Raw genomic sequence first — 55,824 nt, forward strand, 5'->3', positions numbered from 1 at the left:
CCCGGGCGGGTGCGGGGGGCGCAGCGGCTGTGATGGTAATCAGAAAAGCGAAGCCCCCCGTACCCGCCCGGGGCGCGTCCGCGTCACCTCCCCCATCATTCCCGACAAACCAACGCCCTACCCGCGAGGGAACGCGGAGGGAGGGCGGGAGGGAACAAATGGTTTTGCGCCACGACTCTTCCCCTCCCCCTCCCCAAAAAAACACGAACCCCCGCCTACACCAGTACGCGAGGGTTCCCACTCTAAAAACAACGCGCCCTTCCCCTAATCGTCCTCCCGCTCCTCCTTCAACGACTGCGCCCAGCGCAGCACCTCCGCCACGGGCTTGACCAGATACCCGGGAATGTACGCGCTCTCCTGCGCGTCGGCGAACAGGTTCCTGGCCAGGGGAACATTTTGCATGATGGGGATGTTCTCCTCCTTGGCGGCCTGGACCATACGCTGGGCCACGGGGCCCTCGCCCTTGGCCAGCACGATGGGCAGGGGCGTCTCCCCGTCCTCGTAGTACAGGGCGATGGCCAGGCGCGTGGGGTTGGTGATGAGCACCGAGGCCTTGCGCGTGCTGGCCGCGGCCCCGCTGCTGAGGAGCTCCTGGTGCAGCTGCTTGCGCATGCTCTTGACCTCCGCGTTGCCTTCCATCTCCTTGTACTCCCGTTTGACCTCGTCCTTGGACATCATCAACTGCTTGGTATGCTGCCAGCGCTGGAACAGGTAGTCCAGCGCCGCGATGACCACCATCACCGCCACCACGGCCACGGCGATGTCCCAAAGCAGCGAACCCACGGCCGTGTAGACCCCGTCCAGGCCCACCCTGGGGATGGACTGCAGCCGGGTCAGGGATTCCTTGACCGTGACCCAGATGGAAATGCCGATGGCCAGGACCTTGATGACGCTCTTCAGGAACTCCACCAGGCCCTTGATGGAGAAGACCTTCTTGAACCAGTTCTTGGGGCTCAGGTTGCTGAGCTTGGGGATCAGGGCCTTGGGCGTGACCAGCACGCCCACCTGGACCATGTTGAAGATCAGCCCCAGGGTCATGACCAGGACAACAATGGGCAGCACGATCTTGGCCATGTCCACCAAGACGGCCATGAGCGTGGGATAGAAGATCTCGTCGAAGGGCCGGTTCATGACCTCCACGGGGATGCGGAAGAGGTCCTCCAGCACCCCGAAGAAATAGCCCCACAGACCGAAGAGCACGGCGAACAGCGCGGCCGTGGTGCCCAGGGCCGGGATCTCCTGGCTCTTGGCTACCTGGCCGTCGTTGCGCGCGTCGCGCAGCTTTTTTGAAGTTGGCTGTTCTGTCTTTTCGCTCATGGCCCCCCTCCCCTAACCTGCGGGTCCCGCCAACGAGAGCGGCAGCTCAAAGGCCTTGTTGAGGATCATGTGCATCTTGGGGATGTCGGCCATGACCTCCAGCAGGATGTAGCACAGGGGAAAGAAGTACAGGAAGAGCAGAAAGGCCGTGATGGCGCTCTTCACGCCCATGGAGAGCACGAACACGTTGAGCTGCTGGGCGAAACGGTTGATGAGTCCCAGGCAGAAATCCGAGAGGAAGCAGACGATGACGATGGGCGCGGCCAGGAGCACCACATACAAAAACAGCTTGCCCAGCGCGCCCACGAACAGCAGGGGGAAGGCCTGCCCCGTGGGCCACGGCAGCGCCTGGCCCACGGGCCAGAGCAGGTAGCTGGACATGACCATGGACAGGAAGCCCAGGAACCCGCCCCCGCTGTAGAACAGAAAGACCATGCTCTGGAACAGCAGCGAACCCGTGGGCGAGGTCTGGTCCACGGACAGGGGGTCGCTCATCTGGGCCGAGGACCCGCCGCGCTGGTTGTCGATGAAGAACCCGGCCGATTCCACGGCCCAGAACATGATGCCCACCAGCCAGCCCAGGGCCAGGCCCACGAATATCTCCTTGGCCATCAGGCCCACGATGAGCAGCACGGTCTCGCTGCTCCCGAGCCCCACGGACAGCTGCTCGAAGGTCGGCAGCACCGGATACAGGAACAGGGCCAGGGGCAGGGCCACGGCCATGCGCAGGGGCCCGGTGACGATGCCCCCGCCCAGGAACGGGACCACGGTGAACAGGGCCGTGATGCGCGGCAGCCCCAGGGTCACGGCGGCCAGCAGGTGCTCGACGCCCATGCCGCTCAGATACTGTCCCAGCTGGTTCACGCCCCGTTCCTAGCGGATGATGGAGTTGAAGTTGGTGAAGATCTCGTTGCCGTAGGCCAACAGCTCGCCCCCGAAATACCCGGCCATGGCCAGGATGGTCAGGGCCACGGCGATGAGCTTGACCCCGAAGCTCAGGGTCTGCTCCTGGAGCTGGGTCACGGCCTGGATCAGGCTTAAGAGCAGGCCGACCACAGAGCCCACGATGATGGGCGGCAGGGAGAGCATGAGCACCAGATACAGGGCCCGGGACGTATAGGTGAGTGCTTCTTGATCCATGGAACGCTCCTAGAACCTGATGCGGCCGATGGGGTGCACGGAGACCTCGGGGGTCAGTTCCTGGTACGAGACCACGGCCAGGTCGTAGAATTCCTTTTCCACCAGCTTGCGGATGTAGCGGCGGATGTCCATGGAGGCCAGGATCACGGGCAGCTGCTTGCGCTTGCGGTAGTCGCCCACGGTCTCCTTGAGCCCGGCCAGGATCTTCCTGGCCTTGTCCGGCTCCAGGGCCAGGAAGGCTCCGGCCGACGTCTGGCGGATGGACTTGCGCACCTCCTCCTCCACGGCCGGGTCCAGGAGCACCACGGCCAGAAGGTTGGTGCCGCCGGTGTACTTGTAGCTGATCTGCCTTCGCAGCGCCGCGCGCACGTATTCCGTGAGCTGGACGATGTCCTTTTCCTTGGGCGCCCACTCCACGATGGACTCGAAGATGGCCCGCAGGTTGCGGATGGACACGTTCTCCTGCACCAGGCGCTGGAGCACCTCGCCGGTCTTCTGCACGGGCAGCAGGCGCGAGGCCTCGCGCACCAGCTCGGGGAACTGCTCCTCCATCTTGTCCATGAGGTACTTGGTCTCCTGCAGGCCCAGGAACTCCGAGGCGTTGCGCGCCAGGACCACCGAGGCGTGGTAGGTCAGGATGCGCGAATGGCTCATGGTGGAGAACCCGGCCTGCTCCAGCTTGGGCACGGCGGATTCCGGCACCCACACCGAGGGCACCTCGGGCAGGAAGTCGTCGCCCCGCTCCACCTCCACGCCCAGCATCTGCAGGGTCTTCTCGCTCTCGCGGGCGATGACCTTGCCGGGCAAGAGCTTGCCCTGAGTCATGGGAATCTCGTGCAAAAGCAGGGTGTAGGTGAACGAGGGCATGGTCTCGCTGGGCCGGATGGTGATGCCCGGGAAGGGCACGCCCAGGTCGTAGTACAGCACCCGGCGCAGGGTGATGATCTCGTCGTTCAGCGCGTCGAAGCGCAGGGACGAACCCAGGTCCGCGGCCACGTCCAGGAGCAGGGGCACCGTGGGCGCGAACTCGTCGCGCACCTGGCGCTGCTTGCGCTTCTTGGGCGACACCGTGGGGGCCAGGGTCTTCTGCAGCTCCTGGCCCTGGTCGATGGCCACGGGCGCGCGGTTGATGCGGCCGATGACGAAGCCGATGCCGCTGATGCACAGGGCCAGGACCATCATCTGCGGCTTGGGGAACCCGGGGATCAAGGCCGCCAGGAACAGCAGGCCGCCCGCGATGAGCAGGGCCTTGGGCTGATCGAAGATCTGTTCGCCCACCTGGCCGCCCAGGTGCTCCACGTCGTCGTCGGAGGTGCGGGTGATGAGGATGCCCGCGCCGATGGAGATGAGCAGCGAGGGGATCTGGGACACCAGGCCGTCGCCGATGGTCAGGATGCCGTAGGTCTTGAGCGCCTCGCCCGCGCTCATGTCCATCTGGGTGATGCCGATGACGATGCCGCCCACAATGTTGATCACCGTGATGATCATGCCCGCGATGCTGTCGCCCTTGACGAACTTCATGGCGCCGTCCATGGCCCCGTAGAGCTGGCTCTCGGAGGTCACGCGGTCGCGGCGGCGCTGGGCCTCGGACTGGTCGATGGCCCCGGCGCGCAGGTCTGCGTCGATGCTCATCTGCTTGCCGGGCATGGCGTCCAGGGTGAAGCGCGCGCCCACCTCGGCCACGCGCTCGGAGCCCTTGGCGATGACCAGGAACTGCACGATGGTGATGATCAAAAAGATCACCGCTCCCACCACGAAATTGCCCGCCACCACGAAGTTGCCGAAGGTGTCGATGATCTGCCCGGCGTCGGCCTGCAGGAGGATCAGGCGGGTGGTGGTGATGTTCAGGGACAGGCGGAACAGGGTGGTGAACAAGAGCACCGTGGGGAACACGGAAAAGTCCAGGGCCGTGCCCACGTACATGGACATCATGAGCACGATGAAGGAGATGCCCATGTTCAGCCCCAGCAGCGTATCCACCAGGGGCGTGGGCATGGGGATGATCATCAGCCCGATGATGGCCACCAGGAATGCGGCCATGGTCAGGTCGTTGTGGCTGGTCAGGAAATCGACCGCGCGTTGCGCAGTACGGGCAAAGCTCATTTCTGCGCTCCCACCAGGTAGAGGTATTCGTCGATGGTGTTCCGGCTCTCGGCCTCGCGGCCCTCCTGCCACAGGGCCTTGGCCTTCATGAGCAGAAGCGGCGCGTCCCGGCTCTCCAGCACGGCGCCGTTGGTGTAGGGCTCGATCAGCCTGAGGGCCTTGGCGTAGTCCTCGTCGAGGATGGCGATGGCCGCCAGGTACTTGCTGGTGCGCTGCTCTTCCGGGCAGGTCCGGGCCACGGCGCTAAGGATGGCCCCGGCCCGCCGCCTGTCGCCGATGCGGGTGTAGAGATAGCTCAGCATGAACAGCGCGTCGCGCTGGGATACGGTCAGCATCATCCCCCCAGCACCAGCGAGCAGTACATGCGCAGCAGGTCGTTGTTGTCGGTGAAGTCCTTGAGCATCTCGCCGAGCACGGGATCGCCCGTGGCGTCGAAGAGCCCCTGGAGCCCGTCCTGCACGGCCTGGCCGAACTGTTCGGGGCTGGCCGTGTCCGGATCCTCGGGGGTGACGCGTAGGTAGTCGTCCAGCATGCTGTCCAGGTTGTCGCCGTCGTAGACGCTCAAATCGTCCCTGGAACGGGAGGTGGTCAGGGCCGGGGAGACCCTGCCCTGCTTTTTCAGCGACAGCTTGTCCTGGCGCGGCGTGGCCACGCCGCTGATGCCGATGCTGGGGGTGAAGAGATTGATCTTTCCAGACATGGCGGTCCGTTATGCTCCCATCTTGTCCAATGTTTCAAAAAGATACGGCACGGCCTGGGTCAGGTGTCCCGCGCCCAGGTGGTGCTTTTCCAGCCTGGTCATGGCCACCAGCACGTTCTCCCGGAGCAGGCCCACGCGCAGGCCGAAGCGGGGCTCCGAATCCGGGTGGCAGAGGGACAGGCCCTGGGCCAGGACGCTGGGCACGTGGCCCTCGGTCCTGCGGGCCAGGCTGACCAGGAGCGCGTCGTCGCGCCGCTCCAGGAACAGCGCGCCGCTCTCGCCCACGTTCAGGGTGCACAGGCCGTTGGTGTCCAGTTCCAGCCCGGCCAGGCCCAGTTGCCTGCCCAGCTCGTCAACAGCCGTACGAATATGCATCACCCCTTCCTCCGAGGCCTAGTCGTCTTCATACAGTTCGCTCTCCTGCTGGATGGCGTCGTCCAGGGCCATCTGCACGGCGTCGATGATGCCCAGCCGCCCGCCCGAGTCGGGGAACAGGGTCTCCGGGAGGCCCCGGGCCATGACGCTCAGGTCCTGGCAGAACAGGATGCGGTGCTCCAGACCCGCGACGCCCAGCTTGTCCGCGAGGTTCTCGATGTCGAAGCCCCCCACGAACTGCGTGTCCCGGAGCTTGAGCAGCTCCTGGGTCAGCTGCGTGGCCGAAAGCCTGGGCTCGATGCCGTGGGCGCTCTTCAGCCGCGCCAGCAGACCCTTGGAGCTGTTGTTCAGCCCGCGCAGCAGGCGCACGGACTCCAGGTCCCCGGCCACGCTCTCCAGAAAAGCCTTGTCCGTCTGCGAGGTGGTGGCGGCCATGGAATCGCCCAGGGTGCGCGTGAGGAAGTCCAGGGCCTCGTCGAAACGCTTGTCCCCGAAGTCCGTCATCACGCGCTCGAAGACCTCCATGGGCGAGGAGGCGTCCAGCACGGCTCCGGCGTAGAGGTTCTTGAGGTCGTCGGGAGAGCCCAGCTCCCCGTATTCCAGGGCCTTGGCCCCGGCCACCAGGCGAGCCGAGACGTCCATGCCCCGCTCGTCCTCCAGCTGGGCCATGGCCTCGTGGAACAGCTCCTCCGGGCCCAGCTCCTCGCCGGCGTGGTACAGGGCCGCGTAGATGTCCGCGGAATCGGAGAAATGCTCCTTGGCCCTCTCCAGGGCCTTGCGCGCGTCCAGGTCCGGCGTGTTGCGCAGGGCGGCGATGAAGGCTTCCAGCGCCTTGTTTTTGCCCTGCTTGTCCATGAGTTCCATGAACTTGCGGATCTGGTCCACGCGGTCCGTGTTCGGGGACAGGGGGCGCATCTTGCGCTCCTCCAGGCGCGTCTCGTCGCGCTCGGACTTGGCGAAGGTGGCCTCCTCGGCCGCGTCGGCGACGAGGGACATGGGATCGGCCCTGGCCACGGTCTGCCCCATGAGCGCGCCCTTGGGCACGTTCTGTTGCAGGGCCGTGGGGGCCTGTTGCATCATATTTTGTATCTGGCTGATATCCATATCTTTATTCCTCTACGCCCCGGTCATTTCCTGATATCCTGGCGCAACCGCTCGAACAGGGCCTGGTACTGGTCCACCGTGAGCCTGGACAGGGGCTTCAGGCGATTCGCCTCGTTCTTGAAGGCGTATCCCACGCGGTCGGAGCCGTGGCCCTCCCTGATGTCCAGGCCCCTGTAGGCCTTGGGCGTAGCCCCTTCGGGCCTGGGCAGGGTGACCCACTTCATGCCCTGCACGCCGCTCTTGAAGCGCTGGTCGCGGTTCACCAGGAGTTTCAGGGAGCCGCCGAAATCCAGGCGCGCGTCGTGCACCGTGAGCTTGGAGTCCACCCCCGCGCCCTGCAGGGCGCCCTCGATGCCCGTGAGGGTCCCGTCGGACCGGCCCATGTTGACGGTCCGACGCCACTCGCCCGCAAAGGCCTGCAATGAACTTTCAAGGGAAAAGGGATACTGGCCCTTGCCCTCGCCGAACTTGCCCCGCTCCACACAGTGCTCCAGCTGCTCGAACAGCACCCACCAGGCCCCCTCGCGCCTGGAGGCCACCACGCCCTGGAAGGCCGTGAGCAGGTTGCCGATGCTGGGGCCGAAATCCTTGCTCCTCGCACTGCGGGCCTGGGCGAACTCCCGGGCCACGTCCAGGGCCAGAAGGGGCGCGTCCCCCCTGATGAACCTGGGCATGTAGTCCCGCTCCCCCAGGGTCATTTCGTAGAGGCTCTTGGCCGTGTCCAGAATGGCCGTGAGGTTGGCGATCTCGCTCTCCGAGCCCCCGCGCAGCCCGGCCTCCACGAGGGCCGTGCTCACGCTCAGGGCCAGACCGGTGAAATGGTCGTTCAGGGTCCGGCGGGCCTCGGCCGTCGCCGCGGAGTCGCCCTTCTGCTGCACGCGCAGGAACTGGTACACGGCCTGGTTGAAGCGCTCGCTGAGCAGCCCGCGCGCCGAGGTCAGGGTCCTGGCGTTGCGCACGGCCGAGGTGTGCAGGTAGAGGTCCATGCTCCTGGTCAGGCTCTCGCGCATGAAATCGGCGTCGCGCCCGAAGTCCTTGGCCCAGGCGGGCAGGTCCGACTTGGCCTCCCGGGCCTCGGCCAGGATGCTCCGCACGTCGCCGAGCCTGCCGCCCACGTCCATGAACGAGGGCAGCCTGGACGAAAGCTTTTCCAGCAGGCCGTCCAGCAGCTCCAGGTTGGCGTCCAGGTCCTCCCTGGACATGGCATCCGGCTTGAAGCCCTCCTCGGCCATGGCTTCCACCAGCTCCACCACCCGGCCCAGGGACTCCAGGTCCTCGACGCCGAGGCGGTCCTTCCGCTCGGCGAAGTTCAGGGCGGACTGCAGTTCGAAAAGCGCGTGGCGGACCACGCTCCGGCGCTCCAGGACCTCGGCCGCGCGGGCCAGGGCCTCGTAGCGGGCCGTGAGGTTGCCGATGACCCGCTTGCCCAGGGCCATGACCGAGGCGAAGCGGTCCTGGGTGGCGTTGTCCCCGGTGAGCACGGGCGCGTTCGTGGCCAGGGCGCTGACGCGCTGGTGCATGGTCCGGGTGACGTGCCCGATGGCCTTGCCCAGGGACTCGCGCACCTCGCCGAGGATGGCGTCCAGCTTCTCGCGCTGGGCCTCGGGACGCAAGCCGTGGCCCAGGGCTTCGAGCTTGCCCAGGCCTTTGACCACACTGTCCAGGACCTCGTCCTGGAGCAGGCCCAGTTCCTCGCAGTCCTCGCGGATGGCCTGGTCCAGAGCCTCGATCTTCTCGCGGCCGGGGCCGAGCAGGGCCTCGGGCGACCGGCCCTTGGCCAGCGCGCCCAGGGCTGAGCCCAGGCGTGTGAACAGCGACGCCTGACGGTCCTCGCCCTTGCCGGAGACCACGTCGGGCGGGGCCACGGCCTTGTCCGGGGACAGGCCTTCCAGGCCCACGGTCTCCTTGGCCCCCTCGCGCATCATGCCCTTGGCCAGCGTTTGCAGCAGGGCGTAGTCCTCGCCCGCGTCGGGCATGTCGTCGTACCGGAAGGGCTGCCCGAACTGGTCCACCTTGCGGGCCAGGGCCATGACATCGTCGTCGCCGTAGCCCTCGTCCTTGATCAGGGCGCGCAGGGACTCTCCCATGAGGTCCTTGTTCTCCACGCCCCGGGACAGGGCCGGGCCGCCCTCGGTGCGCAGCTTGCCGAAATAGAAACGGAACCTGTCCAGTTCCCCGTTCTGGAGCGCCTTCATGGACTTGGAAAGGTACTGGGCGTGGTCCGCCCTGGCCCGGGCCACCTTGGCCGAGCCCTTGGAGAACCAGCCGGCCACCGTGCGCAGCACCCGGTGCCCGAAATGGGTCGCCTTTTCGCGCAGGGAGATCCCCGGCCGGTACCCCGAGCTGCGTAGGGGCGAGCCCGCGTCCTCGCCGCGTACGCTGCGGCCGCCGAACAGCTCCCTGGCCCTGGGGTCGAGTTCCGCCCCCCGGGCCTGCCGCGCGCCGGAAACGGCCCCGGCAAGGGGCTGCGGATTGACCGATCCTATCCCGTCCATACCCATGTCGCCTTCTCCCCGGAATGGTGCCCGGGCCTAGGCCCTGATGAAGCCCGGCCCGGCCTCGACGCGCTCCCGCGCGCCGCCCGCCGCCTCGCCCCGGACTTCGCCCCGGACTTCGTCCTGCCGCCGCTGCCAGTTCTCGGCGGCCTCCACGAAACGCTCCACAATGCCCGCGAAGAGTTCCGCGTCCATGCCGCCCACGTGCAGGACCCGGTTCAGGACCACCTCGCCGCGCCCCTCGTCCAGGGCGAAGGCCCCGCCCCCGGCCTCGAAGCCGAAGAGGTTGGCCCGGAGCATCCGCGCGTACAGGGCCTCTCTGTCCCCGGGGGGCAGGGGAAACGAGGTGTACAGATACACCGTGTCGTCCATCTCGTCGGCCTCGATGGTCACGGCCACGTTCTCGTCGAACACCAGACGGCAGGCCCCCTCCCCGTTCAGGGAGAGGTCCGCGCCCGAACGCGCCGAGAGGGTGTCCAGAATGGCGTCGATGTGCATGCGTCCCCCTACATGTAGCTCAAAAGCAGCCCCTGGCAGATCTTCAGCCAGCCGTCCAAGGTCACGAACAGCAGAAGCTTGAAGGGCAGGGAAATGGTCATGGGCGAGACCATCATCATGCCCATGGCCAGCAAAATGTTGGAAATGATCAGGTCGATGGCCACGAAGGGCAGGTACAGCAAGAACCCTATCTGGAAGGCCTTGGTCAGCTCCGAGATGGTGAAGGACGGGATGAGGATCAGGAAATTGTCCTCCCTGATCTCCCCCTGCCGGTCCTCGGGCCAGACCTGGCGCGCCGTGCGCACGAACAGGGTGCGGATGCGCTTCTCCGTGTTGCGGAACAGGAAGGACTGCACCGGCCCCGAGGAGTTGGCCACCACCTCCATGAGCTGCGAGGGCGTCGCGTTGGACGGCACGGTCTGCTCGGCCAGGAGGTCCTTGGTCTGTAACGCCGTGGGCGCCATGATGAACACGCTGAGCACGATGGCCAGCCCGTTGAGCACCGCGGCCGGGGGAATCTGCTGTACGCCCAGGGCGTTACGCACCAGCGAAACCACCACCACGATCTTCACGTAGGAGGTGATCATCATGATGGCGAAGGGCGCGATGCCGATGACCACCATGACGAATATCAGCGTAATGGGATTGAAATTGTCCATGCTCCGCCCTAGCAGATTGTTAAAAGCTTATTTCCCGCAGGCCGTCCAAAAGTAGTGAGATGCAAGGCGCGATGGAAATGCAGGCCCGACGCGTACTCCCCGCGCTTTCGCTACGCGAGGGGTTGCATTTCACGAAGCAACGCGGCAGATCGCTGCTTTTCAACGGTCTGCCACTACTCGCGCCCTTCCAGGGCCGTGACCTGCACGCCCAGGGTCTCGCCCACGTTGACGATGCGTCCGGTGCCCAGCTTGCGCCCGTTGCCCAGGATGGTCACGGGCACATGGGGCCCCAGGGACTGGGGCAGGGGCAGGGTCCGGCCCTCACCCAGGGTCTCCAGGTCCTCCACGTTCAGGCGCAGGCGGCCGATCTCGAAGACCACGTCCACCTCGATGCCGCCCAGCCCGCCCTTGATTCCCTGCAGGGGGCTGGCCTCCTTGGCCTGCGCCGCGTCCGGGGCCTGCGCGGCCGCCGTCGCCTCGTTCTTCGCTTCGCTCATGCTCGACTCGCTCTCCTTGACGATGGACCACATTCCGCTGCCGGTGTCCGGCCACGGGACCCGCACCCGCAACGGCGGGGCGGAAAGATACACGAACCCGGCCGAGGGGTGCCAGGCCTCGGGCAGCAGCACGTCGCCGGGTTCCAGCCTGCGCAGCTTGGACAGGGCCAGGGACATCCCGCCCGCCTCCAAGCAGAACTCAAGGGGCACGACGCCCAGGCCGTGGCTGAGGCGCGGACGCTTGGCCAGGACCCGTTCCAGGGCCTCCAGGGTCCTGGCGTCCAGGGGCACGTGGGCCCAGCCCCGGATGGCCCCGCCCTCCGGGGAAGCGAGGCTGAACTCCAGGCAGCCGCACGGCGTGCCCGGGCTCTCGTCCGGGGACGTGAACTGCGCGCTCTCGCCCGTGAGGGCCTCCAGGGCCCGCAGCACGTTCTCCAGCCGGGCCTCGGCGATGCCCCAGAGCACGGCCTCGGGCAGGGACCCCCGGTCGATGTCGTCGGGGATGTCCAGGGCCTCGTAGAGGTCCTGGGTGGCGGCCAGGCAGATGCGCCAGAGGGTCGCGCCCACGCGCACGCCCAGCACGGCGGGCAGGCCGCAGTCCGCCGCGCCCGGCCGGGGCTCCACTCGCCAAGAGCGCCCGCCCACGGCCAGGCCGAAGCCCGCGTCGCGCCCGGCCAGGGCGTTGTGCAGGCGCAATTCCCCGGGACTCAGCACCGGGGGGGTATAGGCAACGGGTTCCACTGCTTCCACTTCTTCCCCCTATTCCTCGGATCCCATGAACACGATGTCCAGGCGGACCTGCCCGTCGCAGCAGCTCTCCAACCGCCGGGCCAGGGAGTCCTTGGCCCCGGAGAGGATCGCATACGAACCCCGGTCCCCGGTCTGCACGCGGACCTCCAGGCCCGAGGCGACGCGGCGCAGATGCACCTCCGTGTCCACGAGAACAGAATTCTTCAAATAAATTCGCACTTCCTCGTCGTCGGAATAGTCCCTGTCCGTGACCAGGACCCGCTCGGCCACCTCGGCCGCCACGTCCTCGTCCGTGGGCTCCCGGTCCCGGGAATCCCTGTCCGGCGCGTCGCGGTCCGCGGCCCGCACGGCGTCCCCGGCGGCCGCGCCCTGGCTGGAGAACAGGCTGGACAGGCTCGGGGCCGTGGGCGTCTCGGACATGGCCGCGCGCATGGCGTGCACGTCCGCCGGGTCCGCCGTGGCCGGGGTCCCGGGGGCCGCGTTGACCAGGGGCCCGTCGCCCACGGGTTTGATGCCGTCGCCCATGTCCTCTTCCGTGTCCTCGCCTTTCGGCCCGCGCGCCCCGGGGGGCTACACGGCCATCTGCTCCCGGTCCTGGGGGATGAAATCCTCCAGCTCCACTTCTTCCAGGCGCTCGGCCTCCTTGCGGGCCAGCTCCATCCAACGCGCCTTGTGCGTCTCGATCTTCATGGTCGCGCGCTGCGCCTCCAGGAGCAGGGCCTTGGCCGCGCGGCAATCCTCCTCGCGGTCCTCGACGTCCTTTTCCGCGCGCAGGATGCGCTCCAGGTGCCCGGCCTCCATGCCCCGGATGGAGCACAGGCCGAGCTTGAAATCCTCCACGTCCTCCAGGCTCATGTCCGTGCGCATGATGGAGGCGTAGCGGCGCTCCTCCTCCTCGGCCAGCCAGTCCAGGTAGTCCCGGTGCCGCTGGCGGGCCTTGGCCAGGGCCTTTCTGGCCTCGGCCAGGTCGCGCTCGGCCCTGGTCAGGTTGCGCAGGGCCTTGTCCTGCCTCAGGCCGCGCACGTGCAGCAGGATGTGCAGGGGATAGATCACCTGACCACGTCCTCCAGGGCCTTGACGGTCTCCTCGAAGGAACTGCGCTCATCCAGCCCCTGGCGCAGGAAGCGGTTCACCGCGTCGATGCGCGCCAGGGCGTCGTCGGCGTCCTTGTCCGAGCCCTTCTCGTACTCGCCGATCTGCACCAGGATCTCCAGCTCGCTGTACTTGGCCAGCACCTGGCGCACCCGCTGGGCCGCGTCCTTGTGCTCCTTGGAGACGATGCTGTTCATCACGCGGCTCACGCTGGCCTGCACGTCGATGGCCGGATAGTGGTTGGCGGCGGCCAGCTTGCGCGAGAGCACGATGTGCCCGTCCAGGATGGAGCGCGTCTCGTCGGCGATGGGCTCGGTCATGTCGTCGCCCTCCACCAGCACGGTGTACAGGGCGGTGATGGAGCCCTTGTCCGAGTTCCCGGCCCGCTCCATGAGCTTGGGCAGGGAGGAGAACACCGAGGGCGGGAACCCGCGCCGCGTGGGCGGCTCTCCAGCGGCCAGGCCGATCTCGCGCAGGGCGCGGCCGAAGCGGGTCACGGAGTCCATGAGCATCAGCACGCGCTTGCCCTGGGAGCGGAAATATTCGGCGATGGCCGTGGCCACGTAGGCCGCCTTCAAGCGCTCCATGGACGAGCGGTCCGAGGTGGAGACCACCACCACGGCGCGCTTCATGCCCTCGGGGCCCAGGTCGTGCTCCAGGAATTCGCGCACCTCGCGGCCGCGCTCGCCGATGAGCGCCAGCACGCAGACGTCGGCGTCCGTGCCCTTGATGATGCACGACAAGAGCGTGCTCTTGCCGCCGCCCGCGGCGGCGAAGATGCCCATGCGCTGGCCCTCGCCGCAGGTCAGCATGCCGTCCAGGACCCGCAGGCCCAGGGAGATGGGCCTGTCGATGATCTTGCGGTCCATGGGGTTGGGCGGGTCGGCGTACACCGGGAAGAACCCGCGCGGCCGAAGCGGCGGCCCGCCGTCGATGGGCTCGCCCAGGCCGTTCAAGACCCGTCCCAGGAGATCGTTGCCCACGGGCACGGAATGGATCTCCCCGGTGGGGATGACCTCCGTGGCCGGGGAGATGCCCTGCAGCTCGCCCAGGGGCGTGAGCAGGGCCACCTGCTTGGCGAAGCCCACCACCTCGGCCTTGAGCTCCCAGTCCTCCCAGGGGTTGCGCAGGATGCACAGCTCGCCCACCTTGACCCCGGGCACCGTGGCCCGGATGATGGTGCCCACCACCTGCTCCACGCGGCCGCGCACCTCCACGGTGGTCACGTCGGCCATGGACTGCTCCAGAAGCGTGGTGATGTAGTCGAAGGACGAAGACATGCGGCCCTACCTCGCGATCCTGTTTTCCATGACCCGCTTCAGCGCGGCCATCTGCGTGTCCAGGCCGGCGTCCACCACGCCCATCTCGCTCTCCACCAGGCAATCGCCCATTTTCAGGCGCGGGTCCGCCACCACGTCCAACAGGCGGATGGCCGCGAAATGGCGCAGCAGTTCGGAGGTGGCGGCCTCCACGGTCTCGTGCTGCTCCGGGCAGACGCGCACCACCACCCTGCGCTCGTTGCGGGCGATGGCCAGCCCGCTCTTGACCACGCGCAGGATGAGCTCGTCCTGGTCCAGTTCGCCCAGGACCTTCTCCAGAGAATCGGACACGATGCGCACCACGGACTTCTCCAGTTTCTCGAAGAAGTCCAAAGACTTGGAAGCGACCTCGAAGACCTTGGCCGCATGCTCCATGCGGCCCTCCTCCAGGCCCTCCTCGTAGCCCCTGCTCTTCTGGGACTCGTAGATCTCGTGGGCCTCGGCCACCATCTTCTCGTGCAGCTTGCGGGCCTCTTCCAGGAGATCGTTGGCCTCCACCATGCGCGCGAAGTCCTCGGCCTTGATGACCTTGGTCCCGGGAGCGGGCTCGAAAGCCTGTTTTTTCAGTTGAAACATGGCGCCCATTGGAGAGCTACCTCCTTGGTCAGGAGCTTCTTGAGGCCGAACCAGACCAGACGCTCCAGCTTGTGGTCGCGGCCGGACCGGGCGGGAGCCGCGAACAACCCGGGGAAGCGCCGCCCGGCCTCCCGGACCAGATCTGCGGGCCAGCGCCCCGCGCAGATGCCCAGGGCCTCGGCCCCGTGCAGGCGCACGCGCTCGGCCAGGGGCCTGTCCAGGTGGCGGCCCAGGAAATGCTCGCGCGTCTCGCCCAGGTGGAAGGCCCCGCGTCCCAGGGCGTAGTCCACCAGCTCTCCGCCCAGGCCCTCCACGAGGCGCGCCCGTTCCTCACGGGCCACCACGCCCGCGATGGAGCGGGCGTTGACCGCCGCGCCGAAATGCAGGGCCAGGGACTCCAGGGTCTCGGGCTCGAGCAGCGCCAGGCGCGTGGACTCCTCCTCGAAATTCCAGAAGCCGCCGGGCTCGCGCTCCAGACGGATGCGGCTCTGGCGGCCCCGGGGGGAGGAGGCCATGATTTCCAACGCGGCCGGGGGCACGCCGTTGCCCCCGCCCTCGGGGCCGAGCCCCGCGTTGAAACGCAAAACGGCCGCGAGCAGCGCGCCGCGCTCCGAGGCCAGGTCGCGGAAGAACCCGCGCGACAGGCCCGGGGGCGCAGGACGGCCCGCAGTGGCGGAAGCCGCGTCAGGCATCGTCTTCCTCTTCGGCCTGCTCGGCGGCGGCCTTGCGCCTGGCCCACTGCTCCTTGCACCAGTAGCCGCCGAAGCCCAGGAACAGGCCCGCGCCCAGCACCGCCAGCATCCAGACGATGAAGTTCCCGGACGCGTACGGCGCGATGTCCACGCCCATGAGCCGCCTGTATTCGGGCGGCGGCGGCATGATGATGGTCTCGGCCGCCGGGTACAGGAACACCGAGGCGTTATCGTACTTCAGGTTGGGCACGGAGTTGGCCATGAGCTTACGGATGTGGGGCACGTACTGCTCCACCGAGGACCCGGGCATGAAGCGGATGAAGGTCGCAGCCGAGGCCGGGGTCAACGCCTCGGTCACGGGGTCCTGCTCCTGCAGCACCACGTGCACCCGCGCCGTGAGCACGCCGTCGATCTGGGAGCAGGTGTCGGCCAGCTCCTGGGCCAGGGCGAAGCTCATGCGGGCCGTCTCCTCGGTGGGGGACGACATCATGCCTTCCTTGGGGAACATGGAGCCCAGGTTGTCGAAGGAGTCCTTGGGCAGCCCCTGGCGGCGCAGGATCTCCAGGGAATTGACCACCTGGGCCTGGTCCACGCGCACGGTGAACAGACCCTTGCCCTCGGACTGCTTGTCCGCCAGGATGCCGCGCTTGAGCAGCGCGGACAGGACCTCGTTGGCCTCGCGTTCCTGGAGTCCCTCGTAGAGATTCTGCATGCACCCGGTGAGCAGCAAGACGATGAGCAGCAGACTGAGCAACCGCAAAATTCGCCTGATTCCGGAATGTTGGTTCACGTTCACTTCCTAGACAAAAGAGGAACGGCCCGCGGGCGTCCCTGCGGGCGTTCCCGATGAAGTGGATCAGCCGGAGTCCTTGAGCAGGGTCTTCAGGCCCTGGTCCATGGACTGTACGGCCGAGGTGTTCCGCTGCACGTCCACCGAGGCCATGCTGGCCAGGACCTGCACGCGGTACAGGTCATGGGGGGACAAGTGGCCGCCCCGGGTCAGCGTGTCCACGATGTCCGCGTAGACGCTCTCCACGGCGGAATGGGCGTCGCGGCCCTCCGCGCGTCGGGCGGCGTCCACCGGGGCGTCGGGGCGCACCCGGTCCTCGGGCAGGACCTGGCCCTCGGGGCGGACTCCGGAGACGTCGGCCGCGTCGCCCACGGCCTCGGGCCCCCGCATGGCCTCCTTGAACTCCGCCTCGGCCACGGGGTCGGCGGGGACCTGGGGCTTGGGTATGCCCCCGGCTTCCGCAGCCTTCGCCGTGTCGGCGGCCTCGGCCATCCGGGATGCCGCGCGCGTCAAAGAGGAGATGTCCATAACCCTAGCCTCGCTGGTTACATGGCCTCGTCGAGCATGGCCTGGGACAGGGCCCGGGCCTGGGGATCCGTGCCCTCGACCAGGACGAGCTCGAACTGCTTGCGGGCCTCGTCGGGCTGATGGGCGAGCTTGTAGAGCACGCCCAGGTGCGCCAGGGCGATCTCGTTGCCGGGATCGGCCGCCAGCACGTCGCCCAGGATCACGTGGGCCGCGTCGAACTCGTTGACCACATAGTGGCTCATGGCCCGGCAGATCCGGACCTCGGGGCTGTCGGGCAGGGCCAGCTCCAGCCCGTCCAGGATCTCCCTGGCCTCTCCGGGAAAGCCCTCCTGGCAGGCCGTGAAGGCGATGTCCAGCAGGCGCTTGCATTCAATGATATCAAGCATGTGTGTTGCCTCTTTATGTGGTTCGGCCGAGGCGGGGGCCCAAGCCCCGCCACCCCGGCGAAAAGGATTCCCGGATCATCAGCCGCCGGCGCGCTGGGCCAGGGTCTTGGCCGTGTCGGTCAGGCCCTTGGTCACCGAGGACGCGGCCTCCACCAGGGCGTTGTAGTTGCCCATCTGGAACTGCACCTGCAGCATCTTCATGGGGTCCAGGTCACCGGCCTTGATGGCCTTGTCGATCTTATCCTTGACCGAGTTGGCGGCCTGAGACAGCTGGGTGGTCATGTCATCGAACATCTTGTTGATCTTCACGTTGGCGGTGACAGCCATGGTCTTCCTCCGTACTGTGGTTGAAAATTTTCGTTTTTCGGTTGCGCCGCGGCCAGGGGCTAGGCGTTCTTCTGGTCCCAGACTCCGTCCACCACCCTGCGGGCGGCGTCCACGGCCTGGGCCAAGGTCTTGATTCGCGCGGCCTCGGCCGGGGAGACCCCGGCGTCCAGCTTGCGCTTGAGGGTTCCCTGCATGCCCACGAGTTCCTCCTGAAGCTTGCCCCGCCCCATGGCGGAACCGTCGTCAGTGAGCATGTCCAGGGCGAATTCCTTGATTGCTTCGGCCATGTCCTACCTCCTTTGGAAATATCTTGTGGCCAGTTTGCCGTCTTTTTCCAGGACCAGCTTTTCGGTGGTGATCTCCCGAATGATCCAGCCGCTGGGAAGCTTGCCGCCGGTGAAGAACCTCTGCCCGTCCTTCATGGAGATGAAGGGGACGGGTTCCATGGTCACGCCGACGACGTTCAACCCGCCCAGAAGGTCCTCCGGCTTCGCCTTCTTGCCCGTGGCATCAGCAAAGCCCGTGCCAGAACCGAAACGCCGGAAATCCGAGCTGTTTTCGCCCTCTCCGGCCCCGGTTTCGCCAGCGCCGCTGGCGGCGCCGGGAACATCGTTGGCGTCGGGCAGGCGGATGAGGCGGCCCTGTTCGTCGCGCGCGGGCGTGCCGTCGGCGCGCGTCATGATGCGCGGGGCCTCGCCGTCCTCGTCGGACGGAACCACCACGGGGTTGCCCTGTTCGTCGCTCACCACACGGCCCTCCGCGTCGCGGGCCACAACGGGCAGCCGCCCGTCCCCGCCCGGCGCCAGGAGCACGGGATTGCCCTGGGCGTCGCGGATGATCTCGCCGTTCTCGTCGCGGGCCACCACGGGATACAGGGGCCTGCCCTGGGCGTCGCGCAGGATCTCGCCGTCCTTGCCGCGCAGGGGCTCCACCACCAGGGACTTGCCGTCCTTGTCCAGCACCGGGTTGCCGTCCTCGTCCAGGATCACGGCCAGGGGCGGATGCTTCATCAACTCCTCGTCGCTCTGCCCGCTCTCGTTCAGCAGGGCCACCGTGCCTCCCAAGGGGTTGTCCAGCACGGGCTCGTCCCCGGACAGGGTGATGACGCCCTCGTCCACGGCCCGCTGCGGGGCCAGGGGGCTGACCTTGGAGATGTCCGAAGGGCCCGCTCCGGCCTTCAGGGCCGGGGCGTCGGACAGGGCCGTAAGGCCCTTGGTGTCCTGCGCGTCCTTGAAAAGCTGCGCCAGCCCGGCGTCGGGCGCGAAGGCCGAACGGCGGCTGGAGTTGATACTGGCGTTCCACTCCGGCGAGAAGCCCGGGGCCGTGAGGCTGTCCCAGAAGGCGATGGGCGAGCCCAGGGCGTCACAGACCTCCTTCTTGGCCTTTTCCAGCTCCTCGCGCTGATCGAAGTCCAGGTCGCCCTCCACCTCCACCACGCCGGGATGCATGCGCACCACCACCAGGTCGCCCAGCTTGTGGCGCACCAGGGCGTCGCGGAACAGCGGCCAGACCTGGGCCGCGTAGACCATGGAGGAACGGATCTCGGAAATGTGGCGGATGTCCTCGGATATCCATATCTTGGCCGCGCCCTCGATGAGCTTGTCGCGGAAATAGCCCGTGAGCACCACGGCTTGGCCGTCCAGGGCCACGGTGGGGAACAGCCCGCGCACGGCCAGGGCCACGCGCACGGCCTGGGCCCGCTCCTCGCGCACCTTGACGTCCACGAACACCGGGAAGTCCATGGTCCCGGCCAGCTGCCAGAGCTTCTGGCGGTCGGCCTGCATGGGCACCACGCCCTGCACGGTGACGCCGATGCTGGTCTGGGTCACCTGCAGGTAGCCGAAGCCCGCGTCGTCCAGGACGTCGGCCATGTCCTCGGCCAGGTGCGTGTCCGGGCCGCCGGAAAAGGTAATGGTCAACAACAGCACAACCGCCAGGGCCAGCAGCAGCTTGCCGTAGCGGCGCACGGCCGGGGGCAGGGTCCAGGGCTCCCGGGAAGCCTCGTCCGCAGCCTCTTCCGGGGCCGCCTCCCCGGGCCGCGACTCCTCCAGGAAAGCCGCCGGGCCGATGTCGCCCCAGGACAGGCCCTCCAACTGCCAGGCCATGCAGGTGGTGCCCAGCATCACGGGGGTGGCCGCGGGCCAGTCGATCTCGCCCTGGAAGGGATACAGCCCATCCTCGCCCTCCTCGGCCGCCGGGGCGTCCTCCCCTTCCCCGCCGTCCAGGGGCCGGATCAGGGCTGCCTGGGCGTCCATGGTGCGCAGCTTGAGCGCCGCCGGATCGCCAAGCTCCCCGGGCACGGCCAGGAGCACGTGCTGCGCGGCCACGGTGCTGTCGTGCAGGATCACGTCGCAGCTCTCGCCGCGGCCCACGACCACGTCCCCGGCCTTGAGGGGGATCTCCGCGCCCATGTGCGGCCCGGAGAAGAACTTGAGGATGATCTGCGCGGAGTCGGGCATTACCGCTCCCCCCTGCCGTCGGCCGAGGACTCGGAGGTCCCGGAGGCCCGCGTGCAGCCGCCGCCCGTGACCCTGGGGATCTCGGTGTAGGTCTCGGGCACCGTGTAGGCCGTGTCCGTGGGCTTGGCGGAGAACCCGAGCTGGTCGATGTTCTCGGGCACGTTGGAGGGGCCGTCCAGGGTCAACAGCCTGGGCGAGAGCAGGATCAGCCGCTCCATGCGCGAAATGGTCTTGGTCTTGGTCTTGAACAGGTGGCCCAGGACCGGGACGTCCATCAGCACCGGGACGCCGCTCTCGTTGTCGCTGACCTGCTCGTAGAAGTAGCCGCCGATGAGCAGGCTCTGGCCCGCGCCCACGATGCCCTGGGTGTCGATGACGGTCTTGGTGGTGGTGGCCGGGATGTCGCTGTCCGTGTCGCCCGTGGAGGGCTCCTTGCCGTCCTCGATGGTCACGGCCAGCTTTATCTGCGAGGGCTTGTCGTCGTAGTAGATGATGTGCGGGGTGACCTGCAGGATCGTGCCCGAGCTGACCTCCTGGAGGTCCACGACCTTCTCGCCCACGATGCGCACGTAGAAGGTGGTGGTGGACTCCAGGCGCGCGCTGGTGTTGTCGATGGTCAGCACCGAGGGTTCGCCCAGCACCCGGCCCTTGCCCTTGGACTCCAGGGCCTCCATCTGGGCCATGAAATAGTCCGCGCCGTAGCTGTAGACCGTGGACAGGGTCAGGCCCGAGCCGGTGAGGGACGCGGGCAAACTCCCCAGGCCCGGAACGGGGGAGTCCATGTTGCCGCCCGCCCCGGTGGAGCTGCGGTCGGTGCCGCCCTTGCCGCCCCACTGCACCCCCAGGGAGCGCGTGTAGTCCACGTTCACGTCCACGATGGCTGCGTGCAGCTCGACCAGTTGCAGGGGCTTGTCCAGCTCCTCGATGGTCTTCTCGTAATACGGCATGCGGAAGGCCGAGTCGCGCACGATGACCGCGTTGCTGCGCGAGTCGGCCAAGATCTTGGGCTCCAGCATGTTCTGGGCCGCGCCCGGCAGGGCTTTGGCCTCGGTGTTCATGGGGGCTTCCACGCGGCGGTCCAGGTCCATCTGCTCCTTGGCCTTCTGGCGCAGCCGCTTGAGGGCGGAGTCGCGCTCCTGCATGTCCCCGGCCTGCAACAGGGACTGCTCCTCGGGCAGGGGCGGGATGGTTTCGCGCACGGCCGCGCCCTGGCCCGTGCCCACGGCCAGCTGGGTGTCGTCCAGGCGGGTGTCCAGGACCATCTGGGAGAGGATGGTGGCCACGCCGGGAATGGACGTCTTGGCTTCCCCTGCGCCCACGGACGTGTCCGCGGCCCAGGCGTGCTTGAGGAAGAAGACCTTGACCACCTGGTCGTTGCGAAAGGAGGCCTCGTAGGAGGAGATGGCCGTGGCGATGCCGTTGGCGTACTCCGCCGGGCCGGAAAAGGTCAGCACCTTGCCCTCATCGTCGGCCACGCAGGGCAGCTGGGGCGAAAGCAGCCCCGCGCCCATGAGGATGTCGCGCATCCTGGATGGCTGGCAGGCCGTGAGGTAGACCATGCGGCGCTGGAGGTCGCGGCGCACGTAGAAGTGCACCACGTCGTCCATGAGATACCACTCGACCCCGAAGGCCGAGTACACGGCGGCCAGGAACTCGTCGGGCTGCATGTCGTCGAAGCGGCCGCTGACCTCGCCCTTGACGTGGGGCGTGAAGGCCGCGCGCAGGCCCTGGGTCCGCGCGAAGGTTTCCAGCACGTCCACCAGGGGCTGCTGCTCCGCGTAGTGGCTGAAGCGCGTGTCGAAACGCTCGCTGATGGGCAGGGTGTACCTGTCCGGGACGCTCGCGGAAAAGTCCTGGGCCCCGGCCTGGGCGACGCCCGGACCGAAACACAGGAGCACGAGAAACACGCAGCTCAGAAAAACCGAACGCAGACGATGCTCATCGCAAATGGACAACGGACCCCCCGTTGTGGATTGAAGCCAAAATGATATTTCACATCCAGCCTAGCTGGCGTTACACAACTCCAACCAGAAGTCCAGTTCATCCAAATATCTTTGCAAAACTACGTGCATATCACTTGCGCGCATGACGCCCAGGAGATGGAACGCGTCGTAGCACAACACGCCGCGTTTCCTGTCCAGGGACAACACGCCCGTGTCCGTGCCCAGGCGGGCCACGGCGGCCAGGGCGGCCTTTTGCATCAGCCGGTCGTCCGCGCCGCCCCCAGCCAGCGATCCCAGTTCCGAGGACAGGCGCAAGGTCCGCCCGTCCTCGGAGGAGGCGTCCACATAGCGCCCGCCTTCCAGGCGGAAGCGGAACACGCCCCGGGAATCCACGGCGGGCCGGGTCCAGCCCGCCGTCCTGCATACCGTGTCGATCCACTGTTCCAGCATATCGCTATCCTAAATCCGGCTGATCTGTTGAAAGGTCTGGTATTGCTGGTTCTTCAGGCTGTTGAAGACCTCAATCATGGCCGCCATGACCTCCTCGGCCAGCTTCTGCATCTCCTGGTGGTGGCTCAGCATGGACTGGGTCACGCTCATCTCGCCGTCGGTGAGGGCGATCTGGGCGTCCATGAGCCCGGCGCCGAGCTGGCCGCCGGACGAGAAGACCCCGGCCGCGCCCTGGGTGAACTGGTTCATGGCCATGACCAGGGTTTGGATCTTGGTGGCCTTGGCCATAGCCGACTCGGAGGGCTTCTTGCCGTCCGTGCCCCCGGAGCCGGGGGTCTTGCCGTCCGTCGTCCCGGGCGCGTCGGTGTCCGGAGCGTCGTCGGGCGCGTCCGTGCCCTGGGTCGAGCCCTTGGTCTCGGTGGTCGGGCTCTTGGGCGCCTGGGTGTCCGGTGCGTCGTCGGGCGCGTCCGAAGGCTGGGTCGTGCCCTGGCTGGACGTGTCCGGAGCCGTGGTCTTGGGCGCCTGGGTGTCCGGCGCGTCGTCGGGCGCGTCCACCTGGGTGGTGGGGCCGTCGACGGTGGTGCCCGGCTGAGTGGTAGTCTTGGGCGCCACGTCGTCCAGGCCCAGATCGTCGGGCGCGTCCACCTGGGGCTGGCTCTGCGTCTGGGTCGTGGGAGTGGTGGTGCCCGTGCCCGTGCCCAAGGAATCGGGCGCGTCCGCGTCCGCTTTCGAGCTCGGGGTGCTTTTCATGGTCATGCCCAGGCTCACGGCGCCGCCCACCACGCTGATGACGGCCGAGGTCATGGAGCAGGCGAAGGATATCCAGGCCTTGGCGGTTATCTCGTCGGCCTTCTGGTGGGCCAGCTCCATAAGGGCGTCGCGTTCGTCGAAGCCGGCCAGCATCTCGTTGGCGGCCTCCTCGCCCAGGACCTCGATGATCATCAACAGGGCCATGGCCATCAGGTCCCGGGCGGACATGCCTTCGACGGAAACCGTCTCCGGGCCCAGGATGGCCATCAGATCCGCGGGGGCCAGGTTCGTGGTCTGGGCGAACTCCTCCCATTCCGAACGCAGGGCCGCCACCTCGTCGCTGGTGATGTCGGGATTGAGCTGGGTGACCACGGCCTCCAGGACCTCGGCCGGGGTGGCCGTGGGGTTGGCGGCCACGTATTGGCGGATGGCGCTGTTCAGCGAATCGCTGTCCACCCCCGGCAACATGGCCGCCAGTTGGTTCTCCACATCGGCCCATTCGTTGGAGTCGCCCACCCCCATGGCGACCATGGCATCGACATTGGATATGGTCAAAGACATGTATTTCTCCTCCTGTTCCCGGCCGCCCGCGAAGGGCGCCGGCATTGCATAGTCGGCCGGACTGCGGCCCTAGGCCATGTCCATCTGGGCGGTCTGGTTCAGCGTGTCCGTGTAATCGTTTGTGGCTTCCGTGACCGTGCCCCGGATGGCGTTGAAAATGACCTCCAGGAGCTGCGCGTTGATCTTCTGGGTGCTTTTCAGGATGGCCATGAGCTGGTCCATCAGGGCCTGGGCTTCGGTCAGGGCGGCCTGGCTGAGGCCGGCCCAGAGGTTCACTCCGGCCTGGGCCCCGCTGGCCAAGCCCACGCCGATCTGGCCGAGGGAGCTGATGATATTCAGGACCTTGGACAGTTTCTGCAGCTTGGCAAGGGTTTCGGCGCTCTTGACGGCCACGTCCACGCCGCTCTTGGCGGCGTTGGCGGACGTGGACGCGAGGCCCGCGCCAAAGGAGCAGACCGCGCCCAGGATGGCCAGGCCGACCTCCACGCCGATGCCGATGTACCCGGCCACATCCTCGGGTACGCCGCAGGCCTCCAGGCCCTTGGCCACCAGCCCGGCGATGGAATACTCCCCGTCAGAGGCCGCGCCCACCACGGCCGAAATGGCCAGGGTGATGGCGATGCCCGCGCCGGCCCAGGCCAGCACCGCCGCGGTGCCGCCCGAGGCGATGCTCGCGGCCGTTGCCGCGATCACCGCGATGAGGGCCCCGAGGCAGGCCATGGCCGCGCCCACCCAGCTCATGATCTTGCCGAAGATGCCCGAGGCCTTCTTGGACTCCAGGGCCTCGGCGACCTTTTTCTCGTACTCCTCCTTGGCGGCCTCGTAGCCCACGCGGTCGGCCTTCTGCGTGGAGACGCTGTCCGAGGCCGTGGCGTCCTCGATGACCTTCTGCAGATACTGCATGAGATACAGCAGCCAGGCCTGGGATTTGGTATCCACGCTGTCCTCGCCGTATTCATCCAGCACGGCCAGGAGCTCCGAGGGGTCCAGGTCGCTGGCCTGGTTGAACTCGTCCCATTCGCTGCGGATCTGCGCGGCCGTCTCCGTGGACAGCTCAACGGCGAATTCGGTCTGCAGCCCCGCGAGCAGTTCGTCGAAGGTGGCGTCAGGGTTGAGGAGCATGTAGGCCGTGGCCGCGGCGTGGATCTCGGTCATGGTCTTGCCGGGAAAGGCCTCGGTCAGGGCCTTCTCCAGGTCGCTCCACTCCTCCTGGCTCTCGCTGGTGGTGAACCGGGCCACAAGCTGGCTGGTGTCTACGGATAAGCTCATATCGTCCTCCTCACGGGGCTAGGCCCTGTCGAGCATGGTAAGCATTGATTTGGCGCGCCGCGCGTAGGGAACCTTTTCCGGGTCGCCCTGGACCTTGTCTCCGGCGTCCACGGCCAGGTTGAAGGCCAGCCGGGCGTTTTCGGCCAGGCCAAGGGCCATGAAGCAGTTCCCGGCCCTGAAGGGGGCCACGGGATCGTCCGGGGCGATGCCCACGGCCCCGGCGTAGCCGTCCAGGGCCTCGCGCCACTTCTCCTGGGACTCGCAGGCCCCGCCGTAGCCCAGCCAGGCGCGCAGGTCCGAGGGGGCGAAGAAGAGCATGGCGAAAAACAGCTTTTCGGCCTGCGGGTAGTTCCCCACGCTGTAGGCGGAACGCGCCAGCGAGAAGATCATTTCGGCGCTCTGTTTGGCCTCGCCCATGGCCTTGGGGTCATTTTCCACTTCCCGGGCCAGGGCGTCCTGGGCCTGGGCCAGCCTGCCCATCAATTCCTGATTCGTTTCCATCGCTCTCACCGCCATGGTTTTTGTCGTGGTTTCGGCGCTCGGCGCCCTAGGCCTGGTTGCCCAGTACTTCCAGCATGTGCTCGGCGCGCTGCACGTAGGGCATCCTGCGGGCGTCGTTCCGCATGTCCTCGCGGGCCGAGGCCGCGAGCTCGAACATCTGCCGGGCCTCGGCCGCACGGCCCAGGTTCATCAGGCAGACCCCGGCCCGGTAGGGCGCCACGGGGTCACCGATCACCTGGCCCACGACCATGGCGTAGCAGGCGGCCGCGACGTCCCATTTTTTCTGGGACTCGCAGGCCCCGGCAAAGCCCAGCCAGGCCTTGGGGTCCGTGGCCTTGAACATGGCCATGCCCATGAACATGGTCTCGGCCTGGGCGTAGTCCCCGCTGGCGTAAGCGCCCTTGGCCATGGCGTAGAGTTCGTCGTAGGCCTCGGGGGAAAGCTTGATCAGATCGGTGACGTGGCCCTTCTCTTCCAGGGTCTTCAGTATCTGGGCCTTGATCTCCGGCCACTTCTCGTCCAATTGCTCTGCACTAAAATCAAACACTGTCAGCCTCGCTTGCGTTAGATCGATTTGCCCACGCTGGAAAGCAGGCCCCCCAGGTCCTTGATGGCGTCGGTGGCCAACTGCTGGGCGCTGTCGCAATCCTTGGCCGCCTGGTCGAACTGGGCGGCCAGGGTCTTCATGTCCGTGGACTGGATGTTCTTGGCGTAGTCCAGGCCGTCCCGGACGGTCTGCCACTGGTCCTTGTCCAGCTTGTCGTCGCCGGGGAACTTCACTCCGTAGTTGGTCAACGCAGTCTTGATCCTGGTTTGCTCCGCCGAGACGGCTCTGCTGTACTGGCTAAGGCCACGGGGAGTGGTGAGATCGTAATCCCCGCTTTTGACATCCCCGACCCCGAAGCCCACCGCCTTGTCCTGGTCCACGGCGACCTGGTATCTGCCGGCCGCCCATTGCGACAGCTTGCAGACCTCCTGGTAGCTATTGCACTTCTCCTGGTAGGCCTCGTAGACCTTCTGCATCTTCGCGGTCTGCTGGCCCGCGGAGGCCATGCAGAGGGCCAGATAGGCGCCATGGACGGTCTCGGCCGCGGCTTTGTTCGAAAAAGCGGTCACGCCGGTCCCGGTCAGGCCGGCGGTGAAGGTATTCTCCTCCCGCGTCACCGTGGTCTGCTTTTGGGCGTAGTTGTACATGCTGGTTAAATCGAGCGTTCCCATAACGGCCTCCCGTATCTAAATCTTCATTATCTTGCGCTTTTTCTTCTTCTCGGAGGCCTCGCCTTCGGCCGCCTCCGCCGCCGGGGAACCGCCGCGCCGGGCCTCGTCCAGCTTCTTGCGCATCATGTCCCGGCCCTCGGGATGCAGGGCTCCCTCCGCGACCATGGCGTCGATCTGCTCCTGGGTCTGGCCCAGGGCGTCCAGCATCATCCTCTGGCTCTTCCCGGCCTTGTCCACGAAATTCCGGCGTATGCGCAGCTCCTCGTCCACGGCGTCGATCTCGGCCTGGAGGTCCGCCACGGCCTTGAGGTCCCGGAGCATGCGCTGCTCCTCGATCAGTTCCTCGGCCTCGGCCTTCAGGGCCGCGATGTCCTTGCTCTCGTCCATGTCGTGCCGTCCTCGCTGTTCCGTGCCCAAGAAGAATCGCCCTAGCGCTGGTTGGAGCCCACCACCAGGAACAGGTCGTCCAGTTCCAGGTGGGGCGTGTCCGTTCCCAGGCCGCTCAGGGTGTAGTCCAGCTGGCCCCTGAAGCCCATCTCCACGTGCTGCTCGTCGTCCTCGCCCTTCTGCTGGGCGTAGTCGAGGCGCACGCTCACGGTGCCGTCCTCGCGGGTGGTGGCGTAGAACCGGGCCGTATCGCCCCCGGTATAGCGCCCCTCGTGCATGCGGTAGGCGATGAACAATTCCCGGGTATCCTCGACCTGGGCCAGCCCGCCCTCGAAGAACGCGCCGGGCACGTTCTGGTACATGACCATGGAGAGCTGCCGGGCCCGCTTCTCGCCGCCCACGGCCTCGATGAAGCGGTCCAGTTCACGTTCGCGGCCCCGCGCCGTCGCGTCCTCCATTCGGGACGCGTCGCCGTAGGTCTCGCCGTCCACCACCACGGACCGGCGGAAGAAATCCTTGACGAATTCGTGGTTCAGGCCCCGGTAGCCCGTGTTGCGCTCGGTGCGGCCCATCTCCGCGCGCAGGGACTCGGTCACGCTGTCCTTGATGCCCCGCTGGTCGATGGTCCCGGAAACCTTGCCGTGGGCGTAATCGCCCACCACGCTGACGCCCGGCCCGGCCACGGAGCGCAGGTCCGAAATGTCCATGCGACTCACGCGCTGGTCCGGGCTGGTGCCGAAAAGGACGTCCCAGTCGTCCAGGCGGACCACGGCGTCGTCCTCTCCGTGGCCCTGGATGGTGTAGTCCAGGCTCAACGCCACGCCGCTCTGGTGGCTCTCGGTGCGGGAGCCGAGCTTCTGCTCGGAATAATCGATGTGCACGGACAGGTCGTCCCCATGGGTCAGGAAGGACAACAGCGTGGTCCCGGAGCCCAGGACCGTGCCGCCGTGGCTCTGGTGCTGGTCCACCAGGGGCCGCAGCCCGGGATCCTGGCGCAGGGTGGCCAGCATCTCGGAGCCCAGGTCGCCGCTGAACAGCTTGGCGGCCTGCCTGGCCTTGTCCCCGCCGCCGATGGCGCGGGTGAATTCCCCGAGCTGCTCCTCCAGGGAGCCCTCGGCGTCCGGCCCGCCGCAGGTCTGGCCGTCGACCATCACGCCCGCGCGGGTGAACTGCGACACGAAGGCCTGGGGGAAGCCCCCGGCCACGGACTGGCGCCGCTCGGGCCGGCCCAGGCGCTCCGTCAGGGCGGCCCGCAGGGCGAGGCCCAAGGCCTTGTTGTCCACCTCGGCGGGGCGCAGGCCGTCGGCCACCAGGCCCACGGTGAAGCCCCGGCCCAGGGCCGGGCGCAGGTCCGAAAGCCTCTGGAAGCCCAGGGGGCGCTCGGCGAGACGGTCCGTGGCGTCCTGCCGGGCCAGGTCCGAACTCTCGTAATAGGCCACGTTGGCGTCCATGCCGATGCGCTCCATGGTCCGCACGGCGTCAGCTAGCCCGTCCCCGCCCGCCTCGGGCAGGGTCACTTCCAGGCCCAGCTTGTCGCAGAGCATGGAATAGAGATCCACGGTCTTCATGGCGCAGCTCGTGGCCGTGCCCACGCCCCGGTCGTCCAGGGTCTCGCCCAGGAGCTCGATGGAATCCGAGATCACCTGGTCCACGCCCGCGAAATACTGCTTGCACCCGTCGCTGGAGAGGATGGTCCCGAGCTGGTCCTTCTGGTCCCGGCCCAGGCCCCTGGTCAGCTCGTCCACCACGTCCAGCATGGTCCTGGAAAAGGCGTCCCTGTCGTGGGAGCGCTCCATGGACGCGGACAGGCGCGCCATGCGGTCGCCGAACCCGGCCACGGCCTCGCGGGGCACGCCCTTGCCCGTGTCCACGGCCAGGAGTTCGCGCACGGCGTCGCGCATCTGGCCCTTGGCCAGGGCGGCCTTGTCCGTGCCGTTCAGCTCCCCGGCGTCGAAGACCACCTCGTCGCCGATGCGCACGTCCACGTGGTCGTAGCGGGCCTTGATGCCATCGAGTATGCCCTGGAGGGCCTGGCGGTCGTCCGCGTCGGTCAGCTCCACGTTCTCCAGGGCGCTCTCCAGGTTCTCCACCATGGTGCGCACGCCCTGGGACTTGGACAGGGGGTCGTCCAGCTTGAGGATGCCCGCGGACAACTGGTCGCCGGATCTCTCGAACCGCGTGATCAGGGCTTTGTAGTCCCTCTTCAGGTCCTCGGGGAGACGCTCCTTGCGCGAGTCCGGGGCGTTGGCGAACAGCCTGCCGCCGGACAGGCCGCGCAGCACGGTCCGGGCGAAGCCCATGGCGTGGCCCAGGGTCTGCCCCAGGTCGCGGAGAAATCGCATCGGCCGGTTGGCCGGGCCCTGGGCGTCCACGTTCTGGGCCTTGAAGGCCGTGAGGCGGCAGCCGTGGCTCTCGGTCTTCAGGAACAGCCGGTCCTCGGGCATGTCCGCCACGCCCCGGTTCATGGAACCGTAGAGCACAGTGGCCTGGCCGAAGGGCAGGGAGGGCTCGCCGTGCATGTCCAAGCCGCGATGCGCGCCGCCCGTGGCATCGCGGAACGCGGGGATGTGCGACGAGGGCCGCTGGTAGACCTCGCCGGAGCAGGAATCCAGAAAATTGCGCAGCTTGTGCCCAGGATCCGGAAGGTTGAAGGCCCCCTCGCTGAAGGAGCTGCCCTTTTCCCGGGCCTTGGCCGTGAGGAAGGTCATCAGGTCGCGCACATCTTCCCGCGTGGCCGGGCCGGTGACGCTGCCGTCGGAAATGCCCCGGAAGAGCCTGAAGCCGTTGTTCACGCGCTCCTGGAGCCTGGCGGGCATGTCGCGCACGGCCTGCTCGCGCTGGCCGCCCCGCAGGGCCTTGATCTCGTGCTCCACCATCTTGCCGTCCAGCTGGACCATGCTGCCCGAGGGCGGCATGAGCACGCCCACGGTCTTCGGCATGGTGCGGGCCGGGGCGGCGCCCTTCCAGGAGTCGATGCTCGCGGTCAGGTCGCCGCGCAGGGTGGAGACCTTGGGGCCGAGGTTGGCCAGAGGCCTCTGGTCCACCACCTGGCGGCCCTGTTCCCGAATCTCGGCGATCCTGGCCGGGTTGACCATGGGGGCGTCCACGCCCGTCGTGCCCTTGGCGCCCTGGACCGTCACCCCCGACAGCGCTTGCAACGTGCTCCCGCCCAGACCTTCGATACCCATCTCTGCGTCTCCCCGTCTGCTCTCGGCCGCTAGATGCGGAGCATGTTCCCGTCGACGATGTCGGAATCCTGGGCCACGAGGACGGCGGTGATCTTGTCCCGCCAGTAGCGGGCCGCCCCGAACAGGGATGAAAGCTCCTGGTCGATCCAGGAAGGCTCGTCGATGGGCAGGGGAAAATTCTGGTGCAGGGCCAGAAGCCCCTCCTCGGAGTCGATGCCCAGGGTTCCGCCGCCGGTGTACGCGCCCATGTAGTTGCCGCACATCAGCTCGTACAGCAGAGGGGCGTCGCCCTCGCCCACGCGCCCCAGATACAAGGTGACCACCAGTTCGTGGTCGTCCTCCACCAGGCAGAAGAAACACACGATGTCGCCATCCAGGGTCAGGGCCGCCACGCCGTGCTCGTCGAAGGCGAGACCGTCGCCTCCCACGGCGTCGTTGACGTAATCCAAAACAGCCTGCGCGTTCCCGGCGATATCCATTGCCTCTTTCTCCTTTGGGTTGCCGAAAATTGTGTCGGGACGGCCGCGCCGCCCGCTCGTCCAGCCACTAAAGCAAAAGGAATGCCAAGCCTTTGGTGAAAATTTATTCTTTTATTTCAATAAAATATAACACATATCACGCAGGTCCCACCGATGCCGGAGTTGGCGGCCGTGCCACCAACGTTGGCGTCCCCCCGCCCGCGCTGGCCGCTACGCATCGTCCCCGCTCATGCCGTAGCGCAGGAGTTTCTTGCGCAGGCCCTCGCGGGTGATGCCGAGCAACTCGGCGGCCCGGGTCTTGTTGCCGTCGGTGCGCTCCAGGGCCCGGGAAATGAGATGCTTCTCGTTGTCCTCCAGGCGCAGGCTCGCCGGGGTCTCCCCGGGCCCGCTGCCCCCGCCGCGCACGCGGGCGGAAAGATCCTCCTCCATGACCTCCGCCCCCAGGGTCAAGACCGCGGCGCGCTCCATCTCGTTGCGCAGCTCGCGCACGTTGCCCGGCCAGTCGTGGGCCAGGAGCGCGGCCTCGGCGGCCTTGCTCAGGCGCTTGTCGCAGTGCTCGGCCAGGAAGCGCCGGGCCAGGATCAGGATGTCCTCCCCGCGTTCGCCCAAGGGGGGCAGATTCAGGATCACGGAATGGATGCGATAGAAGAGGTCCTCGCGGAACTTGCCGTCCTTCACGGACTGCTCGAGGTCGTTATTGGTGGCGCAGATCACGCGCACGTCCACGGGCACGGGCTTGGTCCCGCCCACGGGCACGACCTCGCTCTCCTCCAGGACGCGCAGGAACTTGGCCTGGTGGGCCAGGCTCATGTCCGCCACCTCGTCCAGGAACAGGGTCCCTCCGTTGGCCTGCCGCAGCAGGCCCTCGCGCTTGTGCACGCCCGTGGCCACCCCGCTCTCGATGCCGAAGACCTCGCTCTCGAACAGGGTCTCGGGCACGGCGGAGCAGTTCACGGCCACGAAGGGACCGTTGCTGCGAGGGGAATTGTAGTGGATGATTTTGGCGAAGACGTCCTTGCCCGCGCCCGTGGGGCCCAGGATCAGGACATTGATGGAATGCTTGGCGATGGCGATGGCCAGTTGCTTGGCCCTCTGCATGGCCTCGCACTGGCCCACGAACTGCGCGGGCTCGTACACCCCGCGCAGGGACTGCGCCAGGTGGTTTCGTTCCTTGCCCAGCTTGCGGTAGGCCCGCTCCAGCTCGGCGTTCTGGCTCCGGAGCATCTCCAGGAGATCCTCGCGGTGCATGTCCCGGGCCTCGACCTTGACCAGCATCAGCCCGAAGGCCTCGGCCAGTTGGGCCACGGGTTGGGGCACGGCCCCGGCGCGCGTCAGTTCGAAAAGCTTGTCGGCTTGCGCCGTCTCGCCCCAGGCCAGACGTTCGCAAACGTCGACCATGAGCGAAAAGGCATCCAACTCGGCCCTGGACAGTGTCAGACCTGATTTGTTAGCCATCGTCTTCCGTCTTTGCAGGACCGCATCCGAAGAGTCAGCGGACGGATGAATCGACAAGAACTGCGGCCGCGTCTGGCGCCGGGCCGAATATGCATCCCCACCGTCAGGCTACCTGAGCCCCCCACAGACGGCACCATTCATCTCAACCTGAGTCATATTCTACCCCGCCTCGCCAGAAATGTCACCCCGGCCCTTTGACGAACGGCACGCAGCCGCGCATTTTTGCGAAATCGCACATCTGCGCGGCCAGACCGGCATTCGCGCAGCCGAGAACGAACAATCCCCCGGAAACAGCAAGGTCTCCGGGGGATTGTGGTTGTCGGGCTGCCAGGATCAGGCCTGGCCCTGCTTCAGGTCCCGAACCAGGGCCTGGAGCACGCGCGCCTGCTCGGCCAGGTCGTCCACGGCCCGGGCGGACTGCTCCATGCTCTGGGAGGTCGAGGAAGAGATCCTGCTGATGTCCTCGATGGCGTGGTTGATCTCCTCGCTGGTGGCGGACTGCTCCTCCACGGCCGTGGCGATGGAGCGCACCTGGCCGGAGGTGTCCTCCACCAGCTCCACGATGGAGGCCAGCTCGTCGCCGGACCTGCCCGCCATGTCCGTGGCCGAGCCGATGAACGCCACCACCTTTTCCACGTTGTCCACGTTCTTGCGCGTGCCGTCCTGGATGCCGCGGATGGCGTCGCCCACCTCCTGGGTGGCGGTCATGGTCTTCTCGGCCAGCTTGCGCACCTCGTCGGCCACCACGGCGAACCCGCGCCCGGCCTCGCCCGCGCGCGCCGCCTCGATGGCCGCGTTGAGCGCCAGGAGGTTGGTCTGGTCGGCGATATCCGTGATCACGTTGAGGATCTGGCCGATGCTCTCGGCCCGCCTGCCCAGGGCGGTCATGTCGGACTTCAGGTCCTGGGCCTGGGCCTGGGCCTCCTCGATGCCCTTGACCACGTCGGACACGATGTCCGCGCCCTCCACGGCCTTGCCCTTGGTGGCGTCGGCGGTCTGCGCGGCCTCGGAGGCGTTTCGGGCCACCTCCAGCACCGTGGCGCTCATTTCCTCCATGGCGGTGGCGGTCTCGGCCACGCGGGCGCTCTGCTCCTGGGAGCCGGCGTTGGCCTGCTGCACCTGGGCGGCCAGCTGGCCCGAGGCGGAGGTCAGCACCTCCACCACGCCCTCCAGCTTCTCGGCGGCCTGGAGCATGCCCTGGGTCTTGGCCAGCTCGGCGGCCTCGCGGGCCTTGTCGGCCTCGCGGGTGGCCTCGGCCGCGCGCAGGGATTCCTCGTGGGCCCGGCGGGTGTTCTCGTCGGCCTCGGCGATCTTGTCCTTCAGGCTGCCCACCATGACGCGCAGGCTGTCGGCCAGCTTGCCGATCTCGTTGGACAGGGAGAGGGAAAGGTCCGCGGCCAGGTCGCCGTCCGCGACCTTGGCGGCGTATTCCTGCAATCGCCTGAGCGGCCGGATGGCGATGACGTCCAGGGCCAGCAGGGTGATGAGCACCAGGGCCACCACCGCCGCCACGCCCGCCGCGATCATGAAATTGCGCTGGGACTTGGCCGGGGCCTCGATCTCCGCGTTGGTCATGCCGAAGCCGACCACCCACTGCCAGTTGGGCACGCGGGTCCACACGGCGGTCCTTTCGGGGCCGCCCAGGGAATAGACGCCCTGGCCCTCGGGGGTCTCCAGCATGGCCTTGATGCCGGACATCTTGGAGATGTCCTTGAGCAACAGGTCCTTGTCCGGGCTGCCCACAACCACGCCCTTGGGGGAAAGCATGAAGGGATGGCCCGTCTCCCCCACCTTGGTGGAGGTGATGTAGTTGGCGATGAGGCCGTCCAGGACATAGGACATGCCCACGCCGCCGATGACCTCGCCGCCCTCGTCCTTGATGGGCGAGGTCACGCTGACGATGAGCTTGCCCGTGGCGTAGCTCTTGGTGGGCGCGGTGCTGTAGCCCTCGTTCCCGGCCAGGGCCGCCTGGATGTATTCGCGGTTGGCCAGGGGATTGAGCTTCTTGGCGGGCTTGCCGTGGGTCATGGAGATGACCTGGGTGCCCTGGGTGTTGAACACGTAGATGGTGTTGATCTCGTCGGCGGCCTTGGACGCCGCGCGCATGATCTCGTCGGCGGCCTCCTTGTCCTGGCCGTTTTGCAGGAACCCGCGCAGGATGGGCATGTGCGAGATGCCCCGCACCAGCTCCATCTGCTGGGACCCGAAGTCCTGGGTGGACTTGGCGATGGTGGAAGCCACCAGGGTCATTTCGTGTTTCGCGGAGTCGATGCTCCGTTCATAGCTGGTCTTGGCGACCCAGAAAACCAGCAGGGACTGGATCAGGACCACGACGGCCCCGACGATCACCAGGATCGTCGTACGAATACTCTTGGACATTGTAACCCCACAAAATCGGTGAAAAACACTCTCCGGCCAAGGCCGGTCCTTGAACCATCTGTCTCGCACGCCGCGCAGAAGCCGCGGCCCTGGCTCCTCCTTTTGCCGATCCCGGATACATCTCCGCCGAACGCGTCGGCACCAAAAAAAAGCCCGGCCGCCTGATGGCCAGGCGGCCAGAGCCGTTCATGCCCTGGTTCCTCCCCGACCAGCCCCTGGCTGCGGGGAGAGGCCCAAAAAAACCCGGTCCGCAGACCGGGCAACGGGTCTTGATGCAAAGGTCCCATCCGCCCCGGGACAAACCTGGGGGAACAGATGGAACTTATCCATAGATAGGCTAAGGGTCAAGAAAGACAGGCAAACCAATCTCGCTGCCCGGGGCGGGGCGAAACTCTGCGCGCGTGCCGCCCGGAAACAAAAAATCCCGTCCGCAGACGAGGCAGACGGGATTTTTGCTTTCTGGTGCGCCCGGCAGGAGTCGAACCTGCGGCCTACGGCTTAGGAGGCCGTCGCTCTATCCGGCTGAGCTACGAGCGCATTGCCCGGACGATAGCCCAATGCGGGGCGGGACGCCAGTCCCGGTGCGGGCTTCTCCGAAACGGAGAGTCTACCTAGCCGAGGCCGGGTGAAAATGCAACCGCTTTGCCGCGCCCGGCGCGGCCACAAGGATGTGAAAATTTCGGCACAAGCGGTTTACACATCCCGCGAAGGGCTTATAGTGGAGCGGTCCGTTCCGGAACCGCCGCGTTCCGCCGGACGAGGAGACGCATTGCCACACCTTGGAGGTTACGAACGTGCGTAAACATCTCAGATACACCCTGGCCACGCTCCTGGTGCTCGCCTGGAGCGCCGCAGCCATGGCCGCCAGCCTGCCGGAATTCACGGATCTGGCCGCCAAGGCCGGAGACGCCGTGGTCAACATCAACACCGTGAAACTGGTCAAGCAATCCGACCAGATGCGCGAATTCTTCAAGTTCCGCCAGCGCGGCACGCCCTTCGACAAGTTCTTCGACCAGTTCGACGAGCTGTTCAAGAACCGTCCCGACGCCAAGCCCCGCAAGGAGCGCTCCCTGGGCTCCGGGTTCATCATTTCCAAGGACGGGTACGTGGTCACCAACAACCACGTCATCGAAGGCGCCGACGAGATCAAGGTCAAGCTCCAGGACACGGACGAGTCCCTGGACGCCGAGATCGTGGGCCGCGACCCCGAGACGGACCTGGCCCTGCTCAAGATCAGCGCGGACCGCGACTTCCCCACCCTGTCCTTCGGCGATTCGGACAAGGCCAAGGTGGGCCAGTGGGTCATGGCCATCGGCAACCCCTTCGGCCTGGACCATTCCGTGACCGCGGGCATCATCAGCGCCAAGGGCCGCATCATCGGCTCCGGGCCCTTTGACGACTTCATCCAGACCGACGCGTCCATCAACCCCGGCAACTCCGGGGGCCCGCTCCTGAACATGGACGGCGAGGTCATCGGCATCAACACGGCCATCATCGCCTCGGGCCAGGGCATCGGCTTCGCCGTGCCCTCCAGCATGGCCAAGCGCGTCATCGCCCAGCTTCAGGAGCACAAGAAGGTCTCGCGCGGCTGGCTGGGCGTGACCATCCAAGGCGTGGACGAGAACACGGCCAAGGCCCTGGGCCTGGACAAGGCCTACGGCGCGCTCATCGCCTCGGTAATCCCGGACGAACCCGCGGACAAGGCCGGGGTCAAGCCCGGAGACGTGATCATCAAGATCGACGGCCAGGAAGTAAAGGACTCCAACGACCTGCTGCGCAGGATCGCGGCCTACACCCCGGGCAGCAAGCTGCGCTTCACGGTCTGGCGCAACGGCTCGTCCAAGCGCCTCACCGCCACCCTGGGCGAGCGCGACACCGAGCGCCTGGCCAAGTCCGGCAAGGCTCCCGGCGGCCCGCAGCAGCAGGACAGCGACTCCTTCCTGGGCATGACCGTGCGCCCGGTGAACGAGGAGGAGGCTGCGGCCCTGGGCCTGGACAAGGCGCAGGGGCTGCTCGTCGTGGAAGTGGACGCCAACACCCCGGCCCAGGAAAGCGAAATCCGCCCCGGCGACGTGATCCTGCAGGCCAACCAGCGCCCCGTGTCCAGCGTGGGCGACCTGGAAAAGATCATCAAGGGCGACGCCAAGGACAAGGGCGTGCTGCTCCTGCTCATCCAGCGCCAGGGACAGACGGTGTTCCGCACCGTGCCTCTGCCCGGGGAATAGGAACCAGCCGAACGAAACAAGTCAGGGGGGCCGCCAGGCCCCCCCTTTTTTGTTCCGCCGCGCCCGTGGGGCGGGCACGGCGAAATGGCTCGCGGCAAGACGTCCCGGGGTCAGAGTCGTTTCCCCCCGCTGCGGCCACGAAGTAGGCCAAGCAAGGCCGATGCCAACGGCCCCACGCCAATTCAAAACCTTATATTCCATCATGATACATTAACACCCTCACGCCGCGGCCGAGACCGGCGTTGGCGGCTCCGCCAACGCCGCTGCCATGGCCGCCCCGCGCTCCCCCGTCTTGCGCCGGACGGACGCTTGCGGCATGTTGGGGCGATCATGACGCGCCATCCGGAAACCATCGCCCTACTAACGGGCTGCAAGGTCAACCTGCACCTGGAGATCACGGGACGCCTGGACAACGGCTACCACAGCCTGCGCACCCTGTTCCTGCCCCTGCCCGAGCCCCACGACGAGTTGGAGCTGGCCTTCGGCGGGCGGGACGGGACGTTTTCCCTCGCGGCGGACGACCCGGCCCTGGAGGGCGAGGACAACACCCTGGCCAAGGCCTGGCGGGCCTTCGGCCGGGCCACGGGCTTCGCCCCGGGGCTGGCCGTGCGCCTGGCCAAGGGCGTGCCCATGGGCGCGGGCCTGGGCGGAGGCAGCGCCGACGCGGCGGCCCTGCTCAAGGAACTCAACGCCCGCGCGGGCGAACGCGCCCTGCCCCCGGACGAACTCGCGGCCCTGGCCGCGACCATCGGCGCGGACGTGCCCTTCTTCCTGCTGGACGGCCCGGCCTGGGCCGAAGGCATCGGCGACCGGCTGACCCCGGTGAGCGTGGACCTCGCCGGATTCACCCTGCTCCTGGTCTGCCCAGCCGAGCACGTGTCCAGCGCCTGGGCCTACAGGGCCTGGGACGAGGCCGGGGGGGACCGCCGCCATCCCCCGGAAAACCGGCGCGGTTTCTTGACATGCGGGGGCAGGGAGTTTAAAAACTCTCCTCGCTCTCGGATAGCGCTCTTCAACAGTTTTGAGGACGTTGCCTTCAAAAGGCATCCCAATCTGCTGAAGATGAAGGAAAAAATGTTTTCTTCCGGAGCTTCGGGAGCGGTCATGAGCGGCAGCGGAGCCAGCCTTCTCGCCCTGTATCGGAACCCCGGAACAGCCCGGACCGCCTGCGAGGCGTTCAGGAAGGAAGGCATCCCCGCGTTTTTGCACACGCTCTGAACGCTGGGGTGTAGCCAAGTTGGTAAGGCAGCGGGTTTTGGTCCCGTCATGCGTGGGTTCGAATCCTACCACCCCAGCCATTTATTCATAGATAAGGAAGCGCACCATGGCCATCGGCGAACTCAAAATCATGACTGGCTCGGCCAACCCCTCGCTGGCCCGCGAAATCTGCAACCACCTGGGTTGCGAGCTGTCCCAGTGTCTCACGGACACCTTCTCGGACGGCGAAATCCGCGTGGAGATCGGCTCCAACGTGCGAGGGGCCGACGTCTTCGTGGTCCAGCCCACCTGCGCTCCGGTGAACTTCCACCTCATGGAGCTGTGCATCCTGCTGGACGCCCTCAAGCGCGCCAGCGTGGGCCGAGTCACCGCCGTGGTGCCCTACTATGGATATGCGCGCCAGGACCGCAAGGTCGCGCCGCGCGCGCCCATCAGCGCCAAGCTGGTGGCCGATTTCCTGACCGTGGCGGGCATCGACCGCCTGGTCACGGTGGACCTGCACGCCGGCCAGATCCAGGGCTTCTTCAACCTGCCCGTGGACAACCTGTACGCCGCCCCCGTGCTCCTGGACCACCTGCGCCAGACCGAGGACGACTTGGTCATCGTCTCCCCGGACGCCGGAGGCACCGAGCGCGCCCGCGCCTACGCCAAGCGCCTGGGCGCCGGCTTGGCCATCATCGACAAGCGCCGTGACGCGCCCAACCAGGCCAAGGCCATGAACGTCATCGGCGACGTCAAGGGCAAAACGGCCATCGTCCTGGACGACATGATCGACACCGCGGGCACCATCTGCGCCGCGGCCGACGTGCTCAAGGACAACGGGGCCAAGGACGTCGTCGCCTGCGCCACCCACGCCGTGCTCTCCGGTCCGGCCGTGGAGCGCCTGGAGAAGTCGCAGTACTCCCAGGTGGTGGTGACCAACTCCGTGCCCCTGAACGATAAGGCCAAGGCCTGTTCCAAGATCACGGCCCTGAGCCTGGCCAGCCTGCTCGGCAAGGCAATCCACAACATCCACACGGAATCGTCCGTGAGCGTGTTGTTCGTCTAAATCATTACGCGCCGCCCCGCCCCGGAACGACCCCGGGCCGGAAACCAAGGCCGCAAGGAGAACCCAAACCATGTCCGAGACCATCACCCTCAAGGTTGCCAAACGCGAGGAACGCGGCAAGGGCGAGAACCACCGCCTGCGCGCCGCCGGCTTCGTGCCCGGAATATTCTACGACAAGAGCGAGAACATCGCCGTGAAGTCCGCGCACCTGCCCCTGGAAAAGGCCTACGCCAAGGTGGGCACCTCCCAGCTCCTGACCCTGGACATCGACGGCGACGCCCGTCCGGTGATCATCAAGGAACTGGTCAAGCACCCCTACAAGAACCGCATCGACCATGTGGACTTCTACGGCGTGGACATGGCCAAGACCGTGCGCGTGCAGGTTCCCGTGGAGACCACGGGCAAGCCCAAGGGCCTGGATTTCGGCGGCGTGCTGACCATCTTCCGCGACCACCTGGAAGTGGAGTGCCTGCCCGCGGACATCCCCAGCTCCCTGACCATCGACGTCTCCGGCCTGGACCTGAACGAGAACGTGGCCGTGGACGAGGTCCCGACCCCCGACGGCGTGACCGTGCTCTTTGACGAGCACTTCGCCGTGGTGGGCCTGGTGGCCAAGGCCGAGGAGGCCGGCGAGGGCGAGGAAGGCGCCGCCGAGGCCGACGAGGCCGCCGAAGAGGCGGAATAGCCTCCTTCCCGCAACCCGCAATCCACGAGGATCCCGGACCGGTCCGGGATCCTCGTTTTCCCTTGTCCGGCGGCGGGGCTCAGCCCGCCGTCGCCGTCGCCGCATTCCGAGCGCCATGAAAAACTACGCCCTGCTCATAGCGGGCCTGGGCAACCCAGGCCCGGACTACGCGCTTACGCGCCACAACTTCGGCTTCATGGCCGTGGACAGGCTCGTGGAACGCTGCGGCGGCGAGGAAAACTGCCCCGCCGTGAACGCGCGCGGCGACTGCCTGACCCGGGAGTGCCGCCCGGCGCGCAACCTGCCGCCCGTGCTCACGGCCAAGCCCCAGACCTACATGAACCTCTCGGGCCTGGCCGTGGGGCGGCTGGCCTCGCGTTTTTCCATCCCGGCGGGCGACGTGCTGGTGATCCACGACGACCTGGACCTGGAACTGGGGCGCATGAAGCTCAAGCAGGGCGGCGGCGACGCCGGGCACAACGGCGTGAAGTCCGTGGCCGAACACCTGGGGACTCCTGGTTTCCTGCGCCTGCGCCTGGGCATCGGGCGCCCGCCGCAGCGCGGCGGGGGGCGGGATTTCGTGCTCGACGCCTTCAGCCCCGAGGACATGGACGTCGCGGCCCGGGTCCTGGACGCCGCCATCAAGGGGATCCTGCTGCTCCTGCGCCGGGGACTGCCCTTCGCCGTGCAGCACATCAATGCCTTCGACGCCCGCCCCGGCGGTGAAAACCCCAAGGAAACCTAGACTTGGCTGGTGAAGTGCGCTACGGTTCTCTCGTGTCGGCTGTTATATTTTGAGGTAGTTATAACGTGTCCAAGGCCTTTTCCGTCAACGAGCTCGTCGTCTACCCCGCACAGGGGGTGGGCAAGGTGGAGCGCATAGAAGAGCAGGAAATCGGCGGATCCAAGGCCGAGTTCTATATCGTCCGAATTCTGTCCAACAACGTGACCCTGATGGTCCCCGTGGCCAACGCCAAGAACGTGGGCCTGCGCTCGGTCTGCTCCAAGAAGAAGGCCGCGAGCATCCTGGACTCCCTCGACGACCGCACCGGATTCACCGGCTATTCCGGCCAGAACTGGAACCGCCGCTACCGCGAATACTCCGAGAAGCTGAAAAGCGGCGAATTGGCCGACGTTGCCTACGTTCTCAAGGAGCTCCTGCTCATCGGCAAGGACAAGGAACTGTCCTTCGGCGAGCACCGCCTGCTGGAACAGGCCATGGGCCTGTTGACCCTGGAGCTGGCCCATGCCATGGACAAGGAGCAGGACGCCGTGCGCTCCGAGATCGAGGAAATGTTCGCAGACGTGATCCGTCCCAAAGAAAATCAGTAGATAACCTCTTGCCAACGCTCCAGGCTTGCGTTAAGCATCTGGCATCGCATCCGTGATCGATGTGCATTTTGAATGCAGAGAGCGTTAATCAGCTCCCGTAATCATCCCCTTAAAATAGATTAAAACAAGCCGTCCTACGCAACAGGATTCGCCTCTGGCGATTCAAGTTTCGGCGTAGAGCATTGCGGAGTTCTGGTACAGTACCCGCGACCATCCACGCCTCATAAATCATTACAAAACGTCAACACCCACGCCACTCGACCCCCACCCAGGCGACCCTGCCCGGACAAGGGAAGAATGCGCGCACGTGCACCCAACATGAGCAACCAAAAACGACAAGGGAAGCAGAGCGACGCGGAGTCCCAGATGAATCAATCCGAACTGAAGATGAAGCCCATGCACGAGCTCATGGAGCTCGCCACAGAGTACAAGATCGAGAACCCCAGCGGCATGAAGAAGCAGGAGCTCATCTTCGCCCTGCTCAAGGCCTGCGCTTCTCAGAACGGCAACATCTACGGCGAGGGCGTCCTGGAAATCCTTCCCGACGGTTTCGGCTTCCTGCGCTCCCCCATGTACAGCTACATGCCCGGGCCGGACGACATCTACGTCTCCCCGTCCCAGATCCGCCGCTTCGGCCTACGCAAGGGCGACGTGATCACCGGCCAGATCCGGCCGCCCAAGGAAGGCGAACGATACTTCGCCCTCTTGCGGGTCAACGAGATCGGCTTCGAGAAGCCCGAAGCGACAAAGACCCTGGTTCTCTTCGACAACCTCACCCCCATCTTCCCCGACAAGCAATTCCGACTCGAAACCGGCCAGGAGGGCCTTTCCGCCCGGGTCATCGACCTGGTGGTGCCCATCGGCAAGGGCCAGCGCTGCCTCATCGTGGCCCCGCCCCGCACCGGTAAGACCGTGCTCCTGCAGACCATAGCCAACTCCATCTCCGCCAACCATCCCGACGCCTACCTCATCGTGCTGCTCATCGACGAGCGCCCCGAGGAAGTCACGGACATGGCGCGCACGGTCAAGGCCGAGGTGGTCAGCTCCACCTTCGACGAGCCGCCCACGCGCCACGTGCAGGTGGCCGAGATGGTGCTGGAAAAGGCCAAGCGACTGGTGGAGCGCAAGAAGGACGTGGTCATCCTGCTGGACTCCATCACCCGCCTGGGCCGCGCCTTCAACGCCGTGACCCCGTCCTCGGGCCGGGTGCTCTCCGGCGGCCTGGACGCCAACGCCCTGCAGCGCCCCAAGCGCTTCTTCGGCGCGGCGCGCAACATCGAGGAAGGCGGCAGCCTGTCCATCATCGCCACGGCCCTGGTGGACACGGGCTCGCGCATGGACGACGTGATCTTCGAGGAGTTCAAGGGCACGGGCAACAGCGAGATCATGCTGGAGCGCCACTTGGCCGAGAAGCGCGTCTACCCTGCCATCGACATCAACCGCTCGGGCACGCGCAAGGAAGAGCTGCTCCTGGACCAGGACGTACTGAACAGGATGTGGATCCTGCGCAAGATCCTGGCGCCCATGAACCCGCTGGATTCCATGGAGTTCCTGCTGGGCAAGATGAAGGGCTCCAAGAGCAACAAGGAATTCCTGGACATGATGAACAAGTAGAGAGCCCGCTCCAAAAAGCGACAAGGCCGCCCCCCCTCGCGGGAGGCGGCCTTTTTTCATGTCCTGGGGTCGGGAGCCCCCGGGGGCGCCTAGGCGGCGGCCCCCAAGGCGGCCATGGCCTGCTCCCTCGTGTCGTAGATCGTTGCGAAACGGGTAATGCCCACCATGTCGAAGACCTTGCGGAAGTTGTCGGACAGCCCGGCGATGGCCACGCTCAGGCCCCGGCGCTCGGTATCGGACAACAACTGGATGAGCACGGCGATGCCCGCCCCGTTGATGGATGAATTCTCGTCGAACTGCATCATGAGCTTGCCCCCGGCCTGTTCGTAGGCCGAGACGAGCAGCGGCTCGGAGCGCGAGGTCACGCTGCCCTTGACCCGGACCACGGTGATGTCGCCCTCGGTGGTGGCGGAGACTTCGTCCTCCCGCTCCTCCAGGAGCTTCAGGCGCTCCTGGGCGCGCCTGAGCGCCGTGTCCAGGTCGGCCTTCTGGATGGGCTTGTTGATGAAGTCCGTGGCGTTCAGGTTCAGGGCCTGGATGGCGATGTCCATGTCCCCGTGGCCGGTGATGACGATGACCTCGGTCTGGGCGTCGATCTCCTTGATGCGCTTCAATACCTGCAGCCCGTCCATGCCCGGCATCTTGATGTCCGTAAGCACGATGGGCGGCTTTTCGCTGGTGAACAGCTCCAGCCCCTCCTCTCCGCTCTGGGCGGTGAGGACCTCGAAGCCGTAGGCCCCGAGAAACAGCTTGAACATCTGCAGGGTCGGCTGTTCGTCGTCGATGACGAGAATCTTTTTGCTCATGTCGTTCGTCCCACCGGACCGCACGGATCAGCGCACGGCCCCCTACGGAGTTGTACAACCCACTATACAGCGGGAGGAAACGACAAGGTGAACGTCGTTCCCGCCCCTATCCTGGATGTAACGGAGATTTCTCCCCCATAGTCTTTCACGATTCCATAGGAAATCGCAAGCCCCAAACCCATGCCCTTTCCAGTTTCCTTGGTGGTGTAGAAAGGCTCGAATATCTTGTCCAGCTGCGACGGGTCCATGCCCACCCCCGTATCGCTCACCGAAATGGACACCTTGCCGTTTTCGCTGAAAGTCCTAATACGTATCAGCCGCGCCTTGGGGTCGCTGTCCTCGGGATCGGACCAGACGTTGATGGCGTCGCGCGCGTTGGACACCAGGTTGAAGATCACCTGCTGCAACCGGTTCCCGTGGGCCTTGATCCTGGGGGCGGACTCGTCCAGGTCCAGCTCCACGGCGATGCGCTGCAGCTCCAGCTGGTGGCCGATGACCTTGCCCACGTCGCGCACGGGCTGGTTGATGTCCAGGCGCTCCGGGGTCAGGTCGGACATACGCCCGAACTGGCGCAGCATGTTGATGATCTCCGTGGCCCGGTCCACCTGGGCGCTCATCTCGCGCGTGACCTCGGCCACCTGCTCCGGGCTCATCTCGCCCTCCCCGGAAAGGATCATGGTCAGGAAGTCGCTGCCCATCTTGATGGCGTTGAGCGGCTGGTTCAGTTCGTGGGCGATGCCCGCGCTCATCTCGCCCAGGGTGGTCATCTTGCTGGCCTGGATGAGCTGGGCGTCCTTTTCCACGATATCCGTGATGTCCGTGGTGGAGACGACCACGGCCTCGCGCCCCGCGTAGATGGTGCCCGAGGCGTGCATGTTCACGAACAGGGGCGAGCCGTCGGCGCGGTGATGGATGGCCTTGGGGTAGAACACGCTGCCCCCGTCGCGGCTCATCTCGTCGAAGGTGGCCAGCGACCCGATCTTGTCCTCGGCCTCCAGCTCGCAGAAGCGCATGCCCAGGAGCTCCTTGACCTCGTAGCCGTAGACCTCCCCGGCCAGGGGGTTGACGTCCATGATCTCCAGGGTGTCCCGCTGGACCACGAAGATGGGGTCCGGACCGGCGTCGAACAGGGAACGGTACTTGGCCTCGGACTCGTTCAGGCGGTTGCGGTAGAGTTTGATGGACCGCACCATGTAGGCGAAGGAATCGGCCAGCTGCAGGACCTCGTCGCCGATCTGCTTGTGGCGGATGACGCATTCGCGGCAATAAGGTGGCTTCACGGGTTCCGCGCCGTCGCGGGGCATCATGGTCTTGTCCACGTGCCAGCAGGGCAGGTCGGAATTGTGGTAGGCCGGGCAGCGCTCCCCGTGCTCCTGGTCCGAGAGGATGTCCGCGTACTGGCTGCCCAGGTCCAGCTTGAAATTCAGGTTGCCCTTGGAAATCTCGTCGGACATCTCGATGAGCTTGGTCACCGGGAAGGTGATGTAGGCGGCGATCTTGTGGCTGATGAGGAAGATGATCACGATGACCAGGGTGATGAAGCCGAGGAACGTGATGCGCAGCTTGGACACGAGGTTGTCGATGTGGCGCTGGTTCAGGCCCACGTGCACCGTGGCGATGCGGTAGATGCCCTCCATCACGGGGGCGGCGATGTCCACGGCGGTCTCGCCCTCCACCTGCACCGGCACCATGCGCGGGGAGAGCACCCCCCCGGGCAGGGGGTTGGCGCCGCGGAGCTCCGCGGGGAAGGGGCGCACGAAGGTATGGGCCAGGACCTCTCCCTCGGGCCCGCTGACGTAGATGTAGGACACCAGGTCCCGCCGCTCGCCCAGCATGCTGACGTCGAAGATCAGCGCGGTGAGGGCCGGCAGGTCCCCGTCCAGCACGAAGCCGCTGCCCCGCTCGGAAACGGACTGGGCGATGGCCACGCCCCGGTGGCGCAACTCGCTGGTCAGGCTGGAGAGCAGGATCCAGCGCGCCAGGAGGGCGATGATCACGCTGATGATCATGATCACCGCAAGGATGGAGAAGAATATCTTGTTCTTCAGGGATATGTTGCGGATGCGCTTCATCGCGTTCCGGCGGCCTCCCCTGCCGGCTCGGGATTCGCCCCCCGGGCCTCAAGGCCCTTCCTTGCCTCGTTCCAGTCGGTGATGAGCACGAACTTCCCGTCCCTGAAGCGCGTGAAGTACACGCGGTCGAATCCCTGGTGGTCCGTGGGCGAGAAAGACAGGGTGTTGGCGATGCCCAGGGAGTAGTCCCTGATGGATTCCAGGGCGTCGATGAAGCCCTCGCGGGTCAGGTTGCGCCCGGCCCGCCTGAGGCCCTCCACCAGGACCTTGGCGTTGATGTAGCCCTCCAGGCCCACGGAGTTGGGCTTCTCGTCCGGATAGTAGCGCCCCAGCAGCTCGATGTACTCCCCCGCGCCCCAGAGCAGGGTCATGGATTCCGGGGACTCGGGCGGCGGCACCACCTGGGTCACGAAGACGTTCTCACCGCTCTCGCCCAAGAGCCGCGCCAGCTCCTCCGCGCCCACGAAGGACACGTTGTGGAACAGGGGCCTGAAACCCCGGTCGTGGGCCCGGGTGATGAACTCGGCGCAGGGCTCGTAGGTGCCGATCATGACCACGGCGTCGGCCTTGGAGGCCATGACCCGCGCCAGGCCCTCCTCCACCTCCACGGTGCCTCGGGTGTACGAACCCCGGGCCACGGGGGCCAGCCCGTATTTCTTCAGGGCCAGCTCCGCGCCCTTCAGGCCGTCGAAGCCGTAGGCGTCGTACTGGTAGAAGACCGCGATGCGCTTGCAGCCCAGGTCCTCCACGAAACGCCGCACGGCCTCGGCGGTCTCCTGGTAGTAGGAGGCGCGCACGTTGACGATGTGGCGGTGGAAGGGTTCGCGCAGGGCGTTGGCCCCTGTGAACATGCCCACCAGGGGGATGCCCGCCTCCTCCACCAGGGGGATGATCTTCACGGTGGTGGGCGTGCCCACGTAGCAGGACAGGGCGAAGACCTTGTCCTCGATGATCAGACGCTGGGTGTTGGACACGCACAGGGGCGGATCGTAGCGGTCGTCGTAGGGGATGATCCGCAGGGTGCGGCCGTGCACGCCGCCCTGCTCGTTGACGTGCTTGAGATAGCACATGGCCCCGACCATGGTCTGCTTGCCCAGGTAGCTGGCGTGGCCCGTGAGCGCCAGGGAGGAGCCGATGAGGATCTCCGTTTCCGTCACGCCCGGGACCGACAGGCGGTCCGCGCCGTCCCGTTCCAGGGCGGGGTCGCAGGCCGCGAGGGCGAACAGGGAAAACAAAGCGGCCAGCAATGGACGAAGCCGTCGCATCGTGAATCCTCCCGGAAATGCCGTAGGCGGCCGAACTCATTGAAAGGGATTTGCAGCACGATAGCAGACTGGCCCCTGTGGTCAAGGGCCTCCTCTTTGCCCCGGCACGCCGGGTTGCCCCAACGCGGGCAATCAGGCTACACTGCCGCGACCGGGACCAGCCCCGGACGACCGGAGCGAAGGCAAAGCCCGCGACGCCCGCCCTGCGGGGCCGTCGGCGGCCGGAGAGGAAACATGCCGGACTTCTTGTTGGAAAACGCGACTCTGATCCTGTCCCTGGGCATGGCCGTGGCTGCGATCTCGGCGAGCCTGCTGCACCTGCAGTTCTTCCGGTGGCGACGCCTGCGGCGGCTGCGGGACAAGGCGGGGATGCAGTTCGGGCTGGAGCGGATCATCATCCGGGCCCTGGAGCGGGCCGAAGCGGGCCTGACCCTCTCGCAAAGCGGCCTGCGCGAGGTCCGGCAGGCCTGCGGCCAGCTGGGCATGATCGGCAACGAAACGGAACGGGACCTGGCCAGGAAGAGCCAACTGGCGCTGACCGCCTACATGGCCGTGGTGGGCGCGGAGGCCCTCGGGGAAAGCCCTGAACAGGGGCGGACCAGGCGCGAGGCCCTGCGTCTGGCCAGGGAAAACGCCGGGGCCCTGAAACGGCTGTTCATGAAGGCCGCCGTGGAACGCGCGGACGCCTGAGAATCACCCCCGGCCGCGACCGGCGACGGGTCAGTCCCCGTCCCCGCCGAAGAGTTCCCGCACCAGATCCTCGCCGCCCTTGCCCCGGGCCACGTAGTCGCGCGCGTCCTCGCGGGAGGTGAAGCGCAGGTTGAACTGGCGGGCGCTGATCTTCTCGTAGCTCTCCATCACCAGCTGCCAGCCGCCGTCCTCGCGGCGATAGAGCCTGTATTCGCAGACGCTGCGGCGGCGGCCGTCGTGATGGACCTCGCGCGTGGTGGTGGCCACCATCTCCCCCACGAACTCCAGGACATCCCCGTTGTCCATATGCACGACGACGTTCTGCATGACGCTGCGGCCCCGGCGCGGGGCGGTCCTCCGCTCACAAAACGCGCGGGGGCGGAAGACGCCCGGCGTCCCGCCCCCCACGCATGACAGATTCGATCCGGGCTACTCCGCGGCGGGCTCGGCGCCGGGCTGGGCCTCGGGCGCTTCGGTCGCGGCGGGAGCTTCGGCGGCCGGAGCGGTAGTGGCGGCGGCGGCGGGAACCATGCTGGCCTCGCCGGCCACCTGCACCTGCACCTCGCGCAGGAGCTCCATGGCCCGGTGCAGCTTCTCGTTCTGGGCCTCGGAATCCATCTGGGTGCTCAGGTAGGCGGTGCGCTGGGCCATCTCCTGAAGCATGGTGCCCATGACCATCTTGCGGGCCTTCTGGGGCAGGCCCTCCAGGGCCACCAGACGCTCCTCCGCCGTGCCCATGCGCGCGGCGAGGGCCCCCACGTCGTCCTTGAGCACCACCAGCCCGTCCACCTTGGCGGTCAGGCCGGAAAGGTTCTGGTTCAGGCCAAAGAAAAAGACCACCAGCAGCACCACGGCCAGAATGGAAATGAACAGGGCCACCTTGCCCATGTCGCGGCTGGTCTTGTCCACGGCCTCGGCGGCCTGCTCAGGGCGCTCGGCCTCATCCTTCCCGACGATATGGATATCCTGTGCGGCGCTCATAGTCTCCTCCATGCGGTGCGTTCATTCGTGATGGCAATGACAGTAGGCCGGAGCAGCGCGCGAGGCAAGAAAAAATCTCGCCCGCATCCAGACAAAACCAATGATTACAAGGAATAAGACAATAGAAAAGCATCACCCGACAGTCGAGAGCACCACCCGGTTGCGGCCCGAGGCCTTGGCCATGCCCAGGGCCCGCTCCACCCGCGCCACCAGGGAGACGGCGGATTCGCCCATCCCGGCCTGGCCCACGCCGAAGCTGGCCGTGACCACGAAGTCCACCCCGGGGAAATCGCTGCCTTCCATCTTGCGGCGCAGGCGCTCGGCCACACGGTTGCCCCGGCGGTAGTCCGAATCCGGACTCAGGACCGCGAAGCGGCCGCCCTCCCAGCGGGCCAGGATGTCGGTGCTGCGCACGTTGTCCGCCACCACGCGGCTGAGTTCCTGGAGCACCTTGTCGCCGCGCTCCAGGCCGCAGGCCTCGTTGATGGCCCCGAGACGGTCCACGTCCAGCATGATCAGGGAATAGTAGCCCCCGCCGTGGGAGACCTTGCGCTCCTGGTCGGCCAGGAGTTCGAGCAGGCGCGAACGGCTGTAGGCTCCGGTCAGGGCGTCGCGCGGCCCGTCGCCCTCCCCGGCGGCCGGCCCGCAGACCTCGGACAGCAGCACCAGCTGCAAGTCCGGCGTGGGCAGCGGCCGGGCCTGGGCCCTGAAGGTCAGGGAACGGGACAGGCTGTCGCGGACGCAGCGCAGGGTCAGGAGGGGGTCGCTGTCGAGCCTGGCGTCCAGGACCCGCTCCAGCCAGCCGTCGCCGCCCGGCCAGGACCGCCCTTCCAGCAGCTCCAGGTGGTCCCCCACCCGGCCCCCGGCGCGCACGAAGGAATCATGGTTCTCGTGGCCCAGAAGCGCCAGCAGGGCCTTGTTCACATACCCCACCCCGCCGTCCCGGGCCAGGAGCGCGGGGTCCGCCAGACAGTCCGCCAGACAGCGCAGGCTGTCCCGGGACGAGCCCGGGGCGCGCGACGGCAAGGCGCGGGCGCTGCGGGACAGGGCCGTCAGCAGGGTGGCCGGATACACCGGCTTGGCGAGCACCCTGTCCACGTCCAGGTCCAGGGCCCGCTCCACCAGCCCCCGGTCATCCAGGCTCACGGCCGCGAAGATCACGGCGTCGGGCCGCCCGGCCCGGATGCGGGACATGGTCTCGAACCCCGAGTCGTCCCCGGGCGAGAGCCCTATCAGGCAGACGTCCGGGTCATGCCCTGCGGAGAGCGCCGGAGCCTCCCGGGTCTCCCCGGCCACCAGCACCGAGCCCACGGCCCGTTCCAGGAGCCCCGCCAGGGTGTCCCTGAGAAACAGATCGTCCTCGACCAGGAGAACGGTCAATTCCGAAACGGCGTCCAGGTGTTCCTGTTGCACGGTGTCCATGGCCATGCGACCCCCGAAGCCTTAAAACACCGGTGAATTCCGGGATTTCGTCATCCTTCCATGGCTGATTACGGACTCAAAGGCAAGTGGGGAGCGGACAAGCCGCCAGGAAAGGCGGGAAAATCAGTTGGTCCAGCGGCCGGACACGTAGCGGAATATCTCGGTCACGCGCATGCGGCGCACGCGCTCGAAGGACGCGGAGGTGGCGGCCTGCGGGCTCCGGCCCCGGGCCTCGTAATGGTGCTCCTCGTAGCGCAGGACCCCCACGTAGGGGCTCGCGGACGAGGGCGAGGGCTTGATGGAAATGCGGGCCGTGGTCCGGTCCAGGCGCACGAACCGCGCCACGTACCCGTCCCCGGCGGGCTCCACGTGCACGTCGTCCTCGGTATGGCGCAGGTTGCGGCCGATGCGCGCCAGCCAGTGGCCGGCGAACTCCATGAACCGGCAGCGCGCGGCCTCGACGGACCCGCAGTCCCGGGCCGGGGAGGCGGACCCCAGGTACACGGCGCATTGCTGGCTTTCGGATGCGAGCAAAGGCTCCCAGTCCTGGGCCGGGGCGGGCTCGGCCCGGAGCAGGCAGACGAGGGCGGGAAGAACCGCCGCAAGGGCAATCAGCGGAAATCTGGGCATGGCGGAAACCGGACCGGCCGGCCCGGGGCGGCAAGGCCCCGGGCCGGAACCCGTCCTCTATCTACTTGATGATTATCTCCACCCGCCGGTTGAGCTTGCGGCCCTCGAGGGTGTTGTTGTCGTACTTGGGCATGGTCTCGCCGTACCCGTTGGTGCCCAGGCCCACGGCCGGGATGCCCTTGCCCACCAGGTACTGCTTCACGGACTTGGCGCGGCGCTCGGACAGGCCCTGGTTGTAGTTCTCGGGGCCGATGTTGCAGGTGTGCCCCGAGAGCACCGCCGGGCGGTCGGCGTCCTTGAGCAGGCCGGCGGCCTCGTCCAGGATCGGGCGCATGTCGTCCCTGATGGTCGCGGAGTCGAAGTCGAAGTTGATGCGCAACTCGATGACCTCGATCACCTCTTCCTTGGGCGCGGCCTTGGGCATGGCCTTCTTGGCCACGCTGACCTCGTCGTAGAACACGTCGCGCACGAAGCGGTCCATGGCGGCCTGGTCGGCCAGGAGCGCGGGGCCGGACGCTGCCACGGAGCACGGGGCCAGGGCCGCGATGTCGTCCAGGATCTTCTGGCCCTTGGCCTCGTCCGCGAAGGACACCACGTGGAAGCAGACCCGGCCCTGGTAGTCGGCGGACATGGCCGAGGCCTCGGCCACGGGGTCGATGCCCTCGTTGTTGCGGCCGTCGGAGAAGATGATCACCGCCACCTTGCCGGGCATGCCGTCCAGCACCGGGCGCAGGCTCGACAGGCCATCACCCATGGGGGTGGTGCGGCCGAAGATGGGGAAGTCTTCGCCGATGCCCTGCACGGCCGTGTCCATGGCCGCAGCCGTGTACGGACCGCGCCAAAGGTCGCCGTAGGGGGCGAAGGTGTCCAGCCCGGCCTGGTAGCCCAGGGCCGGGATCTTGGCGTTCATGGCCTGCATGGCCTGCTTGGCCAGGGAGATCTTCTTCTGTTTTTCCGTGGCGTGGGTCATGGCCATGGAGCCGGAATAGTCGGCAAAGAAGACGAATCCGTCCACCTTGGGCACGATCTTGGTTTCAGCCCGGGCCGGCCCGGCGCCCAGCATCACGGCCAGGCAGGCGAACAGCAGGGGCAGGATGAAGAGCTGTTTGCTTTTGCTCATTTGATCAACCTCGTTCTTTTGTGGGGTTCCCCCGGCATGGGCCGGGGACCGTAGTTCACATCGTCGAAAATAACAAAATCCGATCCCCTTTCAAAGGCTTTTCCAACTTTCCCAACCAGGGCCCGGCGCTGGCGGGTAAATGCCCGGCCCGCCCGGCCCGGCCCAGAGGGGGACGCCCCCCCTCCACGCGCAAGACCCCGGACCGGAAACGCATTCCGGCCCGGGGTCGCGAACTCCCGTCGCCGCCTCGCGGCGCGGCTAATGTGTGTGCAGGTCCTGGTCGCGGAACCGCCAGTGGCCCCTGGGGATCTCCACCAGCATGTCGGCCTCCAGCTGCGGCACGGGGAAGACGATGACCAGGCTTTCGTCCTTCTCCAGCCAGTACATGTGGCCGCACATGGCCTTGACGATGTCTGCGGCGAACACTCCGCAGCGCGCGGCGATGTCCTTGACGGCCAGGCCGATGGTGCACTGGGCGCTGCGGCTGAAGGCCACCTCGGTGAGATAGACGCGATGCGCCCCTTCCAGATGTTCGCCGAACTCCGTTCCGGCTCTTTCGAATTCCCTTTGCGCGATGGTGGTGGTTGCGCTCATGTCCGCCCTCCTTGGCGGGGCGGAACGACATGCCCGGAGCCCCGAAACGGGGCGGCTCCGCCCTTGCCCGCAAACAAGCACAACGCGGGCCAGAACGGATTTCACGCGCGATTTCGGGAAACTCGACATACGGGACAAGCAGAAATTGCCGCTTCTGGCGGTGTGAAACAAAAAACCGACGCGACAGCCGAGGGAGATCAAAGAGCCATGGTCCTGTAAAGGATCCGCTGGATGGTGGCCTCGATGCGCTCCCAGCCCTGGTCCGTCTCCAGGTCCACGCCGCCCACGGACAGCACCCGGCGCGAGAGCACGGCGGCCTGGTTCACGGCCAGGGCCATGATCAGGACCACGGCCGAGAGGTCCACGTCCGGGGGCGGGTCCGTGGTTATGACCTCCTCGAAGAACTCCAGGGCCCGGCGCTCGCGCACGTAGACCAGGGCGTGGCCCAGCAGCCCGTCCTCCCGGCCCTCCTCGGCCAGCACGGCCAGGGTCCAGGGCCGCGCGCGCAGCCCGCGCAGGTAGTTGAGGAAAAACGTGGACAGCTGCTCGCCCAGGGGCCGCTGGCGAAGCTCCTGCACGTCCCCGCCCGCCAATTCCGCCACGGGCGGCCAGAAGCGATCCGACTGCACGAAGGCGTCCTGCAAATGGGCCAGCCCGCCGAACAGGCGCGTGATCAGGCTCTCGTCCACGCCCGCCCGCGCGGCCACGGCCTGGGCCGTGACCCTGCGCGGCCCGCCCCGGGCCAGGACGTCCTGGAGCGCGTCCAGGATGCGGCGGCGCACGTCCTCGGGTTCGCTAAAGGGAATCACGGTTCTATGGGGCATGGAAACCTCCGGGCGAGATATTGACGGCTTCGAGCATACCAGACGGGCCGCCGGAGCGCGAGGCCCGGGAAACGGGCGAAAACCCGCCCCGGCGCGGCGCCGGAAAACACAAGGCCCCGCCCTTCCGAGGAGGGGCGGGGCCGGTCGTGCAGCGGTCGCGAAGCGGGCTATTCAGCCTTCTTCTTCGAGAACTTGCCCTTGTACAGGTCCTTGAACCACTTTTCGTACAGCTTCGGGGAGTACAGGTAGCCTTCCTGCAGGTCGGTCTTGATGTAGTTCTCAAAGGACTTACGGGTGGCCTTGGTCAGGTCTAGGGAGCTGTAGATGATGCCGGCGTCGACGGCCAGGGCCGGGTCGGTCCCGTAGTAGCTGATGTAGCTGGGGGTCCCTTCCTTGTTGTCCACGGGCCCGACCACGGAGCTGCCGCCCGGGAAGCAGGTGCCCATGTACGTGCCGTCGGCGGCGGTCTCGGCGCCCACGAGGTTGGCGCTGGCCACGAAGACGTCGCTCTGGATGACCACGGCCTCCACGCGGCTCTTGAACCGGTCGACCCAGGCCGCGTTGCTGCCGTTTCTGGGCTTGCCGTCATTGACGGGCTTGCCGTCGACAAGCTTGGACTTGGCGAAGTAGGCGCGGGAGGTGGCCGTGGGGTTCAGGATCAGGCGGCAGCCCTTGGCGGCGTAGTAGCGGCCGAGTTCGGGGTAGTTGTAGGTGTCATAGCAGATGCTGATGCCCACGGGGCCCCAGGGGGTGTCGAAGGCAAAGGGCTCGGTGCCGGTCTTGCACCAGATCACTTCGCTGCCAAAGGGATGGATCTTCTGGTAGGAGCCGATGATCCCCTTGGGGCCGATGGCCACGGCCGCGTTGTAGACGTTGAGGGCATCCTTGCCGATGACTTCGGGATAGCCGTAGACGGCGTAGACGCCCTTTTCCTTGGCCAGGGCGGCCACGGCCTTGGCGCTGGGGCCGTTTTCCTTCTCGGCCAGCTTCACCTGCATCCGGTCGGCGCGCTTGACGTCGTCGCCCTTTTCCATGGCGTAGCCGGTCAGGGCCATCTCCGGGAACAGGATCAGGTCGGCGCCCTGCGCGGCGGCCTCCTTGATGTCCTGCAGCATCATGGCGAGGTTGGCCTTCTTGTCCCCCCAGACGGGCTGGAAGTTGATGACCGCGACCTTCATCTCGTCCTTGTACTGCGCGCCGTCCTTTTTCTCGGCGGCGGAAGCGGTGGCCACCGACGCCAGGGCGAAGCAGCACAACGCGAACAACAACACCAATCTCCTCATCGAAACAATCATCGAACGATCTCCTGTAATTCGGTTAGTAGGCAGCAACTCGAGAAGCAGTATGAACACGATAAGACAGACAAATTGAAGCACGAACACGACCAGAAACAACAAGACGAGCATCATGAGAAATCGCCTACGAATACAGACAAGGACAGATGACTGCATTGGATCAACATTCAACGGAACGACACATCTCAAAAGCGCATTGTTGGACCAATCTATAGCAACTGGCATGCCAAATTGCATTTACGCTTGCACTAAATTTCAAAACGCGGACTTTTACAAATAATCATCTGAATTTGTTAATTTTATAAAAACACTATAAACGATGTCGCGCTGAAAACCTTTCGTTATTGTAAGGATTACAAAGCATTACATGCACATCTATATTGCCGATAATTCCATATTTGTGAAAGCCCACAACAATCGATGACAAATATCATAAAACCGCCACAATATTTCATATTATTTTAGTATTATATGATACATCAAGAATCCTATGAAAAACGATGCACGCAAAAAAGCCCGCCCCCAAGGGGGGCGGGCTGCAAAAGGCTTGGCCTTTCAGCCGGGAGTCAGCCTGGCCGCGGGAACGGCGCGGACTCCCCGCTCCGGGCTCCGGGAACTACTGGAGCCTCTGGCTGATATGGTCGTGGATGCGCTCGGAAGCGACCTTGTCGCCCAGCACGCCCACGCGCACGGCGATCTCCGTGACGCGCACGCCCTTGCTCTTCAGGTCGATCCACACGCTGCTGTCGCCGTCCTTGGCCTCGATCTCGGCCTCGGACAGGTGGCGCTCGGTCTTGGTGACGCTCAGCCCCAGGGAATTGCAGGCCCCCCGGGCCGCGTTGAAGGCCGTGGAGATGTCCACGTTGTAGGTCTTGGTGCCCCAGCCGGAGATATAGGCATAGGTCCCGCCTCCGGCCATGGCTCCGGCGGCCACCACGGCGCAGCCGGACAGCCCAGCCAGGGCGGCCAGCATCAGGACGACCCCAAGGGCCCGCTTGATTCGAGTGACAGGCATGCTCGCCTCCTTGATTTACGATTGAGTCTACAGGGCCTTGAAGGGCGCAGTATACGTAAGAGTCCGGCGCAAGCCAAGGGCGGGCGGAAAGCCCGACGCGCGCCTTGACTCCGGCCCCGGCTTTGGCGACACTCCCCCCTCGCGCGGAGGGAGATCCCGCCGCAGACCCGTTTTACAGCCAGCCAGCGCCCAGCGCCGCGTTGCCCGCAAAACGGGGCAACCGCAAACACCACCGAGCCCTCTCATGTTCGATCTCAAGGTCCCCCTGCGGGACCGCTCCCGCACCTCCCAGTGGCTTGTCCTGATTCTCGTTTCCGTCATCCTCAGCACGACCCTCGAACTGCTGCACGTACCCGCGGCCCTGCTCCTTGGGCCCATGCTGGCGGCCATCGTCATGTGCCTGCGCCAGTCGTCCATCCAGCTGCACATGGGCCCGTTCTTCCTGGCCCAGGGCGTCATCGCCTGCATGATCGGCAAGAGCATCACCCTGCCCATGCTGGGCCAGATCATGGGCAACTGGGGCATATTCATCAGCGGCGTGCTCTTCGCCGTGGCGGCCAGCGCGCTCCTGGGCTGGCTGTTGGCGCACAAGGGCGTGCTG

General features: G+C 66.6%; 56 protein-coding genes and 2 tRNA genes (1 of these 58 only partly in view). 10 read left to right on the forward strand and 48 right to left on the reverse strand.

The features are described 5' to 3' along the window. Positions 1-264: 264 nt before the first annotated feature. The 36 genes from sctU to ACYYG1_RS14595 all read right to left on the reverse strand — a co-directional run bounded on the left by sctU (position 265) and on the right by ACYYG1_RS14595 (position 34,924). Complete coding sequence (sctU, locus tag ACYYG1_RS14420; protein WP_461211032.1) at positions 265-1,317, reverse strand: type III secretion system export apparatus subunit SctU; 1,053 nt, start codon at positions 1,315-1,317, stop codon at positions 265-267. 12 nt (positions 1,318-1,329) lie between these two features. After that, positions 1,330-2,181: a type III secretion system export apparatus subunit SctT gene (gene sctT / locus ACYYG1_RS14425; protein ID WP_461211033.1), complete on the reverse strand. Its 852-nt coding sequence runs from the start codon at positions 2,179-2,181 to the stop codon at positions 1,330-1,332. A 9-nt stretch (positions 2,182-2,190) separates the two neighbouring features. After that, entirely contained in the window at positions 2,191-2,457 is a 267-nt protein-coding gene (gene sctS, locus ACYYG1_RS14430) for a type III secretion system export apparatus subunit SctS (RefSeq protein ID WP_461211034.1), read from the reverse strand. Between the two features lie 9 nt (positions 2,458-2,466). After that, complete coding sequence (gene sctV / locus ACYYG1_RS14435) at positions 2,467-4,560, reverse strand: type III secretion system export apparatus subunit SctV (protein WP_461211035.1); 2,094 nt, start codon at positions 4,558-4,560, stop codon at positions 2,467-2,469. Beyond that, positions 4,557-4,898: a type III secretion apparatus assembly chaperone SctY gene (gene sctY / locus ACYYG1_RS14440; RefSeq protein ID WP_461211036.1), complete on the reverse strand. Its 342-nt coding sequence runs from the start codon at positions 4,896-4,898 to the stop codon at positions 4,557-4,559. The genes sctV and sctY overlap by 4 nt, the downstream gene beginning before the upstream one ends. Beyond that, positions 4,895-5,260 carry a type III secretion apparatus assembly protein SctX gene (gene sctX / locus ACYYG1_RS14445; RefSeq protein WP_461211037.1) on the reverse strand — a complete coding sequence of 122 codons (366 nt, stop codon included), beginning with the start codon at positions 5,258-5,260 and terminating at the stop codon, positions 4,895-4,897. The genes sctY and sctX overlap by 4 nt, the downstream gene beginning before the upstream one ends. 9 nt (positions 5,261-5,269) lie before the next feature. Continuing rightward, the gene (locus ACYYG1_RS14450) at positions 5,270-5,635 is read right to left on the reverse strand and encodes a CesT family type III secretion system chaperone (protein ID WP_461211038.1); all 366 of its coding nucleotides are present in this window, start codon (positions 5,633-5,635) and stop codon (positions 5,270-5,272) included. 18 nt (positions 5,636-5,653) lie between these two features. After that, positions 5,654-6,715: a type III secretion system gatekeeper subunit SctW gene (gene sctW, locus ACYYG1_RS14455; RefSeq protein ID WP_461211039.1), complete on the reverse strand. Its 1,062-nt coding sequence runs from the start codon at positions 6,713-6,715 to the stop codon at positions 5,654-5,656. A 47-nt stretch (positions 6,716-6,762) separates the two neighbouring features. Beyond that, positions 6,763-9,240 (reverse strand): hypothetical protein, encoded by a 2,478-nt coding sequence (locus tag ACYYG1_RS14460; RefSeq protein ID WP_461211040.1) that lies wholly within the window; start codon positions 9,238-9,240, stop codon positions 6,763-6,765. Between the two features lie 30 nt (positions 9,241-9,270). Beyond that, entirely contained in the window at positions 9,271-9,732 is a 462-nt protein-coding gene (locus ACYYG1_RS14465; protein ID WP_461211041.1) for a type III secretion system chaperone, read from the reverse strand. Positions 9,733-9,740: 8 nt separating this feature from the next. Further along, positions 9,741-10,391, reverse strand: a complete 651-nt coding sequence (sctR, locus tag ACYYG1_RS14470) for a type III secretion system export apparatus subunit SctR (protein WP_461211042.1) — start codon at positions 10,389-10,391, stop codon at positions 9,741-9,743. A gap of 173 nt (positions 10,392-10,564) precedes the next feature. Beyond that, positions 10,565-11,638 (reverse strand): type III secretion system cytoplasmic ring protein SctQ, encoded by a 1,074-nt coding sequence (gene sctQ / locus ACYYG1_RS14475; RefSeq protein ID WP_461211043.1) that lies wholly within the window; start codon positions 11,636-11,638, stop codon positions 10,565-10,567. Between the two features lie 9 nt (positions 11,639-11,647). Next, positions 11,648-12,163, reverse strand: a complete 516-nt coding sequence (locus ACYYG1_RS14480) for a type III secretion HpaP family protein (RefSeq protein WP_461211044.1) — start codon at positions 12,161-12,163, stop codon at positions 11,648-11,650. A gap of 45 nt (positions 12,164-12,208) precedes the next feature. Beyond that, the gene (gene sctO / locus ACYYG1_RS14485; protein WP_461211045.1) at positions 12,209-12,691 is read right to left on the reverse strand and encodes a type III secretion system stalk subunit SctO; all 483 of its coding nucleotides are present in this window, start codon (positions 12,689-12,691) and stop codon (positions 12,209-12,211) included. Continuing rightward, positions 12,688-14,010, reverse strand: a complete 1,323-nt coding sequence (gene sctN / locus ACYYG1_RS14490; protein ID WP_461211046.1) for a type III secretion system ATPase SctN — start codon at positions 14,008-14,010, stop codon at positions 12,688-12,690. Before sctN ends, sctO begins: the two co-directional genes overlap by 4 nt. Before the next feature lie 6 nt (positions 14,011-14,016). Beyond that, positions 14,017-14,634 carry an HrpE/YscL family type III secretion apparatus protein gene (locus ACYYG1_RS14495; protein WP_461211047.1) on the reverse strand — a complete coding sequence of 206 codons (618 nt, stop codon included), beginning with the start codon at positions 14,632-14,634 and terminating at the stop codon, positions 14,017-14,019. Further along, positions 14,613-15,317, reverse strand: a complete 705-nt coding sequence (locus tag ACYYG1_RS14500) for a hypothetical protein (RefSeq protein ID WP_461211048.1) — start codon at positions 15,315-15,317, stop codon at positions 14,613-14,615. The genes ACYYG1_RS14495 and ACYYG1_RS14500 overlap by 22 nt, the downstream gene beginning before the upstream one ends. Continuing rightward, positions 15,310-16,107 (reverse strand): type III secretion system inner membrane ring lipoprotein SctJ, encoded by a 798-nt coding sequence (gene sctJ, locus ACYYG1_RS14505; protein WP_461211049.1) that lies wholly within the window; start codon positions 16,105-16,107, stop codon positions 15,310-15,312. The genes ACYYG1_RS14500 and sctJ overlap by 8 nt, the downstream gene beginning before the upstream one ends. A gap of 66 nt (positions 16,108-16,173) precedes the next feature. After that, complete coding sequence (locus tag ACYYG1_RS14510) at positions 16,174-16,635, reverse strand: hypothetical protein (protein ID WP_461211050.1); 462 nt, start codon at positions 16,633-16,635, stop codon at positions 16,174-16,176. Between the two features lie 17 nt (positions 16,636-16,652). Beyond that, entirely contained in the window at positions 16,653-17,021 is a 369-nt protein-coding gene (locus ACYYG1_RS14515) for a tetratricopeptide repeat protein (protein ID WP_461211051.1), read from the reverse strand. 78 nt (positions 17,022-17,099) lie between these two features. Beyond that, positions 17,100-17,348 (reverse strand): EscF/YscF/HrpA family type III secretion system needle major subunit, encoded by a 249-nt coding sequence (locus tag ACYYG1_RS14520; protein WP_461211052.1) that lies wholly within the window; start codon positions 17,346-17,348, stop codon positions 17,100-17,102. 59 nt (positions 17,349-17,407) lie between these two features. Then, entirely contained in the window at positions 17,408-17,635 is a 228-nt protein-coding gene (locus ACYYG1_RS14525) for a hypothetical protein (RefSeq protein ID WP_461211053.1), read from the reverse strand. A 3-nt stretch (positions 17,636-17,638) separates the two neighbouring features. Next, positions 17,639-19,807, reverse strand: coding sequence for a type III secretion system inner membrane ring subunit SctD (gene sctD, locus ACYYG1_RS14530; protein WP_461211054.1), 2,169 nt, complete (start codon positions 19,805-19,807; stop codon positions 17,639-17,641). Further along, entirely contained in the window at positions 19,807-21,762 is a 1,956-nt protein-coding gene (gene sctC, locus ACYYG1_RS14535) for a type III secretion system outer membrane ring subunit SctC (RefSeq protein WP_461211055.1), read from the reverse strand. Before sctC ends, sctD begins: the two co-directional genes overlap by 1 nt. Before the next feature lie 48 nt (positions 21,763-21,810). Beyond that, positions 21,811-22,200: a type III secretion system chaperone gene (locus ACYYG1_RS14540; protein ID WP_461211056.1), complete on the reverse strand. Its 390-nt coding sequence runs from the start codon at positions 22,198-22,200 to the stop codon at positions 21,811-21,813. A gap of 9 nt (positions 22,201-22,209) precedes the next feature. Beyond that, positions 22,210-23,511 carry a hypothetical protein gene (locus ACYYG1_RS14545; RefSeq protein ID WP_461211057.1) on the reverse strand — a complete coding sequence of 434 codons (1,302 nt, stop codon included), beginning with the start codon at positions 23,509-23,511 and terminating at the stop codon, positions 22,210-22,212. A gap of 69 nt (positions 23,512-23,580) precedes the next feature. Next, on the reverse strand, positions 23,581-24,780 hold the full coding sequence (locus ACYYG1_RS14550) for a hypothetical protein (protein WP_461211058.1): 1,200 nt from the start codon (positions 24,778-24,780) through the stop codon (positions 23,581-23,583). Positions 24,781-24,798: 18 nt separating this feature from the next. Continuing rightward, on the reverse strand, positions 24,799-25,281 hold the full coding sequence (locus tag ACYYG1_RS14555) for a tetratricopeptide repeat protein (RefSeq protein ID WP_461211059.1): 483 nt from the start codon (positions 25,279-25,281) through the stop codon (positions 24,799-24,801). Between the two features lie 46 nt (positions 25,282-25,327). Further along, entirely contained in the window at positions 25,328-25,804 is a 477-nt protein-coding gene (locus tag ACYYG1_RS14560; RefSeq protein ID WP_461211060.1) for a hypothetical protein, read from the reverse strand. 41 nt (positions 25,805-25,845) lie between these two features. Next, the gene (locus ACYYG1_RS14565; RefSeq protein ID WP_461211061.1) at positions 25,846-26,499 is read right to left on the reverse strand and encodes a hypothetical protein; all 654 of its coding nucleotides are present in this window, start codon (positions 26,497-26,499) and stop codon (positions 25,846-25,848) included. Positions 26,500-26,514: 15 nt separating this feature from the next. After that, entirely contained in the window at positions 26,515-26,886 is a 372-nt protein-coding gene (locus ACYYG1_RS14570) for a hypothetical protein (protein ID WP_461211062.1), read from the reverse strand. A 41-nt stretch (positions 26,887-26,927) separates the two neighbouring features. Continuing rightward, a complete protein-coding gene (locus ACYYG1_RS14575) occupies positions 26,928-30,074 on the reverse strand; it encodes a hypothetical protein (protein WP_461211063.1) in 3,147 nt (1,048 codons plus the stop codon). 29 nt (positions 30,075-30,103) lie between these two features. Then, positions 30,104-30,553: a type III secretion system chaperone gene (locus ACYYG1_RS14580; protein WP_461211064.1), complete on the reverse strand. Its 450-nt coding sequence runs from the start codon at positions 30,551-30,553 to the stop codon at positions 30,104-30,106. Positions 30,554-30,763: 210 nt separating this feature from the next. Then, entirely contained in the window at positions 30,764-31,951 is a 1,188-nt protein-coding gene (locus ACYYG1_RS14585; protein WP_461211065.1) for a sigma-54 interaction domain-containing protein, read from the reverse strand. 390 nt (positions 31,952-32,341) lie between these two features. Next, positions 32,342-34,387 (reverse strand): methyl-accepting chemotaxis protein, encoded by a 2,046-nt coding sequence (locus tag ACYYG1_RS14590; protein WP_461211066.1) that lies wholly within the window; start codon positions 34,385-34,387, stop codon positions 32,342-32,344. Positions 34,388-34,847: 460 nt separating this feature from the next. After that, positions 34,848-34,924, reverse strand: a tRNA-Arg gene (locus ACYYG1_RS14595). A gap of 257 nt (positions 34,925-35,181) precedes the next feature. On the opposite strand from ACYYG1_RS14595, the gene ACYYG1_RS14600 reads away from it, so the two are divergent. The 8 genes from ACYYG1_RS14600 (at position 35,182) to rho (ending at position 42,509) form a co-directional block, all read left to right on the forward strand. Beyond that, positions 35,182-36,612: a DegQ family serine endoprotease gene (locus ACYYG1_RS14600; RefSeq protein ID WP_461211067.1), complete on the forward strand. Its 1,431-nt coding sequence runs from the start codon at positions 35,182-35,184 to the stop codon at positions 36,610-36,612. Between the two features lie 330 nt (positions 36,613-36,942). After that, a complete protein-coding gene (gene ispE, locus ACYYG1_RS14605; RefSeq protein WP_461211068.1) occupies positions 36,943-37,830 on the forward strand; it encodes a 4-(cytidine 5'-diphospho)-2-C-methyl-D-erythritol kinase in 888 nt (295 codons plus the stop codon). 4 nt (positions 37,831-37,834) lie between these two features. Further along, positions 37,835-37,910: transfer RNA gene (locus ACYYG1_RS14610), tRNA-Gln, on the forward strand. Between the two features lie 26 nt (positions 37,911-37,936). Continuing rightward, on the forward strand, positions 37,937-38,878 hold the full coding sequence (locus tag ACYYG1_RS14615) for a ribose-phosphate diphosphokinase (protein ID WP_461211069.1): 942 nt from the start codon (positions 37,937-37,939) through the stop codon (positions 38,876-38,878). Between the two features lie 70 nt (positions 38,879-38,948). Further along, positions 38,949-39,563 (forward strand): 50S ribosomal protein L25, encoded by a 615-nt coding sequence (locus ACYYG1_RS14620; protein ID WP_461211070.1) that lies wholly within the window; start codon positions 38,949-38,951, stop codon positions 39,561-39,563. A 115-nt stretch (positions 39,564-39,678) separates the two neighbouring features. Then, positions 39,679-40,308: an aminoacyl-tRNA hydrolase gene (gene pth / locus ACYYG1_RS14625; protein ID WP_461211071.1), complete on the forward strand. Its 630-nt coding sequence runs from the start codon at positions 39,679-39,681 to the stop codon at positions 40,306-40,308. 65 nt (positions 40,309-40,373) lie between these two features. Next, positions 40,374-40,895, forward strand: coding sequence for a CarD family transcriptional regulator (locus ACYYG1_RS14630; protein WP_461211072.1), 522 nt, complete (start codon positions 40,374-40,376; stop codon positions 40,893-40,895). 366 nt (positions 40,896-41,261) lie between these two features. After that, positions 41,262-42,509, forward strand: coding sequence for a transcription termination factor Rho (rho, locus tag ACYYG1_RS14635; RefSeq protein WP_461211073.1), 1,248 nt, complete (start codon positions 41,262-41,264; stop codon positions 42,507-42,509). Between the two features lie 89 nt (positions 42,510-42,598). Here the strand turns inward: rho and ACYYG1_RS14640 are convergent, their stop codons facing one another. From ACYYG1_RS14640 to ACYYG1_RS14650, 3 genes are all read right to left on the reverse strand, one after another. Beyond that, on the reverse strand, positions 42,599-43,315 hold the full coding sequence (locus ACYYG1_RS14640) for a response regulator (protein ID WP_461211074.1): 717 nt from the start codon (positions 43,313-43,315) through the stop codon (positions 42,599-42,601). Between the two features lie 62 nt (positions 43,316-43,377). After that, positions 43,378-45,387: an ATP-binding protein gene (locus ACYYG1_RS14645; RefSeq protein ID WP_461211075.1), complete on the reverse strand. Its 2,010-nt coding sequence runs from the start codon at positions 45,385-45,387 to the stop codon at positions 43,378-43,380. Continuing rightward, positions 45,384-46,652, reverse strand: coding sequence for an ABC transporter substrate-binding protein (locus tag ACYYG1_RS14650; protein ID WP_461211076.1), 1,269 nt, complete (start codon positions 46,650-46,652; stop codon positions 45,384-45,386). The genes ACYYG1_RS14645 and ACYYG1_RS14650 overlap by 4 nt, the downstream gene beginning before the upstream one ends. A gap of 234 nt (positions 46,653-46,886) precedes the next feature. Here ACYYG1_RS14650 and ACYYG1_RS14655 point away from each other — a divergent pair, with 234 nt between their 5' ends. Next, complete coding sequence (locus tag ACYYG1_RS14655; protein ID WP_461211077.1) at positions 46,887-47,342, forward strand: hypothetical protein; 456 nt, start codon at positions 46,887-46,889, stop codon at positions 47,340-47,342. Between the two features lie 30 nt (positions 47,343-47,372). Here ACYYG1_RS14655 and ACYYG1_RS14660 read toward each other — a convergent pair whose 3' ends face one another. The 9 genes from ACYYG1_RS14660 to ACYYG1_RS14700 form a co-directional block, all read right to left on the reverse strand. Continuing rightward, on the reverse strand, positions 47,373-47,669 hold the full coding sequence (locus ACYYG1_RS14660; protein WP_461211078.1) for a hypothetical protein: 297 nt from the start codon (positions 47,667-47,669) through the stop codon (positions 47,373-47,375). 102 nt (positions 47,670-47,771) lie between these two features. Then, positions 47,772-48,323 carry a hypothetical protein gene (locus tag ACYYG1_RS14665; protein WP_461211079.1) on the reverse strand — a complete coding sequence of 184 codons (552 nt, stop codon included), beginning with the start codon at positions 48,321-48,323 and terminating at the stop codon, positions 47,772-47,774. A 132-nt stretch (positions 48,324-48,455) separates the two neighbouring features. Continuing rightward, positions 48,456-49,751 (reverse strand): GGDEF domain-containing protein, encoded by a 1,296-nt coding sequence (locus tag ACYYG1_RS14670; RefSeq protein ID WP_461211080.1) that lies wholly within the window; start codon positions 49,749-49,751, stop codon positions 48,456-48,458. 117 nt (positions 49,752-49,868) lie between these two features. Beyond that, the gene (locus tag ACYYG1_RS14675; protein ID WP_461211081.1) at positions 49,869-50,375 is read right to left on the reverse strand and encodes a hypothetical protein; all 507 of its coding nucleotides are present in this window, start codon (positions 50,373-50,375) and stop codon (positions 49,869-49,871) included. Positions 50,376-50,436: 61 nt separating this feature from the next. Further along, positions 50,437-51,495, reverse strand: a complete 1,059-nt coding sequence (locus ACYYG1_RS14680; RefSeq protein ID WP_461211082.1) for an OmpA family protein — start codon at positions 51,493-51,495, stop codon at positions 50,437-50,439. 258 nt (positions 51,496-51,753) lie between these two features. Beyond that, a complete protein-coding gene (locus tag ACYYG1_RS14685; RefSeq protein WP_461211083.1) occupies positions 51,754-52,089 on the reverse strand; it encodes a hypothetical protein in 336 nt (111 codons plus the stop codon). A 197-nt stretch (positions 52,090-52,286) separates the two neighbouring features. Then, positions 52,287-52,913, reverse strand: coding sequence for a TetR/AcrR family transcriptional regulator (locus ACYYG1_RS14690; RefSeq protein WP_461211084.1), 627 nt, complete (start codon positions 52,911-52,913; stop codon positions 52,287-52,289). A 167-nt stretch (positions 52,914-53,080) separates the two neighbouring features. Next, a complete protein-coding gene (locus ACYYG1_RS14695) occupies positions 53,081-54,181 on the reverse strand; it encodes a carbon-nitrogen hydrolase family protein (RefSeq protein ID WP_461211085.1) in 1,101 nt (366 codons plus the stop codon). 643 nt (positions 54,182-54,824) lie between these two features. After that, the gene (locus ACYYG1_RS14700; protein ID WP_461211086.1) at positions 54,825-55,223 is read right to left on the reverse strand and encodes a DUF3568 family protein; all 399 of its coding nucleotides are present in this window, start codon (positions 55,221-55,223) and stop codon (positions 54,825-54,827) included. A 244-nt stretch (positions 55,224-55,467) separates the two neighbouring features. Here ACYYG1_RS14700 and ACYYG1_RS14705 point away from each other — a divergent pair, with 244 nt between their 5' ends. Continuing rightward, a protein-coding gene (locus tag ACYYG1_RS14705; RefSeq protein ID WP_461211087.1) for an AbrB family transcriptional regulator crosses the window boundary here: on the forward strand, positions 55,468-55,824 show its start. It continues 720 nt past the right edge of the window; 357 of the gene's 1,077 nt are visible here — the first part of the coding sequence; its start codon is at positions 55,468-55,470; the stop codon falls past the right edge of the window.

Source organism: Desulfocurvus sp. DL1XJH-121 (assembly GCF_054819825.1).

Excerpts from the sequence above, each read along its gene's own strand:
- ACYYG1_RS14675 (WP_461211081.1), bottom strand. The coding sequence starts at position 50,375 with ATGCCCAGATTTCCGCTGATTGCCCTTGCGGCGGTTCTTCCCGCCCTC.
- sctV (WP_461211035.1), bottom strand. The coding sequence starts at position 4,560 with ATGAGCTTTGCCCGTACTGCGCAACGCGCGGTCGATTTCCTGACCAGC.
- ACYYG1_RS14465 (WP_461211041.1), bottom strand. The coding sequence starts at position 9,732 with ATGCACATCGACGCCATTCTGGACACCCTCTCGGCGCGTTCGGGCGCG.
- ACYYG1_RS14555 (WP_461211059.1), bottom strand. The coding sequence starts at position 25,281 with ATGGAAACGAATCAGGAATTGATGGGCAGGCTGGCCCAGGCCCAGGAC.
- sctU (WP_461211032.1), bottom strand. The coding sequence starts at position 1,317 with ATGAGCGAAAAGACAGAACAGCCAACTTCAAAAAAGCTGCGCGACGCG.
- ACYYG1_RS14640 (WP_461211074.1), bottom strand. The coding sequence starts at position 43,315 with ATGAGCAAAAAGATTCTCGTCATCGACGACGAACAGCCGACCCTGCAG.
- ACYYG1_RS14670 (WP_461211080.1), bottom strand. The coding sequence starts at position 49,751 with ATGGCCATGGACACCGTGCAACAGGAACACCTGGACGCCGTTTCGGAA.
- sctX (WP_461211037.1), bottom strand. The coding sequence starts at position 5,260 with ATGTCTGGAAAGATCAATCTCTTCACCCCCAGCATCGGCATCAGCGGC.
- sctN (WP_461211046.1), bottom strand. The coding sequence starts at position 14,010 with ATGTCTTCGTCCTTCGACTACATCACCACGCTTCTGGAGCAGTCCATG.
- ispE (WP_461211068.1), top strand. The coding sequence starts at position 36,943 with ATGACGCGCCATCCGGAAACCATCGCCCTACTAACGGGCTGCAAGGTC.
- ACYYG1_RS14520 (WP_461211052.1), bottom strand. The coding sequence starts at position 17,348 with ATGGCTGTCACCGCCAACGTGAAGATCAACAAGATGTTCGATGACATG.
- sctD (WP_461211054.1), bottom strand. The coding sequence starts at position 19,807 with ATGCCCGACTCCGCGCAGATCATCCTCAAGTTCTTCTCCGGGCCGCAC.
- ACYYG1_RS14515 (WP_461211051.1), bottom strand. The coding sequence starts at position 17,021 with ATGCTTGATATCATTGAATGCAAGCGCCTGCTGGACATCGCCTTCACG.
- ACYYG1_RS14585 (WP_461211065.1), bottom strand. The coding sequence starts at position 31,951 with ATGGTCGACGTTTGCGAACGTCTGGCCTGGGGCGAGACGGCGCAAGCC.
- ACYYG1_RS14510 (WP_461211050.1), bottom strand. The coding sequence starts at position 16,635 with ATGGACATCTCCTCTTTGACGCGCGCGGCATCCCGGATGGCCGAGGCC.
- ACYYG1_RS14615 (WP_461211069.1), top strand. The coding sequence starts at position 37,937 with ATGGCCATCGGCGAACTCAAAATCATGACTGGCTCGGCCAACCCCTCG.
- ACYYG1_RS14655 (WP_461211077.1), top strand. The coding sequence starts at position 46,887 with ATGCCGGACTTCTTGTTGGAAAACGCGACTCTGATCCTGTCCCTGGGC.
- ACYYG1_RS14645 (WP_461211075.1), bottom strand. The coding sequence starts at position 45,387 with ATGAAGCGCATCCGCAACATATCCCTGAAGAACAAGATATTCTTCTCC.
- pth (WP_461211071.1), top strand. The coding sequence starts at position 39,679 with ATGAAAAACTACGCCCTGCTCATAGCGGGCCTGGGCAACCCAGGCCCG.
- ACYYG1_RS14665 (WP_461211079.1), bottom strand. The coding sequence starts at position 48,323 with ATGAGCGCCGCACAGGATATCCATATCGTCGGGAAGGATGAGGCCGAG.
- sctR (WP_461211042.1), bottom strand. The coding sequence starts at position 10,391 with ATGGACAATTTCAATCCCATTACGCTGATATTCGTCATGGTGGTCATC.
- ACYYG1_RS14460 (WP_461211040.1), bottom strand. The coding sequence starts at position 9,240 with ATGGGTATGGACGGGATAGGATCGGTCAATCCGCAGCCCCTTGCCGGG.
- ACYYG1_RS14550 (WP_461211058.1), bottom strand. The coding sequence starts at position 24,780 with ATGAGCTTATCCGTAGACACCAGCCAGCTTGTGGCCCGGTTCACCACC.
- ACYYG1_RS14580 (WP_461211064.1), bottom strand. The coding sequence starts at position 30,553 with ATGGATATCGCCGGGAACGCGCAGGCTGTTTTGGATTACGTCAACGAC.
- sctY (WP_461211036.1), bottom strand. The coding sequence starts at position 4,898 with ATGATGCTGACCGTATCCCAGCGCGACGCGCTGTTCATGCTGAGCTAT.
- ACYYG1_RS14565 (WP_461211061.1), bottom strand. The coding sequence starts at position 26,499 with ATGGGAACGCTCGATTTAACCAGCATGTACAACTACGCCCAAAAGCAG.
- ACYYG1_RS14500 (WP_461211048.1), bottom strand. The coding sequence starts at position 15,317 with ATGCCTGACGCGGCTTCCGCCACTGCGGGCCGTCCTGCGCCCCCGGGC.
- ACYYG1_RS14450 (WP_461211038.1), bottom strand. The coding sequence starts at position 5,635 with ATGCATATTCGTACGGCTGTTGACGAGCTGGGCAGGCAACTGGGCCTG.
- ACYYG1_RS14575 (WP_461211063.1), bottom strand. The coding sequence starts at position 30,074 with ATGGGTATCGAAGGTCTGGGCGGGAGCACGTTGCAAGCGCTGTCGGGG.
- rho (WP_461211073.1), top strand. The coding sequence starts at position 41,262 with ATGAATCAATCCGAACTGAAGATGAAGCCCATGCACGAGCTCATGGAG.
- sctW (WP_461211039.1), bottom strand. The coding sequence starts at position 6,715 with ATGATGCAACAGGCCCCCACGGCCCTGCAACAGAACGTGCCCAAGGGC.
- ACYYG1_RS14495 (WP_461211047.1), bottom strand. The coding sequence starts at position 14,634 with ATGGGCGCCATGTTTCAACTGAAAAAACAGGCTTTCGAGCCCGCTCCC.
- sctS (WP_461211034.1), bottom strand. The coding sequence starts at position 2,457 with ATGGATCAAGAAGCACTCACCTATACGTCCCGGGCCCTGTATCTGGTG.
- ACYYG1_RS14660 (WP_461211078.1), bottom strand. The coding sequence starts at position 47,669 with ATGCAGAACGTCGTCGTGCATATGGACAACGGGGATGTCCTGGAGTTC.
- ACYYG1_RS14570 (WP_461211062.1), bottom strand. The coding sequence starts at position 26,886 with ATGGACGAGAGCAAGGACATCGCGGCCCTGAAGGCCGAGGCCGAGGAA.
- ACYYG1_RS14650 (WP_461211076.1), bottom strand. The coding sequence starts at position 46,652 with ATGCGACGGCTTCGTCCATTGCTGGCCGCTTTGTTTTCCCTGTTCGCC.
- ACYYG1_RS14590 (WP_461211066.1), bottom strand. The coding sequence starts at position 34,387 with ATGTCCAAGAGTATTCGTACGACGATCCTGGTGATCGTCGGGGCCGTC.
- ACYYG1_RS14690 (WP_461211084.1), bottom strand. The coding sequence starts at position 52,913 with ATGCCCCATAGAACCGTGATTCCCTTTAGCGAACCCGAGGACGTGCGC.
- ACYYG1_RS14545 (WP_461211057.1), bottom strand. The coding sequence starts at position 23,511 with ATGTCTTTGACCATATCCAATGTCGATGCCATGGTCGCCATGGGGGTG.
- ACYYG1_RS14620 (WP_461211070.1), top strand. The coding sequence starts at position 38,949 with ATGTCCGAGACCATCACCCTCAAGGTTGCCAAACGCGAGGAACGCGGC.
- ACYYG1_RS14685 (WP_461211083.1), bottom strand. The coding sequence starts at position 52,089 with ATGAGCGCAACCACCACCATCGCGCAAAGGGAATTCGAAAGAGCCGGA.
- ACYYG1_RS14525 (WP_461211053.1), bottom strand. The coding sequence starts at position 17,635 with ATGGCCGAAGCAATCAAGGAATTCGCCCTGGACATGCTCACTGACGAC.
- ACYYG1_RS14680 (WP_461211082.1), bottom strand. The coding sequence starts at position 51,495 with ATGAGCAAAAGCAAACAGCTCTTCATCCTGCCCCTGCTGTTCGCCTGC.
- ACYYG1_RS14700 (WP_461211086.1), bottom strand. The coding sequence starts at position 55,223 with ATGCCTGTCACTCGAATCAAGCGGGCCCTTGGGGTCGTCCTGATGCTG.
- ACYYG1_RS14480 (WP_461211044.1), bottom strand. The coding sequence starts at position 12,163 with ATGGGCGACGGCATCAAACCCGTGGGCGACGGGCCCCTGGTCAACGCG.
- ACYYG1_RS14540 (WP_461211056.1), bottom strand. The coding sequence starts at position 22,200 with ATGCTGGAACAGTGGATCGACACGGTATGCAGGACGGCGGGCTGGACC.